At 45.8% G+C, this 57671-nt stretch carries 45 protein-coding genes (1 of these 45 running past the window's edge); 21 read left to right on the top strand and 24 right to left on the bottom strand.

The features are described from left to right. The 5 genes from RH85_RS16660 to RH85_RS16640 all read left to right on the top strand — a co-directional run. Nucleotides 1–1701, top strand: partial view of a beta-N-acetylhexosaminidase gene (locus tag RH85_RS16660; protein ID WP_006713873.1) — the 3' portion only. 213 nt of this gene lie to the left of the window's left edge; only the last 1701 of its 1914 coding nucleotides appear in the window; its start codon lies off the left edge, out of view; it ends in the stop codon at nt 1699–1701. A 93-nt stretch (nt 1702–1794) separates the two neighbouring features. Next, nucleotides 1795–4203 carry a glycoside hydrolase family 94 protein gene (locus RH85_RS16655; protein ID WP_006713872.1) on the top strand — a complete coding sequence of 803 codons (2409 nt, stop codon included), beginning with the start codon at nt 1795–1797 and terminating at the stop codon, nt 4201–4203. Nucleotides 4204–4252: 49 nt separating this feature from the next. Beyond that, nucleotides 4253–5665, top strand: coding sequence for a phosphoglucomutase/phosphomannomutase family protein (locus RH85_RS16650; RefSeq protein WP_006713871.1), 1413 nt, complete (start codon nt 4253–4255; stop codon nt 5663–5665). A gap of 160 nt (nt 5666–5825) precedes the next feature. Next, nucleotides 5826–6386 carry a DJ-1/PfpI family protein gene (locus RH85_RS16645; RefSeq protein ID WP_006713870.1) on the top strand — a complete coding sequence of 187 codons (561 nt, stop codon included), beginning with the start codon at nt 5826–5828 and terminating at the stop codon, nt 6384–6386. A 98-nt stretch (nt 6387–6484) separates the two neighbouring features. Beyond that, a complete protein-coding gene (locus tag RH85_RS16640) occupies nt 6485–6769 on the top strand; it encodes a ribbon-helix-helix domain-containing protein (RefSeq protein WP_006713869.1) in 285 nt (94 codons plus the stop codon). On the opposite strand, the gene RH85_RS16635 is transcribed toward RH85_RS16640, so the two are convergent. The 5 genes from RH85_RS16635 to RH85_RS16615 form a co-directional block, all read right to left on the bottom strand. Continuing rightward, nucleotides 6766–7797, bottom strand: coding sequence for an ABC transporter ATP-binding protein (locus RH85_RS16635; protein WP_006713868.1), 1032 nt, complete (start codon nt 7795–7797; stop codon nt 6766–6768). The two genes, RH85_RS16640 and RH85_RS16635, sit on opposite strands and share 4 nt — an antisense overlap. Further along, nucleotides 7797–9422 (bottom strand): ABC transporter permease, encoded by a 1626-nt coding sequence (locus tag RH85_RS16630; RefSeq protein ID WP_006713867.1) that lies wholly within the window; start codon nt 9420–9422, stop codon nt 7797–7799. Before RH85_RS16630 ends, RH85_RS16635 begins: the two co-directional genes overlap by 1 nt. A gap of 88 nt (nt 9423–9510) precedes the next feature. After that, a complete protein-coding gene (locus RH85_RS16625) occupies nt 9511–10524 on the bottom strand; it encodes a Fe(3+) ABC transporter substrate-binding protein (protein ID WP_006713866.1) in 1014 nt (337 codons plus the stop codon). 151 nt (nt 10525–10675) lie between these two features. Further along, on the bottom strand, nt 10676–11905 hold the full coding sequence (locus tag RH85_RS16620; protein ID WP_006713865.1) for an ammonium transporter: 1230 nt from the start codon (nt 11903–11905) through the stop codon (nt 10676–10678). 22 nt (nt 11906–11927) lie between these two features. Next, nucleotides 11928–12266: a P-II family nitrogen regulator gene (locus tag RH85_RS16615; protein ID WP_006713864.1), complete on the bottom strand. Its 339-nt coding sequence runs from the start codon at nt 12264–12266 to the stop codon at nt 11928–11930. Nucleotides 12267–12699: 433 nt separating this feature from the next. Here RH85_RS16615 and RH85_RS16605 point away from each other — a divergent pair, with 433 nt between their 5' ends. Then, nucleotides 12700–15444: an immunoglobulin-like domain-containing protein gene (locus RH85_RS16605; protein ID WP_160162465.1), complete on the top strand. Its 2745-nt coding sequence runs from the start codon at nt 12700–12702 to the stop codon at nt 15442–15444. Nucleotides 15445–15584: 140 nt separating this feature from the next. On the opposite strand, the gene RH85_RS16600 is transcribed toward RH85_RS16605, so the two are convergent. Further along, nucleotides 15585–15956 carry a YacL family protein gene (locus RH85_RS16600; protein ID WP_039949209.1) on the bottom strand — a complete coding sequence of 124 codons (372 nt, stop codon included), beginning with the start codon at nt 15954–15956 and terminating at the stop codon, nt 15585–15587. Between the two features lie 230 nt (nt 15957–16186). Here RH85_RS16600 and RH85_RS16595 point away from each other — a divergent pair, with 230 nt between their 5' ends. From RH85_RS16595 to RH85_RS16585, 3 genes are all read left to right on the top strand, one after another. Further along, entirely contained in the window at nt 16187–17338 is a 1152-nt protein-coding gene (locus RH85_RS16595) for a sugar diacid recognition domain-containing protein (protein ID WP_006713860.1), read from the top strand. 133 nt (nt 17339–17471) lie between these two features. Then, nucleotides 17472–18737 carry a GntP family permease gene (locus RH85_RS16590; protein ID WP_006713859.1) on the top strand — a complete coding sequence of 422 codons (1266 nt, stop codon included), beginning with the start codon at nt 17472–17474 and terminating at the stop codon, nt 18735–18737. A 19-nt stretch (nt 18738–18756) separates the two neighbouring features. Then, nucleotides 18757–19890 (top strand): glycerate kinase, encoded by a 1134-nt coding sequence (locus RH85_RS16585; protein WP_006713858.1) that lies wholly within the window; start codon nt 18757–18759, stop codon nt 19888–19890. A gap of 249 nt (nt 19891–20139) precedes the next feature. On the opposite strand, the gene acnB is transcribed toward RH85_RS16585, so the two are convergent. The 4 genes from acnB to hrpB all read right to left on the bottom strand — a co-directional run bounded on the left by acnB (nt 20140) and on the right by hrpB (nt 30267). Continuing rightward, nucleotides 20140–22728, bottom strand: a complete 2589-nt coding sequence (gene acnB / locus RH85_RS16580; protein ID WP_006713857.1) for a bifunctional aconitate hydratase 2/2-methylisocitrate dehydratase — start codon at nt 22726–22728, stop codon at nt 20140–20142. 307 nt (nt 22729–23035) lie between these two features. Further along, complete coding sequence (locus RH85_RS16575; protein WP_006713856.1) at nt 23036–25327, bottom strand: patatin-like phospholipase family protein; 2292 nt, start codon at nt 25325–25327, stop codon at nt 23036–23038. Nucleotides 25328–25400: 73 nt separating this feature from the next. Further along, nucleotides 25401–27761: a penicillin-binding protein 1B gene (gene mrcB, locus RH85_RS16570; protein ID WP_006713855.1), complete on the bottom strand. Its 2361-nt coding sequence runs from the start codon at nt 27759–27761 to the stop codon at nt 25401–25403. Nucleotides 27762–27789: 28 nt separating this feature from the next. Further along, on the bottom strand, nt 27790–30267 hold the full coding sequence (gene hrpB / locus RH85_RS16565) for an ATP-dependent helicase HrpB (RefSeq protein ID WP_006713854.1): 2478 nt from the start codon (nt 30265–30267) through the stop codon (nt 27790–27792). A gap of 61 nt (nt 30268–30328) precedes the next feature. On the opposite strand from hrpB, the gene sfsA reads away from it, so the two are divergent. The 7 genes from sfsA (at nt 30329) to panC (ending at nt 36268) form a co-directional block, all read left to right on the top strand. Continuing rightward, nucleotides 30329–31048 carry a DNA/RNA nuclease SfsA gene (sfsA, locus tag RH85_RS16560; RefSeq protein WP_006713853.1) on the top strand — a complete coding sequence of 240 codons (720 nt, stop codon included), beginning with the start codon at nt 30329–30331 and terminating at the stop codon, nt 31046–31048. Nucleotides 31049–31177: 129 nt separating this feature from the next. Next, nucleotides 31178–31624 carry an RNA polymerase-binding protein DksA gene (dksA, locus tag RH85_RS16555; RefSeq protein WP_005593204.1) on the top strand — a complete coding sequence of 149 codons (447 nt, stop codon included), beginning with the start codon at nt 31178–31180 and terminating at the stop codon, nt 31622–31624. Between the two features lie 76 nt (nt 31625–31700). Then, nucleotides 31701–32591, top strand: coding sequence for a tRNA glutamyl-Q(34) synthetase GluQRS (gene gluQRS / locus RH85_RS16550; RefSeq protein WP_006713852.1), 891 nt, complete (start codon nt 31701–31703; stop codon nt 32589–32591). An 85-nt stretch (nt 32592–32676) separates the two neighbouring features. Next, nucleotides 32677–34053 (top strand): polynucleotide adenylyltransferase PcnB, encoded by a 1377-nt coding sequence (pcnB, locus tag RH85_RS16545; protein ID WP_006713851.1) that lies wholly within the window; start codon nt 32677–32679, stop codon nt 34051–34053. Then, nucleotides 34050–34535 (top strand): 2-amino-4-hydroxy-6-hydroxymethyldihydropteridine diphosphokinase, encoded by a 486-nt coding sequence (folK, locus tag RH85_RS16540; protein WP_006713850.1) that lies wholly within the window; start codon nt 34050–34052, stop codon nt 34533–34535. The genes pcnB and folK overlap by 4 nt, the downstream gene beginning before the upstream one ends. 24 nt (nt 34536–34559) lie before the next feature. Then, complete coding sequence (gene panB, locus RH85_RS16535; RefSeq protein ID WP_006713849.1) at nt 34560–35354, top strand: 3-methyl-2-oxobutanoate hydroxymethyltransferase; 795 nt, start codon at nt 34560–34562, stop codon at nt 35352–35354. A gap of 11 nt (nt 35355–35365) precedes the next feature. Continuing rightward, nucleotides 35366–36268, top strand: a complete 903-nt coding sequence (gene panC / locus RH85_RS16530; protein ID WP_006713848.1) for a pantoate--beta-alanine ligase — start codon at nt 35366–35368, stop codon at nt 36266–36268. Nucleotides 36269–36434: 166 nt separating this feature from the next. Here panC and RH85_RS16525 read toward each other — a convergent pair whose 3' ends face one another. The 3 genes from RH85_RS16525 to RH85_RS16515 all read right to left on the bottom strand — a co-directional run bounded on the left by RH85_RS16525 (nt 36435) and on the right by RH85_RS16515 (nt 40002). Next, the gene (locus RH85_RS16525; RefSeq protein ID WP_005593196.1) at nt 36435–37205 is read right to left on the bottom strand and encodes an ABC transporter permease; all 771 of its coding nucleotides are present in this window, start codon (nt 37203–37205) and stop codon (nt 36435–36437) included. A 1-nt stretch (nt 37206) separates the two neighbouring features. Further along, nucleotides 37207–38130: an ABC transporter ATP-binding protein gene (locus RH85_RS16520; protein ID WP_006713847.1), complete on the bottom strand. Its 924-nt coding sequence runs from the start codon at nt 38128–38130 to the stop codon at nt 37207–37209. 198 nt (nt 38131–38328) lie between these two features. Next, nucleotides 38329–40002 carry a SulP family inorganic anion transporter gene (locus RH85_RS16515; protein ID WP_006713846.1) on the bottom strand — a complete coding sequence of 558 codons (1674 nt, stop codon included), beginning with the start codon at nt 40000–40002 and terminating at the stop codon, nt 38329–38331. 245 nt (nt 40003–40247) lie between these two features. Here RH85_RS16515 and can point away from each other — a divergent pair, with 245 nt between their 5' ends. Further along, on the top strand, nt 40248–40916 hold the full coding sequence (gene can, locus RH85_RS16510; RefSeq protein ID WP_006713845.1) for a carbonate dehydratase: 669 nt from the start codon (nt 40248–40250) through the stop codon (nt 40914–40916). 88 nt (nt 40917–41004) lie between these two features. Here the strand turns inward: can and hpt are convergent, their stop codons facing one another. Next, the gene (gene hpt / locus RH85_RS16505) at nt 41005–41535 is read right to left on the bottom strand and encodes a hypoxanthine phosphoribosyltransferase (protein WP_006713844.1); all 531 of its coding nucleotides are present in this window, start codon (nt 41533–41535) and stop codon (nt 41005–41007) included. 406 nt (nt 41536–41941) lie between these two features. On the opposite strand from hpt, the gene RH85_RS16500 reads away from it, so the two are divergent. Beyond that, nucleotides 41942–42556, top strand: coding sequence for a LuxR/HapR/OpaR family quorum-sensing transcriptional regulator (locus tag RH85_RS16500; protein WP_006713843.1), 615 nt, complete (start codon nt 41942–41944; stop codon nt 42554–42556). Nucleotides 42557–42653: 97 nt separating this feature from the next. On the opposite strand, the gene lpdA is transcribed toward RH85_RS16500, so the two are convergent. From lpdA to xerD, 7 genes are all read right to left on the bottom strand, one after another. After that, complete coding sequence (gene lpdA, locus RH85_RS16495; RefSeq protein WP_005593190.1) at nt 42654–44084, bottom strand: dihydrolipoyl dehydrogenase; 1431 nt, start codon at nt 44082–44084, stop codon at nt 42654–42656. A 264-nt stretch (nt 44085–44348) separates the two neighbouring features. After that, on the bottom strand, nt 44349–46244 hold the full coding sequence (aceF, locus tag RH85_RS16490) for a pyruvate dehydrogenase complex dihydrolipoyllysine-residue acetyltransferase (RefSeq protein WP_006713842.1): 1896 nt from the start codon (nt 46242–46244) through the stop codon (nt 44349–44351). A 29-nt stretch (nt 46245–46273) separates the two neighbouring features. Beyond that, nucleotides 46274–48937, bottom strand: coding sequence for a pyruvate dehydrogenase (acetyl-transferring), homodimeric type (aceE, locus tag RH85_RS16485; protein WP_006713841.1), 2664 nt, complete (start codon nt 48935–48937; stop codon nt 46274–46276). A gap of 31 nt (nt 48938–48968) precedes the next feature. Beyond that, entirely contained in the window at nt 48969–49733 is a 765-nt protein-coding gene (gene pdhR, locus RH85_RS16480; RefSeq protein ID WP_006713840.1) for a pyruvate dehydrogenase complex transcriptional repressor PdhR, read from the bottom strand. A 453-nt stretch (nt 49734–50186) separates the two neighbouring features. Next, nucleotides 50187–51926: a single-stranded-DNA-specific exonuclease RecJ gene (recJ, locus tag RH85_RS16475; protein ID WP_039949214.1), complete on the bottom strand. Its 1740-nt coding sequence runs from the start codon at nt 51924–51926 to the stop codon at nt 50187–50189. Nucleotides 51927–51968: 42 nt separating this feature from the next. After that, nucleotides 51969–52715 (bottom strand): bifunctional protein-disulfide isomerase/oxidoreductase DsbC, encoded by a 747-nt coding sequence (gene dsbC / locus RH85_RS16470; RefSeq protein ID WP_006713837.1) that lies wholly within the window; start codon nt 52713–52715, stop codon nt 51969–51971. A 35-nt stretch (nt 52716–52750) separates the two neighbouring features. Next, nucleotides 52751–53647, bottom strand: a complete 897-nt coding sequence (gene xerD / locus RH85_RS16465; RefSeq protein WP_006713836.1) for a site-specific tyrosine recombinase XerD — start codon at nt 53645–53647, stop codon at nt 52751–52753. 169 nt (nt 53648–53816) lie between these two features. On the opposite strand from xerD, the gene fldB reads away from it, so the two are divergent. Continuing rightward, nucleotides 53817–54338, top strand: coding sequence for a flavodoxin FldB (gene fldB, locus RH85_RS16460; RefSeq protein WP_006713835.1), 522 nt, complete (start codon nt 53817–53819; stop codon nt 54336–54338). A 73-nt stretch (nt 54339–54411) separates the two neighbouring features. On the opposite strand, the gene ampD is transcribed toward fldB, so the two are convergent. Beyond that, the gene (gene ampD / locus RH85_RS16455; protein WP_006713834.1) at nt 54412–54954 is read right to left on the bottom strand and encodes a 1,6-anhydro-N-acetylmuramyl-L-alanine amidase AmpD; all 543 of its coding nucleotides are present in this window, start codon (nt 54952–54954) and stop codon (nt 54412–54414) included. 123 nt (nt 54955–55077) lie between these two features. Here ampD and nadC point away from each other — a divergent pair, with 123 nt between their 5' ends. Together nadC and RH85_RS23055 are read left to right on the top strand one after the other, a co-directional pair. Continuing rightward, complete coding sequence (gene nadC / locus RH85_RS16450; protein ID WP_006713833.1) at nt 55078–55965, top strand: carboxylating nicotinate-nucleotide diphosphorylase; 888 nt, start codon at nt 55078–55080, stop codon at nt 55963–55965. Nucleotides 55966–55987: 22 nt separating this feature from the next. Then, nucleotides 55988–56113 (top strand): lipoprotein, encoded by a 126-nt coding sequence (locus tag RH85_RS23055; RefSeq protein ID WP_241210408.1) that lies wholly within the window; start codon nt 55988–55990, stop codon nt 56111–56113. A gap of 47 nt (nt 56114–56160) precedes the next feature. On the opposite strand, the gene RH85_RS16445 is transcribed toward RH85_RS23055, so the two are convergent. Together RH85_RS16445 and RH85_RS16440 are read right to left on the bottom strand one after the other, a co-directional pair. Next, the gene (locus RH85_RS16445; protein ID WP_083824889.1) at nt 56161–57354 is read right to left on the bottom strand and encodes an ISL3 family transposase; all 1194 of its coding nucleotides are present in this window, start codon (nt 57352–57354) and stop codon (nt 56161–56163) included. 101 nt (nt 57355–57455) lie between these two features. Next, the coding region (locus RH85_RS16440; RefSeq protein WP_006713830.1) for an ISL3 family transposase at nt 57456–57671 on the bottom strand (216 nt) is incomplete at its 5' end.

Genomic DNA, 57671 nt, shown 5'->3' with positions numbered 1-57671 from the left:
GCTAATGCTCACTATTACTGTGAATTTAGCATTAACACTGCACCGCTTCGCTTCTACACCGACGGATTCAAAGATGCCTTGCTGGTGGAACAAGATGGCAAAGTATCATACCCGGTTAGTGTTACGCCGCTCGCTTTGGCCTCGCCTTATCGCGACCGCAGCTCAGTGCCGAACGTCGAAGCCAGTAAACTTGCTCTGATCCCAAAACCAAACAAAGTGGTTCAGATGGAAGGGCACTATTTGCTGTCACCAAGCAGCCAAATTACATTGCAAGCCAACCTTGCAGAAAAGGCGGCTACTTGGCTGCAGGTTGAACTCGACTCTTTGTACAGTTTTAAAACCAACCCTATTGGTCATAGCGATATCTTGTTCCGCAATAATCCGACTTTAGATGAAGGCGAGTACATCCTCACATCAAGCAGCACGGGGATTCGCCTTGAAGCCGGTTCTGCCTCAGGTTTTGTTCATGCCAGCGCCACGCTGCTGCAACTGATTGAGCAGACTGGTCAAGCGAACACGCTGAAAGTGCCATATATCAAGATCAATGACACGCCGCGCTTTCGTTATCGCGGCATGATGCTTGATTGCGCTCGTCACTTCCATCCTGTCGAGCGAGTAAAACGCCTGATCAACCATTTAGCGCATTACAAATTTAACCATTTCCATTGGCACCTGACCGATGATGAAGGTTGGCGAATCGAAATTAAGGCCTACCCTGAGTTAACGGAAATTGGCTCAATGCGTGGCCCTGGCACTGCATTGGAACCACAATTCAGTACTCTTAATGACGTGCATGGTGGCTTTTACAGCCAAGATGAAATTCGTGATGTCGTCGCTTATGCCGCCGAACGTGGTATCACCGTTATTCCTGAAATTGATATTCCAGGGCACTGTCGTGCGGCATTGAAAGCCTTGCCTCATCTACTTAGAGATGAACAAGACCAATCTCAATATCGTAGTATTCAACACTATAACGACAACGTACTCTCTCCAGCTCTGCCTGGTACTTATGAATTCCTCGATACTGTACTGACAGAAGTTGCTGAGCTTTTCCCATCCCCGTGGATTCATATCGGTGCAGATGAAGTACCCGATGGCGTGTGGGTAAATAGCCCAAGCTGCCGTTTACTCATGGAAAACCATGGCTACCAAAGTAGTAAAGAGTTGCAAGGCCACTTACTGCGCTATGCAGAAAAACGCCTACAAACCCTGGGCAAGCGTATGGTCGGCTGGGAAGAAGCACAGCACGGAAACAAAGTCAGCAAAGACACCATTATTTATTCATGGTTAAGCGAAGAGGCAGCTCTCAACTGTGCCAGCCAAGGCTTTGATGTCATTTTGCAACCAGCGCAATACACCTATTTAGATATGACTCAAGACTACTCTCCCGATGAACCGGGCGTGGATTGGGCAAGCACAATTCCGTTAGAAAGTGCGTACCGTTATGAACCGCTAAAAGAAGTACCGGATAGTGACCCGATCCGTAAGCGTATCTTAGGTATTCAATGTGCTTTGTGGTGTGAAATTATTACCCATCAACAGCGCATGGATTACATGATTTTCCCGCGCTTAACCGCGATGGCAGAAGCCTGCTGGACGGATAAGCCACAACGCAACTGGCAAGACTATTTATCCCGTTTGAAAGGTCATTTACCCCTACTAGATAAACAGGGTGTGGAATACCGTCAACCGTGGAAATAAAAATAACAAGCTAACACATAACAATGTTAGTTGTTTTCTCTAGCTTAAAATTTTAACCACCTAAGAGTGGCTCTTGGTAAAAAGGAAATTAAGATGAAATACGGCTATTTCGATAACGACAATCGCGAATATGTCATTACTCGCCCTGACGTGCCTGCACCATGGACGAACTACCTAGGTACAGAAAAATTCTGTACTGTTATCTCACACAATGCTGGCGGTTATTCTTTCTACAACTCTCCAGAGTACAACCGTGTGACAAAATTCCGTCCAAACGCGACATTTGATCGCCCAGGACACTACGTTTACTTGCGTGATGATGAGACTGGCGATTACTGGTCAATCTCATGGCAACCAGTAGCGAAGAGCTTGGACGAAGCGAGCTACGAAGTTCGTCACGGCCTGTCTTACTCGAAATTCAAGTGTGATTACAACGGCATTGAAGCAACTAAAACGCTATTCGTTCCTAAAGGCGAAGATGCTGAAGTTTGGGATGTTGTGATCAAAAACACGTCAGATAAGCCACGTACTATCAGTGCTTTCTCTTTTGTTGAATTCTCTTTCAGCCATATCCAATCTGACAACCAAAACCACCAGATGTCTCTGTACTCTGCGGGTACGTCTTACAACGATGGCGTGATCGAATACGATCTTTACTACAACACTAACGATTTCGAAGGTTTCTACTACCTAGCGTCAACGTTTGATCCAGATTCATACGATGGTCAACGTGACAGCTTCCTTGGCGCATACCGCGATGAAGCAAACCCACTAGCGGTAGAGCAAGGCAAGTGTTTCAACACTGCGCAAACTTGTTACAACCACTGTGGTTCTCTACATAAACAATTTGTTATTCAACCTGGCCAAGAAGTTCGCTTCGCTTACATCCTTGGTATCGGTAAAGGCAATGGTGAGCGTCTACGTACCAAATACCAAAACCTTGCTGAAGTAGATAACGCATTCGCTGGCATCAAAGCACACTGGGATGAGCGTTGTGCGAAATTCCAAGTGAAATCGCCTAACGAAGGTCTAGATACCATGATCAACGCATGGACTCTATACCAAGCTGAAACGTGTGTAGTTTGGTCTCGCTTTGCTTCGTTCATCGAAGTGGGCGGCCGTACTGGTTTGGGTTACCGCGATACGGCGCAAGATGCGATCTCTGTGCCACACGCAAACCCAGCGATGACGCGTAAGCGTCTGGTTGACCTACTACGCGGTCAAGTAAAAGCCGGTTACGGTCTGCACCTATTTGATCCTGATTGGTTTGATCCAGAGAAAGCGGATGTTGAACCATCTAAATCACCAACGGTTGTCCCTACCCCATCAGATGATGACAAGATCCACGGTATCGAAGATACCTGTTCTGATGACCACCTATGGTTAGTTCCGACTATCTGTAAGTACGTGATGGAAACCGGCGAGCACAGCTTCTTCAATGAAATGATCCCTTACGCAGATGGCGGCGTTGCTACTGTTTACGATCACATGAAAGCGGCACTGGACTTCTCTGCAGAATACGTTGGTCAAACGGGTATCTGTAAAGGCCTACGTGCAGACTGGAACGACTGTCTAAACCTAGGCGGTGGTGAGTCTTCAATGGTGTCATTCCTACACTTCTGGGCACTACAAGAGTTTATTGACCTAGCGAAATTCCTAGGCAAAGAAGAAGATGTCGAGAAGTACACCATCATGGCGGCTAACGTTCGTGAAGCGTGTGAAACACACCTGTGGGATAACGAAGGTGGCTGGTACATTCGCGGTCTAACTAAGAATGGCGACAAGATCGGTACTGCGCAACAAGCGGAAGGCCGTGTACACCTTGAGTCAAACACGCTAGCAGTACTATCTGGTGCGGTTTCTCAAGAGCGCGGTGAAAAAGCGATGGATGCAGTTGATGAGAACCTATTCTCTGAATACGGTCTACACCTAAACTCACCATCATTTGCAACGCCAAATGATGACATCGGTTTTGTGACTCGCGTTTACCAAGGCGTGAAAGAGAATGGCGCTATCTTCTCGCATCCAAACCCATGGGCATGGGTTGCGGAAGCAAAACTAGGTCGTGGTGACCGTGCAATGAAGTTCTACGATGCACTAAACCCATACAACCAAAACGACATGATTGAAAAACGTTATGCAGAACCATACTCATACGTTCAGTTCATCATGGGTCGTGACCACCAAGACCATGGTCGTGCAAACCACCCATGGCTAACTGGTACGTCAGGTTGGGCTTACTTCGCTGTGACTAACTTTATTCTTGGTGTTCGTACCGGTTTTGATGGTCTAACTATCGATCCATGTATCCCAACTAACTGGCCTGGATTTGAAGTGACTCGTCAATGGCTAGGTGCAACGTACAACATCCAAGTTGTTAACCCAGATTCAGTCAGCAAAGGCGTGAAATCTATTACGCTAAATGGCGAGCAAATCACGGGTACTGCTGTACCGGTTCAAGCGGAAGGCTCAGTAAACGAAGTTATCGTAACACTAGGCTAATCTGATGGGCAGCAGTCACGCTGCTGCCCTCTTTCCTAAGGAATATCCCATGATCCAATTTGGTACAGGCGGCTGGCGCGCCTTCATTGGTGAAGAATTTACCAAAGACAACGTTCGTCTTGTTGCCCAAGCACTCTCTAATATTATTAACGATGAAAACGTCGCTGAACGCGGTTTTATCATCGGTTATGACCGTCGTTTCTTGTCTGACAAAGCTGCATGTTGGTTCTCTGAAGTTCTTGCAGCTAACAACATTAAAGTCAGCTTCATCGACAAGTTTGTTCCAACCCCTATCGTGATGTTTGAAGCAAAAGAGCGCAACTGTGCTTACTCTGCTTGCATTACCGCTTCGCACAACCCTGCTGACTACAATGGGATTAAAATTTTCATTGAAGGTGGCCGTGATGCAGATGAAGTCATCACACAAAAAGTGGAACAGCAGATTGCGACTCTAACCGCTGAACAAGTGAAAAGTGTCGATTTTGAACAAGCGCTGGCTGACCAACTGGTTGAAATCATCAACCCAATGAACGCCTTTGTCGATTCAATCATTAACTTCATCGACATCGAAGCGATCAAAAAAGCCAATCTACGCGTACTGATCGATCCTATGTTTGGCGTGGCGAAAAATGCCCTACAAACGGTTTTGATCAATGGCCGCTGTGAAGTCGACGTAATCAATGACGGTAAGAACCCAGACTTTGGTGGCTTGATGCCATCACCAAGTGCGGCAACGCTTTATCGTCTGATGCACATCGTCGCTCATGAAGGCTACGACATTGGTATCGGTACCGATGGGGATGCTGACCGTCTGGGTATCATCGATGAAAAAGGTCACTTTATTCATCCAAATGAAGTGCTGATGCTGCTTTACTACTACATGCTTGAGTACAAAGGCTGGAAAGGTTCTGTAGTACGTAACATCGCGACCACGCATATCTTGGACAAGATTGCCGCAGATCACGGCGAGAAGAGCTTTGAGGTTCCAGTAGGCTTTAAACACATCAGCTCACAAATGGAAGCCGATGATTCGCTTATCGGTGGTGAAAGTTCAGGCGGCCTGACCATTCGTGGTCACATCAAAGGCAAAGATGGCGTATTCGCCTCAAGCCTGTTGGTTGAGATGATCTCTGTTACGGGTAAGAAGATTTCCGAGCTGCTCGATGAGATCTACTCGAAATACGGCTACGCCTATACCGCGGAAGGTGATTGCAAATTTAGACCGGCACACAGAGATGCGCTTTACAGCAAAATTTACGTCGACAAACAACTTCCTGAATTCGATTTTGATATCGAAAAAGTCAGCTATGAAGACGGTGCGAAAGTGTACTTTAAGAATGGCGGCTGGGTTATCGCTCGCTTCTCTGGTACCGAACCACTACTGCGTATCTTTGCTGAAATGGCAGACAAAGAGACCGCTGAACGTGTGGTGCAGCAGGTAAAAGAGTTCTTGCAACTGTAAGATTTTACCAAGCTCCTCATACCCTATAGGTGAGAGCATTGCCCGGCATTAGCCGGGCTTTTTTATCGCTAAAATTTTTAATGTAGTAATCCCTTATTACCACCAATTGTAAATGAGTTGTTAAGTTAATTACTCAATCACAAACAAGGGATAACTCCACATGGCCAAAGTACTGATCATTGCCGGCGATTTTGTTGAAGATTACGAGCTCATGGTGCCGTTTCAAGCGCTACAAATGTTAGGACATGATGTTGATGTCGTCTGCCCCAACAAAATTTCAGGCGAACAAATTAAAACCGCGATTCATGACTTTGAAGGTGACCAAACTTACACAGAAAAAGTCGGCCATAATTTCACTCTCAATCAAAGCTTCCAAAGCGTACATTCAACTCAGTACGATGCACTATTGATCCCCGGTGGCCGCGCCCCTGAGTATTTAAGGCTCAATCCAGAGGTGCTCGTCTTAGTTCAAGCTTTCTACCAAGACAATAAGCCGATCGCGGCGATTTGCCACGGTGCACAACTACTCACCGCTGCAAACATTATTGAAGGACAACAGATTTCAGCTTACCCAGCCTGTCAGCCAGAAGTTGAGCTTGCAGGAGCGACATATGTTGAACTCGAGATGGATCAGGCTATCACCTCCGGGCAATTTATTACGGCACCAGCATGGCCTGCTCATCCCGCATGGCTGGCACAATTCAACCAACAACTCACTTAATTCAAAATTGGTTTTGTCACTCGGTTAGACCAAAGGAGTACTGTGATTTTCTGCCAAACCATTATGCTGATCTTTCCGAATCAAAAGGAGCGCTTAAGATGTGTGAGATATACTCCGGCGCCGAAGTGGAATTGTTCGCGCTAAAATCAAAATCGGTTCGAATTGATGGAGTGGTAACCAGTGTTCGACTGGAAGCGGTTTTTTGGAAAGTCATCGATGACATTGCCGCCGAAGCCAATATTAGTGTGGCTGAGTTTCTAACGCGTATTTACAACGAAGTGATAGAAAAAAGAGGTGAAGTGGGTAACTTTACCTCTTTATTACGCGTCGCTTGTACAACCTATCTTAATGGCGGGCAACGCATTCAGTTAAATCATGCTTAAAACGCCAGAATACCCTGAGTTTCAACTTTGACAGAGACTGCCTGCCCGATCTCAAGCGGTTCTGACGAACTGGCAAGCAAGCGATGGCCATTGGCATTAATGACGTAACGACAATGATCCCCCATAAATTGCTGCTCAGTCACGACCACACTGCTCTCTTCCACCGCACTAATTTGGATATACTGCGGGCGGAGCAATAATTCACATTGTGCCGACAACTCAATCGGCTGCTGCGCCGTGGCTTCAATGACACCAAGTTCAGTATCAAACTCATATTCTGACAACCGTTTTGCCGCGATGTAGCTGCCGCCACCAAGAAAATCAGCAACAAACTTGCTTGAAGGTTGGTAGTAAAGTTCGGTTGCCGTACCATATTGCTCAATCACACCGTGGTTCATCACCGCCATTTTATCGGCGAATGCAAATGCTTCTTCACGGCTATGAGTAACAAAAATAGCCGTCACCCCTTGTTGCTTAAAGATCTTGCGAATTTCACCAATCAATTCGTGACGAACTTGAGTATCGATATTTGAGAACGGTTCATCTAACAACAATAAGTCTGGGTTGTAGGCCAATGAACGAGCAATCGCAACACGCTGCTGTTGACCACCAGAAAGCTGGTGCGGGTAACGCTCGCCAAAGCCAGTTAAATGTACCAACTCCAACATTTCTGCCACCACATGACGTTTCTCATCACCGCTCAAATCACTCAAACCGAAAGCGACATTCTGCTCCACCGTTAAATGAGGAAAAAGAGCATAATCTTGGAAAATCATGCCGATATTACGTTGCTCTGGCGGTAACCAGTTTTCACCATCATCAATCGTCATGCAATTAAGCGTCATAGAGCCTGAACTCAATGGCAACAAACCAGCAATTGCCTTTAGCAAGGTCGTTTTACCGCAGCCACTTGCCCCTAATAAACAGATAATTTCGCCTTGCTCTACTGCCAGAGACAGCTCTTTTAAGATCGTTGTCTGCTCATCGTATTTACAGGTAAGGTTATGAATAGAAAGTGCACAGCTCATCAATGTACCTGCTCTAAAGAACGATTGACCAATACTAGTGGCACAAGGCCAACTAACACTAAAATTACAGCGGGCATTGCAGCCAACTCAAGATGCTCATCCGACGCATAGTTAAATACATACGTCGCCAGAGTTTCGAAATTAAACGGGCGCAATAACAGCGAAGCATTGAGCTCTTTCATCGACTCAATAAACACTAATAAACCGGCAATCAGTGCTCCACGACGAATCAATGGCACATGAACTCGTAACAGCATCGTGTTTGGGTTGCATCCCATGGTACGCGATGCCATATCTAACGATGGTGATACCTTGCTAAGACTGCTCTCAATACTACCAATCGCCACCGCAGAAAAGCGTACAACCAGCGCAAAAATAATCGCAAACATCGAGCCTGAAAAAATCAATCCAGGCCGCCCCCAATCCATCGCTTTGGCCAAATCATTAACGGCATGATCCATAAAGATAACCGGAACCATCACACCAATCGCCAATACCGTGCCGGGAACAGCGTAACCCATAGATGAAAGACGCATAAACGCCAAAGAGGCTCGACTGGCATTTAAACGATGATAGAAGTTCACCACCAATGCGATAAGCACACCAATCACTGCCGCACTTAATGAAACATAAAGACTGTTGAGTGCGTATTGTTGAAATTCAGGTGTCCAGCTTTGGGCAAAATACTTGTAGGCATAGATACACAACTGCCCTAACGGGAAGATAAAGGCGACGGCCACCAAGCCCCAACACCAGATAAGTGCGAGCCATTTTTTCCAACCACGCAGTTCATACCTGAAATCTTCACGGCTGCTAAATTGGCTTTGAAACAGTTTTTGTTTACGGCGGCTGTAGCGCTCTAGCGACAACAACAGAATCACAAATACCAACATAATCACCGAGATTTTTGCTGCAGCCGTTAAACTAGAATAGCCGAGCCAAGTATCGTAAACCGCAGTGGTGAGCGTATTCACAGCAAAGTAACTCACGGTACCAAAATCGCCGATAGTTTCCATAGCCACCAGCGACAAGCCTACCGCTATCGCCGGACGTACTAAAGGCAATGAAATACGAAAGAAGCTTTGCCAAGGAGAACATTTCAATAGACGAGCCGATTGCAGTAACGAGACGTTTTGTTCCATAAACGCGGCGCGACACAGGAGGTAAACGTAAGGATACAGCACCAAAGCAAGGACAATAATCGCACCACCTAAAGTACGAATATCAGGGAACCAATAGTCTCCAGCTTGCCACCCCATCATATCGCGCAATGCAATTTGAATCGGGCCGGCAAAATCAAACCAATCGGTAAAGATATAGCCAACAATATAGGCCGGCATCGCCAGTGGTAGAACGAGCGCCCATTGCAAAATACGCTCGCTTGGCAAACGGCACATCGCCATTAACCATGCAGAAGGAATACCAAAGAGAAGGGAGAGCAGCATCACGCCGATAACCAGCACCACCGTATTATAGGTGTAAGTGGTCATCACTGTAGACATCAAGTGAGAGAAGAGCTGATCTGTTTCGCCAACAGCTGTAAAAAATATCGCTAAGATAGGTAAAACCAGCAGTAGAGCAAGCACCCCACTGCTGGTTTTCCAGAAATAATTATTTTCTTTCATCGCCTAGTCATATCAGGCTGATGAGGTGTAAATACAAATACACCTCATTCCTTTAACACATTGGGTACTGTTATACCCTTAGATGTGATTACAGGTCAAATTTCACTTCATCAAGTAACTTGATAGCTGCTTCATGGTGATCAGCGATTTCATCAAGAGAAATTGGGTCCGCTTTAAATTCTCCCCACGATGCTACTAGCTCAGAAGGTTTAACACCTGGTTTAACTGGGTATTCGTAGTTCACTTCTGCGTACATGTTTTGCGCAACGTCACCCGCTAGGAACTCCATCAGTTTCTGAGCGTTCTCTTTGTTTGGTGCGTATTTCGCCATTGCCATACCAGAGATGTTTACGTGCGTACCGGTGGTTTCTTGGTTAGGGAAGTTGATGTATACCGACTCTGCCCACGCAAGTTGCTCTGGGTCATTAACCATTTTACCTAGGTAGTAGCTGTTACCTAGTGCCACATCACATAGACCTTCTTTGATCGCTTTCACTTGCGCACGATCGTTACCTTGCGGTTTGCGTGCTAGGTTCGCTTTTACGCCTTCCAACCACTCTTTAGTTGCCGCTTCGCCATTCTCAGCAATCATCGCAGAAACCAAAGATACGTTGTAAGGGTGCTTACCGCTACGAGTACAGATTTTGCCTTTGAATTCAGGTTTCACAAGGTCTGCATACGTAAAGTCTTGGCCTAGTTTGCCAACACGATCACGCGAGGAGTAAACGCTACGAGTACGAGTAGTCAGTGCAAACCACTCGTTATCGGTATCTTGGTATTGCGCTGGAATATTTTTTTCAAGAATGTCGCTGTTCACTGGTTGAACTAAGCCTTTCTCTGTTAATTCAGACAAACGGCTGATATCAACGGTTAGAACAACGTCTGCTGGGCTGTACTCACCTTCTTGAGCTAGCTTTTCTGCTAAGCCTTTTTTAGCAAACTTAACGTTTACTTTGATGCCTGTTTCTTTAGTGAACTCGTTGAACATTGGTTCAACTAGGAAAGGTTGACGATAAGAGTATACGTTCACTTCATCAGCAGCCATTGCTGTTGGGGCGATAGTTGCACAAGCTAGTGCAGAAAGTGTGAGCAGCTTTTTCATTCTCAGAAATCCTTTATTTTTATTAAATGATAATGTTTATCAGTTGCGTTATTATAATCATGTACGGTTGGAATACAATTCTTAAACATAAAAAAACCTGCCGATAACGACAGGTTTCTAGTTGGTTAATTTGTAACGCTATATTTCAACACTATTTAAGTGAAACAAACTCCGGGTATGCATCTACACCACAATCATGAACATCCATACCTTCGAGCTCTTCATCTTCGGTCACTCGAATACCGATAGTCGCTTTTAGCACAGCCCATACCACTAAGCTTGCACCAAACACCCAAGCAAAGATAACAAGGGCACCCAGCAACTGAGCACTAAAGGTCGCATCCGCATTGCTCAATGGCACAACCATCAGACCAAAGAAACCACATACGCCGTGCACTGAGATAGCGCCCACTGGATCATCAATTTTAAGCTTATCTAGCGCGACAATACTAAAGACAACAACCACACCAGAGACAGCACCAATCGCTACCGCATACATTGGCGATGGTGATAGTGGGTCAGCCGTAATCGCCACAAGGCCAGCCAACGCACCGTTCAAAATCATCGTCAAATCAGCTTTACCCCAAGTCGTTTTACACACTAGAAGCGCTGCAATCGCACCAGCCGCAGCCGCTGCATTGGTATTAAGGAAAATCTGACCCACCGCGGTCGCATTTTCAAAGTCAGACACCATCAATTGTGAGCCACCGTTGAAACCAAACCAGCCGAACCACAAGATGAATGTACCTAAAGTTGAAAGGGGCATGTTTGAACCTGGAATAGGGTAAATCTCGCCATTTTTGCCGTATTTACCTTTACGAGCACCCAGTAACAATACACCTGCCAACGCTGCTGATGCCCCCGCCATATGCACAATGCCTGAACCTGCAAAGTCACTAAAGCCTGCTTCTGACAAGAAACCGCCACCCCATGTCCAGTACCCCTCTACTGGGTAGATGAATGCTGTTAGCACTACCGAAAAGATCAGGAAAGACCAAAGTTTCATACGTTCAGCTACCGCACCAGATACCACTGACATCGCCGTCGCAACAAATACCACCTGGAAGAAAAAGTCTGATTCTAGTGAATGATCCGCGCCTTCACTTTGAGTACCAATAAGAGCACCAAATGATGGCAACCAACCGCCTGCACTATTATCGACATACATAATATTGTAACCAACGGCCAAGAAAGTCGTACAGGCAATAGCGTATAAACAGATGTTCTTAGTTAAAATTTCCGTGGTGTTTTTTGAACGGACAAGCCCCGCTTCTAACATGGCAAAACCTGCTGCCATCCACATCACTAACGCACCTGAAATAAGAAAGAAAAAAGTGTCGAGGGCGTAGCGTAGTTCACTTACTGTTAATGATAATTCCATGTTCATTCTCCAATCCTTAGTATTACAGGGCTTCTGTGTCCATTTCACCGGTACGAATACGTACTGCTTGGCTCAAGTCATAAACGAAGATTTTGCCATCACCGATCTTACCGGTATGCGCCGCTTTCGTTACTGCCTCAATAACACGATCAACATTCTCTGCTTGAGTGGCGATTTCCAATTTCACTTTCGGCAGAAAATCGACTTGGTATTCTGCTCCGCGATAAAGTTCGGTATGACCTTTCTGACGGCCAAAGCCCTTAACTTCAGAGACGGTCATCCCCTCAATTCCAACATCAGCCAACGCTTCACGCACGTCGTCTAGTTTAAATGGTTTTATAATGGCGTTGATTAGTTTCATTGCTTCCTCTCAAGGTATGCTGTCTTTTATTTCTATAGTCCAAGTTGCATGCCAAGTCTGTAAATTATTGTTTCTTTTAAATAAGCGATAAAAGTAAACAACAAAGCAATTGTTACTGCACCTTAATGGTGCATGGATTCCCGAATATAAAGCAGTTAGCAGCATAAAAACCACATTACTCCCCCTATCGTTGACGTTCGAATCGCCACCATAATCTCCCGCCTCATTCACCATTGGAAAAATCTCTTTTGGCGTGCAGAAAACAAACAGAAACAAACCCATACATCACAATGAGAATCAATACTTGAATAAAGATCACAAAATGAAATAAAAACAAACGCCAAATCATGAAGCTCGCTACAAAATGCCGCTCAACAGAGTAGTTACATCAACGAAATTAATAATTCGCTGGCAATTAATTGGTAAAAAACAAATGATAAAATGTCCTCTGCTGGTTCCCGCAATCAGTCTGATGCTTTTGAGTGCTTCAACTTATGCTTTAAGCAATGATGTTGATCGAGACCTCACCCTAACGGCTACTCCCTCTGGCTGGGGGGAGGATTACCAAAACAAAGAACCTTACATCCTCAACGCTCTCAGCTATGAAAACAACGGTGGTGGCTGGCTTGACGCCGCATTTGATCGCTCGAGTTCATCGCTTTGGCTAAGTGATAAAAAAAATTCCGACCAATTTAAAAATGAAGTGATTGTAGAATTTAACAACACTGAGAATATCGGCAGTTTTTTTTATACCCGTCAGAGAAATCAAACTGGCTCAGCTTTGCATTTCAGTCTTTATGCATCTCAGAGCAATCAAGGTAATAACTTCTCTCTGATGGCGACAGGTTCTGCTGATATTGATGCTCCTCGTGTTGTTTTATTTGAATTTGAACCCTTTGAAGCAAAGCGTATCAAACTTGTTTTTGATGAGGCCATTGGTGATAAAGCTGGAGCTCAAGACTTTGAGTTTTATTCTGTCTCCCCTTTTGACGTTGTCATGAGCTGGTTCACTGACGCGACCATGTCTGCACTCAAAGAAAACACACTCACTCTTGAAGATATTTTACTTATTGAGCAAAAAATCGTCGCTCTTCCCGATCTAGAGTCATGGGAACAAGGCTACGATAAACATGAATTCTTGCTTTATATTGAGATCGCAAAACAGCTTGTTGTGGCACCAGACAGTTTGAGCACCGATGTAATCGAACTCAATAAAGGGCAAGACCGCATCGAGTTTAATGACCGCAACGGCATGCACTTCTCTCATAATTACCAAATCACGGGCGTCGCGGCGGCGGCTGGCGATGAGATTCATGTTTTTGTTGAGAACCCTGAATCGAAGTTCGATACAAATCGTGATGTTGAATTAGTGTTTACTCAATACGCTCCAAAACTCACACCTGAAACAGAATGGAATCAAACCGTACGCTTGAACCACGGTTACAATAAAATCGAAGTTCCGTTCTTAACGGGTGGCTCGATGCAAACTCAAATTCGTCGTGGTGGTCCAATTTACTACCAATATGCGAACCCTCAACAAGGTTCAGGAGCCAAAATCCGTATCGCTGGTGGCCAAGATTATCCGGTGATTAGAGGTAGTGATGATGATGCTGATGTACGCAACCTAGTTGACGGCTATTACCAGGATTATCTCAATGACCGCTCCACGATTGGCGTAATCGATATTGTGACTGATAATATTATTCACACAGAAACGATTGGGCTGGCGCACAAAGCATTTAACCAAGATGGCGTATCATCAAGTCGCACTATTGAAAAATGGAATGACATGACACGCGAGCTACTCGCTATGTTTGATATCGCTGATTCATCAATGATGATGACTCATATGATCAAAAATAGTGATAATAATGGCTCTGCATCGGCCAGCCCTGGATTTACACAATATCCGGTTGTTTCTTGGTCTCCATTCTTATACGCCTATCAGAACCCAGGACGAGAGACATTTTCAATTTATTTGCATGAAATGGCGCATCAACTTGAGCATTCAATGTTACGCCCGCTATACCACATCTCAACCAACGTGCCTGATCATGTGCTCACCTATAAACACTCTGGCCAAGACAATTTTGCGCGCTATGTGAATAACTTAAACTACAATCGTGCCTATGATAAAGCGTTCGAAGACATCTTTAATCAAGTGCCTTTTGACAAGATGCCTGAAACCGTTAAAACCTTAATGTTAGTTCAGCTCGAGTTGTTTAAACCTGGTTTATGGCAAGAACTGCACCGCTCTTTACGTGCATTTGATGACTCAAGCAGCCATGACAACTATCGTGAATACCTGGTCAGTGAAACCTCAAAAATCATTGGTTTGGATATGAGTGAGCATTTCAAACGCTATGGATTTATTGCGGACGATGTGATCATTCATGACATTGGCCACTTGGAGCCAGTCGCGCTGCCGACATGGTATGCCACAGTTCGTGGAACGTTTGACTACCAAGGCGACGGTTTTACTGGTACTAACAATGCGAAAATCACTTCTATATCAGGCAATACCCTGACTTTAACAGTGAGTGATGAACAAGAAGAGCACCTACTCGGTTATGAAATTTATCGCGATGGTCAATTGGTTGGCTTTACAGACACCAACACCTTTAAAGATAAGAAAGTAAGCCAGAGCAGCCAGTATCAATACTCAGTAAAAGCGGTGGATCGCTCGCTACAAAAGCACAATCCGTCGAATGAGAAGCCAACATTGAAGGGGTTTGCGTCAACCAACGTTTTGCTTTCAAGCCAATTCAATCACGCCGATCATGTCACCGCGATCGACACGGAAGATGGCGACATCACTGATATGATTGACGTAGAAGGAAGCATTGATACCAATAAAGAAGGCTATTCTAGCGTGACTTATCAAGTAACCGATAGCGATGGTAACTATGCAGAAATGACTCAAGCGGTTTTTGTGATCACCGCAAGTGATATTGCCGATGTTGCAAACATCGATAAGCTGGCGCAATTAACCCAACAAGCTATCGAGCAAGCGAAATCGGGCCAAGGTCAATGTGATGATTACAGCTGGCAAGATTTACAAGACATGACTCAGATGGGAATTGAAGTTACGACAATGGCACTACCAAGCCGCCAAGAAGCATTTTCGACGACCTTAATGCTAGAAAGCGCTCTCGAAAACTATCGACAATGTCACTAACCCATCATTTGTTATACGGCCACTTATTTGGCACAACAGCAAACATGACGACATAAAAAAGTGCACCTTTCTTGGTGCGCTTTTTCGTCAATAAAAGATCTAACACCAGAAAGGTAAAAACGAGAAAAGATGACGCTCTGTTAGCGGTTATTTAAAAAACGCTGCCACTGCTCTATCGCTAGTGAAAAATCCTCTAGCCCACAACTTGCGGTGCTTTCACAATCATAGAAATCGTATTCACTATCAGCATCCAGCTCTTCACCATGCAGTAACACGTTTTCTTGCACGGTCACTTCATCACCGAGAATAGAAAGGCTGATTTCCTTACCCAACAGCATATGCTCTTGCTGTGGCGCAGCCAAAGCTTTGTCAATCAGTTGCTCAACTTGATCAATCTTCTGTGCATCTTTACCAATCTCTTCTTGCAGCCAACGCCCAACGATTTCATGCCCCATGCTGCATTTTACGTAGTATTCGCCCATTAAGGTGTTTCTTACAAATTCAAATTCCATCACGACGGCCTAGCAATTAAATCGCGGCGAGTATAACGACAAGCTACCTTCGACGCAAAACTGACACGGAAATTCAATGTGGCATCACTGTACTTGAGATTGAAACTGCGCTTGCGAATGCTATTTAACCCATCATTTTTACTCAAAGAGTATTCCACAACCTTATCAATATTGTTCCGATTCTAGGCCAGTGGTATCTTGCGACCTTTGTAACCAACAGCCAGTCTTCTATGCAGTTAAACGAAACCATCGCCCGACAAATCGTTGAGCGTTCGATGAAAATCATCCCTTATTCAGTCAATGTGATGGATGAGTTTGGCCGAATTATTGGCTCTGGCGATCCTACTCGGCTACGTCAACGTCATGAAGGATCGATTCTTGCCATCGCAGAGCAGCGCGTGGTGGCGATTGACTCAGCCACCGCTCAGCACCTCAAAGGGGTAAAACCGGGCATCAATTTCCCGATCATCTATCAAGATAAAGTGATTGGGGTGATTGGTATCTCAGGCGAACCTGACAACGTGCAGCAATATGGTGAACTGGTCAAAATGACCGCTGAGTTGATCGTTGAACAAGCGGCCTTGATGTCACAAGTTGAGTGGCACAAACGCCATCGCGAAGAGTTAGTGATGCAGTTGATTCAAGGGGCGCCATTGGATGACGGTCAGATCCGTGTGATTGCCGATCGTCTGGAACTTGATTTAACCAAGCCACGCATTGCCGCGGTGGTACAGGTTATGTCTGACGATGATCATGCGCCGCTCTCATTAGCAAACTTGCAGCAATTGGTGCACTTATTAGAATTTCCTGAACGCGATAATCTAGTGGGCATCTTATCGGTTTCAACCAATGAAGTAGTGGTACTAAAGCCGATTGAACTGACCAAATCTGGCTGGTCGGTTGAGAATGAACGTAAGCGCGTGACCAAACTGCTCAAGCGGGTACGCCAATTGGGTAAGTTCAAAATCCGTATGGCGTTAGGAGACTATTTTTCTGGCCCTGATGGTTTAAGTAAGTCTTATCAAACCGCCAAACTGACGTTAGACGCCATTGATGATCAAGACGGAGAAGTGTTTTTCTACCAAAACCACCGCTTGCCTGTTCTGCTAAGCAGCCTATTTGAAGAGTCTTGGAAAGTGGAGCAGATCAAAGAACCATTTGATTTGCTGCTGCAAAAAGACAACAAAGGCACACTGGTAAAAACCTTGAAGGCATTTTTTGCACAGAACTGTGATGCTTATCAAACTTGCCAAATACTGCATATTCACCGCAATACCCTACGTTATCGCCTAGAACGCATAGAAGAAATTACCCACCTAAATATCAATAACTTAGATAACAAATTGCATCTTTACCTTGCCCTAAAACTCTTCGGCCACTAGCGAGCAATTTGTGCATGCGCACAAAAACAGCGTCGTAAACGCTTGAATATTTGTTATCCACTCTAAAGACGACCAGAACACACCGCTCTATAGTCGGCACAAAATAACTCTTATAACTTAGATGGAAACAACCATGGTTGAAGTCTCTACCCTAGGCGCCTTAGCTGCTCTGATTGTGGCAATCGCGCTTATCCTACGCAAAGTTCCACCCGCTTACGGCATGATCATTGGCGCACTGGTTGGTGGTGTCATTGGTGGTGTATCACTGACTGATACCGTTTCACTGATGATTGGCGGCGCGCAAGGTATTGTCACTGCTGTATTACGCATTTTGGCTGCGGGTGTACTCGCTGGCGTGCTAATTGAATCTGGCGCCGCTACCTCGATTGCCGAAACGATTGTAAAGAAAGTAGGCGAAACCCGTGCCCTACTCGCTCTTGCTCTAGCGACTCTAATTCTGACTGCCGTTGGCGTATTCGTTGACGTTGCGGTGATCACCGTTTCTCCTATCGCTCTAGCTATCGCACAACGTGCCAACATCTCTAAAGCCGCAATTTTGCTGGCAATGGTCGGCGGCGGTAAAGCCGGTAACGTGATGTCACCAAACCCAAATGCGATCGCAGCAGCAGACGCGTTTAACGTACCACTGACCTCAGTAATGGCCGCGGGCGTGATCCCAGGTTTGTTTGGTCTTATCGTGGCTTACATGATTGCGAAGCGCCTGACTAACAAAGGCAGCATGGTGCATGAAAGCGAAGTGGTCTCCGTTGACCTAAGCAAGCTACCAAGCTTTGGCGCAGCGATTGTTGCCCCATTGGTTGCGATTGCGCTGCTTGCGCTACGTCCTATCGCAGGCATCAACATCGACCCTCTAATTGCTCTACCGCTTGGTGGCTTCCTTGGCGCAGTGGTGATGGGTCGCTTCCACGATACCAACCGCTTCGCTGTCTCTGGCCTAAGCCGTATGGCACCAGTGGCAGTAATGCTACTCGGTACAGGTACTCTAGCCGGTATCATTGCGAACTCTGGCCTAAAAGGCGGATTAATTGAGATCCTAACCGCATCAGGTTTACCGTCTTACCTACTCGCGCCGATTTCAGGTGCCATGATGTCACTGGCTACCGCATCGACGACAGCTGGTACGGCAGTCGCAGCAAGCGTATTTAGTGGCACAATCCTAGAACTTGGCGTACCTGCACTGGCTGGCGCAGCCATGATTCACTCTGGTGCAACCGTATTTGACCACATGCCACATGGTAGCTTTTTCCATGCCACTGGTGGTGCGGTGCATATGGATATTCGTGAGCGTCTAAAGCTCATCCCTTATGAGTCAGCCGTAGGTCTAATGATCGCGTTTGTCTCTACTATGATGTTCGGTGTATTTGGTCTATTTGTTTAAGGCGTTTAAGGTTATTACTATGAAAATTGTTATTGCTCCTGATTCATACAAAGAAAGTCTTAGTGCGATGGACGTCGCGATTGCGATTGAACAAGGCTTTAAGCAAGTTTTGCCAAACGCTGAATACATAAAACTACCAATGGCTGACGGCGGTGAAGGCACGGTTCAATCTTTGGTGGATGCCACTGGCGGCGAGATTATTGAGCATACGGTTACTGGCCCACTGGGTGAAAAAGTAACGGGTTTCTACGGTTTAATGGGTGATGGCAAAACAGCGATTATCGAAATGGCGGCGGCATCAGGTCTACACCTTGTTGAGCCAGCCAAGCGCAACCCAATGATCACCACAACTTTAGGTACTGGCGAGTTAATCCAAGCTGTGCTTGATAAAGGTGTTGAACACATCATCGTTGGTATTGGAGGCAGTGCAACCAATGATGGCGGCCTAGGTATGGCGCAAGCTCTCGGTATTCGTCTACTGGATGCAACGGGTCAATCACTGGGTTTTGGTGGCGGTGAGCTAGCAAAATTGCATACTATCGATATGAGCGGTCTTGATCCTCGTCTTGCACAAGTACGTTTAGAAGTGGCGTGTGATGTGGACAACCCACTATGCGGCCCTAAAGGTGCGTCGCAAGTATTCGGTCCACAAAAAGGCGCAACACCAGAGATGGTGGCACAGCTTGATAGCAACCTTGCTCACTACGCTGAGGTGATTAAGAAGCAATTGGGTCATGATGTACTAAACCGTCCAGGCGCTGGCGCGGCAGGTGGTTTAGGTGCGGCACTGATGGGCCTATTAAACGCAGAACTTCGCCCAGGCATCGAGATTGTGATGGACGCCGTTAACCTAACGGATGTGGTGGCTGACGCAGATTTAGTGATTACTGGCGAAGGTCGTATTGATAGCCAAACTATTCACGGTAAAACGCCAATTGGTGTCGCTCGCGCGGCGAAAAAACACGCGGTACCGGTAATCGGTATTTCAGGCTGTTTAACGCAAGACTGCGGTGTGGTGCATGAGCATGGTATTGATGCGGTATTCGCGGTAGTAAACCGCTCGGTCGACTTACCAACGGCGATGGCTGAAGCGGCTGAGAATATTGAATTAACGGCACGTAATGTGGCAGCGATGTTTGCGCTAAAAATCTAGATTCACTCTCTGTGTTCTGAAACAACCATGAACATTAAACCAATATCTCCTAATTAGTTGGTATTGCAGCAAGGCAGCAAACGAAGCAATCTTCTGAGCATAGTGGGCTATGTGATGATGATGTTGCTGAGAGCAAGCTAACACAGCGGCAATGACAAATAAGACGGAGATAAAAAAACCGCAGACTCTCAATCTGCGGTTTTTTATTTTCTATCAAACACACTAGTTCAATAGGGAAAGCATGAGCATTTACGCTGGCTCTTGGAAGATCACTTCATCCGCTTTCTTGGTGTACTCAGCCATCTTATGGAAGTTCAAGTAACGGTAAGTATCAGCAGCAGTGGCATCAATTTGCTTAGCGTACTCTAGGTACTCTTCCATGCTTGGAATCTTGCCTAAAATCGCACCTACCGCAGCCAGTTCCGCTGAAGCAAGATAAACGTTCGCCCCAGTACCTAAACGGTTCGGGAAGTTACGAGTCGAAGTCGACATGACTGTCGCCTTATCAGCTACGCGTGCTTGGTTACCCATACACAATGAACAGCCCGGAGTTTCAATACGCACCCCAGCGCGACCAAAGATACCGTAGTAACCTTCTTCGGTAAGCTGATCTTTATCCATCTTCGTTGGTGGAGCGACCCACAAACGCGTATCGAGCTGACCATTAAACTTCTCAAGTAATTTGCCTGCCGCACGGAAGTGGCCAATGTTGGTCATACAAGAACCGATAAAGACTTCATCGATCTGTGTACCTTGCACATCCGATAGAAGACGCGCGTCATCAGGATCGTTTGGCGCACAAAGGATCGGTTGGTCAATCTCAGCCAAATCAATTTCAATCACGTGTGCGTATTCTGCATCCGCATCCGCTTCCATCAATTCTGGTTTATCTAACCACTCTTGCATCGCAGTAATACGGCGCTCGATGGTACGACGATCGCCATAACCTTCAGAAATCATCCACTTCAACATGGTGATATTAGAGTTGAGGTATTCTTCAATCGATGCTTGAGAAAGCTTCACGGTACAACCGGCCGCAGAGCGCTCAGCTGAAGCATCAGACAGTTCGAATGCTTGCTCTACGCTAAGGTGCTCAACCCCTTCAATTTCAAGTACACGACCTGAGAATTCGTTGATCTTGCCCGCTTTTTCTACCGTCAACAGACCTTGTTGAATACCGTAGTAAGGGATGGCATGCACCAGATCACGCAGTGTGATACCCGGTTTCATTTCACCTTTAAAGCGTACCAAAATTGACTCAGGCATATCCAGAGGCATCACTCCCGTTGCTGCTGCAAAGGCGACTAAGCCAGAACCTGCAGGGAATGAAATACCCAATGGGAAACGGGTATGCGAGTCACCACCGGTACCGACAGTATCAGGCAACAACATGCGGTTTAGCCACGAGTGGATAACACCATCACCCGGGCGCAATGAAACACCTGCACGGTTCATGATGAAATCAGGTAGTGTATGGTGCGTATTCACATCTACCGGTTTCGGATATGCCGAGGTATGACAGAATGACTGCATTACCAAATCAGCCGAGAAGCCAAGACAGGCTAAATCTTTCAATTCATCACGCGTCATCGGGCCCGTCGTATCTTGCGAACCAACCGTGGTCATTTTTGGCTCACAGTATTGACCAGCACGAACACCTTCTACGCCACACGCTTTACCGACCATTTTCTGCGCCAGGGTGTAACCTTTATCAGAAGCCGTCGGATCAACCGGTTTAGCAAACAGATCGGTTTCTTCTAGACCAAGCGAAGCGCGAGCACGGCTGGTTAAGCCACGACCGATAATCAAAGGAATACGACCACCAGCACGCACTTCATCAAGCAGTACACTGCTGAGTTTAAAGCTAGAGATCTCTGTACCGTCTTTGCAAGCCACGCCTTCATATGGATAGATGTCAATTACATCGCCCATATTCATATCTTGCACGTTTAGCTCGATAGGCAACGCACCTGAATCTTCCATAGTGTTATAGAAGATTGGCGCGATCTTGCCACCTAAACAGATACCGCCAGTACGTTTGTTCGGTACGTATGGGATATCATCGCCCATAAACCAAAGCACTGAGTTGGTGGCCGATTTACGCGAAGAACCAGTACCAACAACATCCCCAACGTAAGCCAGTGGAATGCCGTCTTTTTGCAACTCTTCAATTTGCTTGATTGGTCCGACATTACCCTGATCATCAGGGGTGATACCATCGCGCTCCATCTTAAGCATTGCTTTAGCATGAACGGGAATATCTGGGCGTGACCACGCATCAGGTGCTGGAGACAAGTCATCGGTATTGGTTTCACCAGTGACTTTAAATACTTTTACTGTAATTTTTTCAGCGACTTTATTTTTCGACGTGAACCATTCAGCATCCGCCCAAGATTGTAGGACTTGCTGTGCGTGCTCGTTGCCCGCTTTGGCTTTTTCTTCCACATCGTAGAAAGAGTCAAACATCAATAACGTGTGCGATAGCGCAGTAACCGCAATTGGAGCTAACGCGGCATCATCAAGTAGTTCAATCAATGATTCGATGTTGTAGCCACCTTGCATGGTGCCTAGCAGTTGCGCTGCTTTTTCACGGCTAACCAGTGGTGATGCGACTTCGCCTTTCGCCACAGCAGTTAAGAATCCGGCTTTTACATACGCCGCTTCATCAACACCGGGTGGGATACGATTTTCAAGCAGATCAAGAATGAACGCTTCTTCACCTTGTGGGGGATTTTTAACAAGTTCGATGAGTCCAGCAACTTGCTCTGCGTCTAAAGGTTTTGGTACAACTCCTTCAGCAGCACGCTCTTCGACGTGTTTACGGTAGGCTTCAAGCACGACTTTTTCCTCTCATTGCGGTTTCTCCTCATTTTATGTTTGCTGTAACACTTATGTTTGTCACAACAAAAAAGGAGTAAACATCCTTGGAAACTTGGCTCTCCATTGCCATATTTGTCATTCTTTTAATGACTGATAAACAGCGCCAGAGAGGCCAAACTGTGGGCGGCATGATAGCAAATTTAACGATAAATTAAAATCTTACCATTTTGACCAACATAGCAACTTAAGACTAAAGTTCTACGAATAATCACCAGCCGTCCCGCAACATCACTCTGAAAATAGAGTGATGTTTATCTTAACTCAGCTATTTAAAAGACGTTCCTATTATTAAATAAACCGAATCGAAATTGTGTTCTGTGCGACCATATGCCAGCATTATTGGCCCAATTGGCGAGTCAATACCGGCAAAAATGGACCCTGCTTTGTATAACGGAGCGTCTTCAATTCCAATATCAGGATCTGACCAAACACCACCATATTCAACCGATGCACCAAGATAAAATGGCGCGGTAAACAAGCCAAAATCATTATCAAACCAACGATAACGATAAACCAAGCTGCTAAAGACTTTGTTTTGCCCAATTAAGCTATTACGTGGAATGCCAGATAGATTTAAAAAACCACCGATCTCTTCGGGATCGACAGGCACGGAAGAGTTTTTGCTTTGCACAAAACCAGTATCAATATTTGCGACCAAAGTATGGCGAGAAAAGCTGGTCGCGGCGATCAGTTTGGCGCCAAATTCGTAGGACGTGTCTTTTTCTTTACTTGTCTGCGAGATATCCCCATTTCCTTCATCGTGAGAAACGAGATAGTTAATATCGAAATAAAGCCCACGTGTTGGCAAGCTAAAATTATCTAACGTATCAATACGATAGTTAGCAAACACGCCAGTGCGCTGGAATTGGACATCACCAATAGACGGTAGTGAGGCAAACGCACCATCACCATCGGTGTATCTCAAACCAATTTTAAATTCTCGCCATAAGGTTTCTTGATAACCGAGAGCCCATTCGCCCACCCATTCGGTGTAGGTCACAGGTAAGAAATCCTGCGTCGCTTCTAGGCTAGTATCATCAAAGCCGCTTAATGGTGCATTGCGCTTTTGTTTATTGTAACGAACACCCAGTGTCGTGAACACTTTTTGCTGCGCGAATAATGGGCTGTAGAGTTCCGCTTCGATGGTTTTATCAGTACCCATTTCCAAGTTAGTACGCAGTTCTGCACCATTTTGGTTAATGTCGGTAAAGTTGGTTGAAATACCAATCGAATACTGACTATCGGTGGAGAAATCATCCTCAAGGAAAAAACGAAAATTCATGTAGTTTGGTCCCCATGATTTCTCGTTCACATCGACCACTAATACATCGTCATCGCCATCTTGGCCGTAGCGATAATTAATCAGTTCAAAACGATCCAGTGCATATAAATCTTGGACACTTTGTTCCAACTCGCGCGTCGTTACTTTGCGCCCGGTATCAATATCTAAACGGTTTTCCAATAACTCATCACTGTAGTGGGTATGGTTGTTGATCACTACATCGCGAATTTCGATCTCATCGCCATAACGTAATTGCTTACGCACCGCCTGTTTATTGTCGATATAAGCTTGGTATTGCGCAGCCGTCAATGCTAGTGCAGAGAGCTTATCGCGTTGCGCCATGGCGATATCATAACCTTCTTGATAGGCCTCAGGCATGCGATCAAACTCGGTGGTTTCCATGTCCCCCACATCAGGTAACAGCAAAACATCGCTATCATTTAGGGTTTCGGTTTGGCGACTGGTACTGCTGCGCACCAAATAATTGGACAATTGATCAGCTACGGTAAACAGATCGGTAAAATCTTCTTCCTGCTTATAATCGGTACTGATGTCCACTGCGATAACAACATCAGCGCCCAGATCTCGCGCCACATCAACGGGCATATTATTCGTCACGCCACCATCGACCAATAAATGGCCATCAAGATGATAGGGCGGCAATGCTCCCGGTACAGACATGCTCGCCATCATGGCATCAACCAAATACCCTTGATCAATAACAACAGGCTCTAACTCTACGATATCAGTTGCGACGGAACGATAAGGAATCGCAAGATCATTAAACGATTGGAAAGCAGGAAGATTCCCCGTAGTTTCGCGTAAAATCTTGAGCATCCCTTGCCCTTGAACGACACCTCGAGTGCCTTTCAGCTCTCCCCAACCAAAACCGATATCCGTCGTGAGCTGGTAACGGTCTTCATACTCTTTGTCACGAACTCGGCGCTGACTGCGGTCAACCCTATCGCGGTAACCGTTACCCCACTCAATGGTGGTCAAAAAGCTTTCTATTTCATCAGCGCTCATCCCGGTGGCATACAAACCACCAACAAACGCGCCCATACTGGTGCCCGTGACCACATCCACAGGCACTCGCATTTCTTCTAATGCTTTTAATACGCCAATATGCGCTGCACCTTTTGCGCCGCCACCGGCCAATACCACGGCCACCTTTTGACGGGTGGAGTCCTGCTCTTGTTGAGCAGCCACCGGAGATACGGCGATCATGCAAGGTAGCATGATCGATAATAGGTGAAGTTTGTTCACAAGTGACATCCCTTTCTCATCGCAATACTGAGCGCTTAACTGGCAATCTGCCTAATGCAGACTAAACAATATAAGCAAATCATTACCAGCTGAAAATATTTTTCAGCCATTGTGCAGGCTGATTACTGCACTCTTTTTTCCACTGACCTTGATTGTCCCAAACCGGCAACTTAAACGCATTGTCACAATCGAGCACTAGGTCACCTTTACCACTTGGAGCAAAACCGACCGTCGAAATGTCTTTTGGCCATGGCAGTGTCAGTTGGGTCGGAATACGGTGTTGCAAATACTCAGCATAAACGCGCAATGCACCACTCGACCCCGTCAGCTTGGTCGATTTATTATCATCGCGACCCAGCCAGATGGTGGTCACTTCGCGGCCATCCACACCAACAAACCAGCTGTCTTTGGTATCGTTACTGGTACCGGTTTTTCCCGCTAGAGCAGCCCAAGCAAACTGAGCATTGAGGAAACGGCCCGTCCCTTCAGCAACACCACGTTTCATGGCATAAGTTGTCAGCCATGCAGCATTTTGATCAACGGTTTGTTTTGCGATCGGCAATGACTGATACAACACATCACCTTCCATATCGACCACTGAACGCAAAGCAGAAAGCTTGGCCTGTTTGCCTGAATTGGTCAGCGTTTGGTACATTTGCGCGACTTGAAATGGAGTCAGCGTAAATGAGCCTAAAAACATCGATGGTACCGGACGAATTTCATCACGGTTGATACCGAGTTTTTCAAAGGTATCCACCACGTTCGGAATGCCCAATTGCATGCCTAATTGCACCGTAGGAACATTCAGTGATTTTGCTAATGCGATATATAACGGCACATCACCACGGAATTTACGATCGTAGTTGCGCGGCGACCATACCTTGCCTTTCGAGCCTTTTAAGCTCAGCGGCTTATCATTTAAGGTACTCGCGAGGCTGTATTTTTCTGGCTGTTGCAAGGCGGTTAGGTACACGGCAGGCTTAGCCAATGAACCAATCTGGCGACTGGCATTTAGTGCTCGGTTAAAACCATCATAGCCAGTGCGTTTACCACCAACCATAGCGCGGATTTCACCGCTGTGACGGTCAACCGCAATCGCCGCACCTTCGAGATCTTTACCCGCCACTTTCGCCAATTGTGGGATCTTGGTTTTAATCGCGGTTTCCAGCTCGTGCTGCGAGACCGGATCAAGTGAGGTAAATACTTTTAGCCCTTTGTCGGCTTCAAACGCTGCGCCCACTTTCTCTTTTAGCTCAATTTGCAGTTGTTGAAAGTAAGCCGGCTGGCGGCTAGCAATGCGCACATTGTCTTGAATATCCAAAGGACGACTTGCGGCATGGTCGAACTCGCTAGCGGTCAGATAGCCTTGCTGCATCATCAAACGTAAAACCAAATCACGACGTTCTTTCGCGCGATCTGGGAAGCGGACCGGGTTGTAATAAGAAGGGCCTTTAACCATCCCCACTAGGAGCGCGAGTTGATCAATGCGCAACTCTTGGATTGGCTGACCAAAGTACAAACGCGCCGCCAAACCAAAGCCATGGATCGCTTCCCCGCCACTTTGACCGAGATAAACCTCGTTAAGATACGCTTCAAGAATACGGTCTTTGTCATATCGATAATCCAAAATAACCGCAATATAGGCCTCACGGATCTTACGCCACAAGGTGCGATCACTGGTTAAAAATAGGTTCTTTGCCAACTGCTGCGTTAAGGTACTGCCACCTTGAACAGTGCGCCCTGCCTTGATGTTCGCCACCAACGCGCGGGCAATCGCGACAGGTGAAACGCCATCATGCTGATAAAAATCACGATCTTCGGTTACTAGCAGCGCATCAACCATCACTTCAGGAAATTGTTCACGGCGCAGAAACAAACGTTGCTCATCACGATTTTTCTCAAGCATACCGAGCATTTTAGGTTCGATACGCAAATAACCGAGATCACCCGGCTTTTCCAACGATTGAATACGCGTTAATCCCGATGCGTCGAAATGCAGCATTACATGACGATCAGGCTCTGGGCCATCGGTAAATTCAAACGGGCGACGCATCAATTCAATCTTGGTCGAAGAAGAGGAGTACTCCCCCGGATACTTAGGCTGACTGACCTTGCGGTAATTCAAGACATCCAGTTCATTGCGTACTTCTTTTAAACTGATTTGATCACCGGGCGATAAATTCAAAATACGCGCGTAAACCACCGTCGGTAGTTCGAACAGTTGTCCTTCAAATTTTTGCTTCACTAGGCTGTCGAGGTACATGCCAACAAAAAACAAAATTGCAAAGCCCACCAACGCTAGCTTCCAAGCGATACCCCATAAAGTTTTGATCCATGTTCGGTTGGTCGCCGTGTTTTTTTTCTTTTTCGGCGCGGCTTTAGCACGCTTCGCTCTTGGTTTAGTCGCCGGTTTACGCGGCGTTTTACTGTTTTTATCGGTCATGTTTATTGATCATATTTCTTCGGACAAGCTACTGATTAAAATGTCTTTTGGTTTTCGTTGTGGCGACGTGGTTAGCGGGATCATCCGGCCAAACGTGCTTAGGATAGCGACCTTTCATCTCTTTTTTAACTTCTTGGTACGCTCCTGACCAAAAACTTGCAAGATTACTGGTCAATTGCAAAGGTCGTTGCGCTGGAGACAACAACTCCAACACCACTGTTTTTCGCCCTTGAGCGACCGTCGGAGAAGTTTGTTCACCAAAAACTTCCTGCATCCTAACAGACAATACCGGTTCGTGACCGAGTTGATAACGGATCTTCTTCTTACTTCCCGTCGGCAAGAGATAGTACTTCGGCAACCATTGGTCGATTTCTTGATTGAGTGGCCAACCTAAATACGCTAACAAAGCTTCATTAAGATTGACTTGGCTAAGTGCTTTAACCGAGCGAACGCCCACCAAGTAAGGGGATAACCATTGTTCTAAATTGGCCAACAAAGCTTCATCACCTAACGCTGGCCAATCATGCTCAGGCAACCATTCACAACCGCAGCGTAAGCGAGCGATTAGCTCACTGGCAGATTCGGTCCAATTTAAGCATTGTAACCCTTGGCGACGAATATAATTGAGCAGAGCTTCACTCATTTTATCTGCCGATGGTTCTGCCATTGGTCGCGATTCAATGATCAGATTGGCCCATTGAACCCTCTCCTCTGCCACCAACTTACCGCGCTTTTCGTCCCAATCGACCACTTGTTGTTGAGAAAATTTCTCTGGCAATGCGTTTAGCAAACGAGTGATATCAAGATCGATGGCCAAATAAATCATCGCAGCATCGCCATGGCTACGCATTAAATCAATAGCAATAAGATAGTCACTCGCAGCAAGAGGGTCGTCATCACGCAATTGCGCGCCATGACCATTGGCCAATAAATAACGACCACCTTGTTTACTGCGGCTTTGCGCGACACGGTCAGGGAACGCTAAAGCAAGCAACGGAGCTACTTGCATTTCATCAACATCATGCAGAGCAAACGCCAATCCTAGTTTACGCGCTAAACTCTGTATTCGAGCCTCAACGATGCGTTGTTTACTGTGTTTTTTCGCTTTGAAACGCTGTACGGAATGCGCAAAATCCACCACATTCCGCTCTGGTTCTTCTAGCAACGCCACCACGGCCAAAGCGGTGGTAGGCCATTGGTTTGGCCTACCATGATCCAATTGCTTTGCTTGCACCAACATCGCGGCGGTACGAGGCTCTAATCCTAGTTTTTGCGCACTTAGCCCCATCGGAGTTAATTGATGCTTTTCATCCATTAAGCCAAGGGAAAGCAATAAACTGCGCGCTTGAGCCATAGCGCTATTTGGGGGAACATCCAGCCAGCTGAGTTCGCTTGCGTCTAGGCAACCCCATTGAGCTAATTCCATTGCTAAAGATGAAAGATCGCTATGCAGAATTTCAGCCGCAGGAACGGTCGGTTGCTGTGCCAATTGCCCCTCACTATAGAGGCGCAAACAAATACCAGCTTCCGTACGCCCCGCTCGTCCAGCACGCTGCTCTGCTGACGACTGGGCAATGCGCACTTGCTCAAGTTTGGTAATGCCCGTTTTTAAATCGTATTTCGCCACGCGCTCTAATCCGGAATCCACCACCATGCGAATCCCCTCAATCGTCAACGATGTTTCGGCAATATTGGTCGCCAAAACCACTTTACGACGCCCTTTGGCCGCGGGTTGAATCGCCGCTTGTTGCTGCTCAAAACTCAATTGACCGTATAAAGGACAGACATCGACATCGGCTGGTAATTGATTTAATTGTTGCTGTAAGTGCCCTATCGCCGCAACACCGGGTAAAAAGGCCAGTAGCGAACCCGACTCAATCGCCATTAAGCTATGAATATGTTTCGCCATCCCATCGACAAGGCGCTCATTTACCTTGAGTGGCGCATAACGAAACGCCACTGGGTAACTGCGTCCTTGGGATTCCACATAGCGAGCTTGCGGCATTAAACACGCCAAAGCTTGGTGATCTAATGTGGCTGACATCACGATAAGTTTGAGATCATCACGTAGGGCTTCTTGGATCTCTAAACACAAGGCCAAGCCCATATCGGCATGAATGCTGCGCTCGTGAAACTCATCAAAAATAATTAGGTCCACGCCACTGAGTTCAGGATCGCTTTGGATCATTCGGGTCATAATCCCTTCCGTAACAATCTCTAGCTGCGTGTTATCACTGACTTTATTTTCACCCTTTACGCGATAACCAACACGCTGCCCGACGTTTTCACCCAATTGTTGCGCCAGATATCGCGCAATATTACGCGCGGCAAGACGACGTGGCTCCAACATGATGATCTTGCCACTCACCCTATTCTCTAATAGCAGTTGCAACGGAAAAAACGTCGATTTACCGGCACCAGGGGCGGCTTTAAGGATGAGTTGGCGGCAATCGCGAACACCAGAGAGAAGCTCAGGCATCACGCCTTCAATCGGCAGTTGTGACAATGGATAGGCCTTATGATGTAATGGACGTCACATTGTATCGAAGAAACGCAACCAGACCAAAATGAAGTTCCTCCCTCCTCTAGAGTCCGCTACGCTATTAAAGCGGTATAAACGCTTCTTAGCCGACATCCAATTGGATGACGGCAGTGAACGTACGATTCATTGCGCCAATACAGGGGCAATGACCGGATGTGCCACGCCGGGTGATAAGGTCTGGTTCTCGACATCCGATAACCCTAAAAGAAAATACCCGAACAGCTGGGAATTGAGCCAAACATCCTCTGGGCATCGTATCTGTATTAATACGGCGCGAGCCAATCAGCTGGCGGTAGAAGCAATAGAGCAAGGTGTTATCAAAGAATTACTTGATTACGAGCAACTTCAAACTGAAGTGAAATATGGCCAAGAAAATAGCCGAATTGATATCTTGCTCCGTGATCCACAAAAACCAGCATGCTATATAGAAGTAAAAAGCGTGACGCTGCTCGCCGAAAATAGCCAAGGACAAGGGTTCTTCCCTGATGCAGTGACCACCAGAGGTCAAAAACACCTGCGTGAATTGGCTGAAATGGCAAAAAATGGGAACCGTTCTGTACTTTTATTTATTGTTTTGCATTCGGGGATTGAAAAAGTATCTCCTGCACACCATATAGACGCCAACTATTCACAATTACTCAAAATTGCGATTGAACAAGGAGTGGAAGTGTTGTGCTATAAGGCACTGCTTTCAGAAAGTGAGATAAAGCTCATTAACGCATTGGAATTTAACTATTCGTGCTAAAAAATGATGCCGTCTTCACATTGACAATAACTTTACGCAACAGTGTTTGCCTCCTAAAGTTCTTTTTGCTATAGATACCCGCCTTAAATTAACTGCTCAAGCAGTTGACTAGGTGTTAGGAGATACTGCATGTCAGAATTAAAGAAAAAAGCGATAGGCATCCTAGCCATTGCAGGCGTTGAACCTTATCAAGAAAAACCAGGTGAAGAGTACATGTCACCTGAGCAAATGGCTCACTTTAACCAGATTTTACAAGCTTGGCGCAACCAGCTAAGACAGGAAGTTGATCGTACTGTTCACCACATGCAGGATGAAGCGGCAAACTTCCCAGATCCAGTTGATCGCGCTTCGCAAGAAGAAGAATTTAGCCTAGAACTACGCAACCGTGATCGTGAGCGTCGTTTGATCAAGAAGATTGAAAAAACATTAACTAAAATCGAAGAAGACGATTTCGGTTTCTGTGAATCTTGTGGCGTTGAAATTGGCGTGCGTCGTTTAGAAGCTCGTCCTACTGCAGATCTTTGTATCGACTGTAAAACTCTTGCAGAGATGAAAGAAAAGCAGATGCAAGGTTAATCTTGCCAGCCATTAAGTGAAAAGGGAGCAGTGATGCTCCCTTTTTGGTTTCTTAACTTCTTTGTTCGGTTTCATTATGAGTTACATCGGTCGCTTTGCCCCTTCCCCTTCAGGCCCTCTTCACTTTGGCTCGCTCGTGGCCGCTCTTGGTAGTTATTTTCAAGCCAAAGCTCATCAAGGGCAGTGGTTGGTTAGGATAGAAGATATTGACCCACCGAGAGAAATGGCAGGCGCTTCGGATCTGATTCTGCGTACCTTAGAGGCTTATCAACTGCACTGGGATGGTGAGGTGGTTTATCAAAGCCAGCGTCATCAACTGTACCAAGACCAAATAGAAGCATGGCTCAAGAGCGGCCAAGCTTACTATTGCCAATGCAGTCGAAAAGAGATCAAGCAAGCTGGCGGTTTTTACCTCGGCACTTGTCGCGATCGGAAACTTTTTGGTGATACGCCTTGTGCAACTCGCCTACGTATGACAGAGCCCGTATACGATTTCATTGACCAAAAACATGGTCAACTGACCATTCCAACATCGCTGGCAGATGAAGATTTTATTATAAAACGTCGTGATGGATTATTTGCCTACAACCTTGCGGTAGTATTGGATGATATTGACCAAGGGATCACCCAAGTTGTGCGAGGTGCCGACTTGATTGAACCAACCGGACGCCAGATCAGTCTCTATAAAATGCTTGGTCAAAACCCCGTTAGCTACCTTCATCTCCCTTTAGCACTCGGAGAGAATGGTCAAAAATTATCAAAACAAAACCACGCTCCTGCGGTGGATAATCTCAATCCAAAGCCTGCATTATTAGAAGCAATGCACTTTTTAGGTTTTGATTTAGAAGTAGATTTAGTAGACGCTTCTTTAGCGGAAATCATCCATTGGGGCGTACAAAACTGGCATACTAAACAGCTACCGGATACAACCGAGATCACGCCGAGATTCTCAAATCGGCCTCGTTAAGCTATTATTAGCCGCAAATTCGCCCTTGGGCGCCAGAATTTAATGGAAACAGAAGCGGTTTAATGACCGGTTTTGTCAAAAGCACATGAATAAAAACGACTATACACCAAGCGAGCCAACTAGCTTTCCTGAGCTCGCTCTAAATATTATTACTCGAGAAGAGCACAATATTTCGCGCAAGCAGATCAGTGACAATGCACTGAAGGTGCTATACCGACTTCATGGTGCAGGCTTTGATGCATTTCTTGTTGGCGGTGGCGTGCGTGACTTATTATTAGCTCACTCACCGAAAGACTTTGACATCGCAACGAATGCGACACCAGAGCAGATCCGTCAACTGTTTAAAAACTGCCGCCTTATTGGCCGCCGTTTTCGCTTAGCGCACATTATGTTTGGCCGCGATATTATCGAAGTGGCGACCTTCCGTGGTCATCACCAAGAGCCAAGTAAAAACGTAGCGATGCAATCAAAAGAAGGTATGCTGCTGCGTGACAATGTTTACGGCACGATTGATGAAGATGCCGAGCGTCGCGATTTCACGATCAACGCGATGTATTACAACATTGGCAACTTTGCGATTCATGATTACGCACGCGGAAATGAAGATCTTGAAGACAAACTGGTTCGCCTCATTGGTGATCCAGAAACACGTTACCGAGAAGATCCTGTGCGTATGCTGCGTGCGATTCGCTTTGCAGTAAAACTCGACTTCGATATTGAAGAAGATACGGCAGCGCCAATTGAAGAATTAGCACACCTGCTCAAAGAGATCCCTTCAGCACGTTTGTATGAAGAATCGCTAAAAATGCTACAAACGGGTTATGGTCTAGAAACCTACCATTTGATGCGTGAATACAACCTGTTCCAACCGCTGTTCCCAACCGTGTCAGAGTTCTTCACTGAAGAATATGACTCTAAAACAGAGCAGATGCTGGATTTGGTGCTCGATTCTACCGACCAACGAGTGGAAGAAGGCAAACGTATTAATCCTGCGTTTATGTTTGCAGCCATGCTGTGGTATCCGCTACAAGCAAAAGCCGAAGAACTCATGGCAACGCGCAAAATGGGCGAGTACGACGCGATCATGGAAGCGAGCAACATCATTCTTGATGAGCAAGTTCGCACCATCGCGATTCCGCGTCGCCATACCGCGACCATCCGTGAAATTTGGCAGCTGCAAACACGCTTACCACGTCGCAACGGTAAACGAGCTTTCCGCCTAATGGAGCTTAATAAGTTCCGCGCCGGTTACGATTTCTTAGAAATGCGTGCGGAAGTGGAAGGTGGTGAAATCGAGAAACTGGCAAAATGGTGGAATACTTTCCAGAATGCCGGCCGCAATATTCGCCAAGAAATGGCAGCGGAACTCGATAACGAACCCGCACAGAAAAGCGGCCAACGTCGTCGTAAAAGCAACAATCGTAACCGACGTAATACCCGTAAGAGCAGCAACGCATCATGATCACCGCCTATATTGCTGTCGGCAGTAATATGGCCGATCCTGTTGCACAAGCAAATAGCGCCATTGAGGCGCTAAAACAACTGCCTAGATCAGCGTTTATTCAGGCCTCAATGCTATATAGTAGCACGCCAATGGGGCCACAAAATCAACCTGATTACATCAATGCAGTTGTGGCAATTCAAACTGAATTAACGCCTCTTGAGCTACTCGATTGCACCCAAGCAATTGAACTAGAACAAGGGCGAGTCCGTAAAGATGAACGCTGGGGACCAAGAACTCTAGATCTCGACATCATTCTTTACGGCAATGAGGAAATCGATTCCGAGCGATTAACCGTTCCACATTATGGAATGCGCGAAAGAGAGTTTGTACTCTACCCGCTCGCTGAAATCGCCCCTAATTTAACACTCCCTGACGGGACTGAGCTTGCACAACTACTACACAGTGTTGACCGCAATGGACTCAGAATTTGGCACTCATAGCCAGCTCCTTATTAAGGATAATTAATGAAAAAAATTACCATCAACGACCTTATCATGTGGAAACAAGAGGGTCGTAAATTTGCATCTTCTACAGCTTATGACGCAAGCTTTGGCCAGTTGTTTGAACAGCAAGAAATGCCGGTGCTATTGGTTGGCGATTCACTTGGCATGGTATTGCAAGGCGAATCAAGCACGCTGCCTGTAACAGTCGAAGACATTGCTTACCACACGCGCTGTGTGCGCGCTGGTAGCCCAAATAGCTTACTTATGGCCGATATGCCATTCATGAGCTACGCCACGCCTGAGCAAGCTTGTGAAAACGCAGGCAAGCTAATGCGTGCGGGTGCCAATATGGTCAAGCTAGAAGGTGGTGATTGGTTAGTTGATACTGTGAAAATGCTGACTGAGCGCGCAGTACCCGTGTGTGCTCACTTGGGTTTAACCCCTCAATCAGTCAACATTTTTGGCGGCTTTAAAGTTCAAGGCCGCGAACAAGAGAAAGCGGATCGAATGGTACGCGACGCGCTTGCACTGCAAGAAGCTGGTGCGCAAATCATATTACTTGAATGTGTACCGCAAGAACTTGCCGCACGCATTACCGAAGTGCTGGATGTTCCAGTAATCGGCATTGGTGCTGGTAATGTGACTGACGGTCAGATCCTCGTCATGCACGATATGCTTGGCATTGCAGCCAACTACATGCCGAAATTCTCGAAAAACTTCCTAGCTGAAACGGGCGATATACGTAAAGCCATCACCAAGTACATCGAAGATGTCGCTAGTGGTGCGTTCCCAGATGAAGCACATACGATTGCCTAGAGGATATCATCATGCAAACATTTGCTGACATTTCAGCTCTCCGCGAGCAGATCAAACAGTATAAGCGTGACGGTCGCAAAGTCGCTTTTGTACCAACCATGGGTAACCTGCATGAAGGTCACCTAACACTGGTTCGCAAAGCGCGCGAATACGCTGATATCGTTGTAGTGAGTATCTTCGTCAACCCAATGCAATTTGAGCGTGCGGATGATCTCAACAACTATCCACGCACACTTGAAGATGACCTGAGCAAACTGAATGGCGAAGGGGTTGAATTGGTCTTCACTCCAACACCTGAAACCATTTACCCTGAAGGTTTAGAAAGCCAAACATCGGTTGATGTTCCAGGACTTTCAACCATGCTAGAGGGCGCCTCTCGTCCGGGCCACTTCCGTGGTGTTTCGACCATCGTGACTAAGCTGTTTAACATCGTGCAACCTGATGTGGCTTGTTTTGGTGAGAAAGATTTCCAGCAGCTCGCTGTCATTCGTAAGATGGTTGACGATCTCGCGATGGATATCGAAATCATCGGCGTTGCGACCGTACGTGAAATGGACGGCTTAGCGATGAGTTCACGTAACGGATTGCTGACTCTAGATGAGCGTCAACGCGCACCTGTGTTAGCTCGTACCATGCGTTGGATCAGTAGCGCAATGCGCGGCGGCCGCGATGATTACGCTTCAGTGATTGAAGATGCCAGCGACCAACTGCGCGCCGCGGGCCTACAGCCTGATGAAATCTTTATTCGTGATGCTCGCACGCTGCAAACCATCACAACAGAAACCACTCAAGCAGTGATTCTGATGTCGGCATTCTTAGGAAAAGCTCGTCTAATCGACAACCAAACGGTTGAGATGGCGACTGAAACGAAAGAAGAGGCTGATACTAGCGAAGAGAACTCTCCAGAGAGTTAAACTCAACCGCTAGCGACGAGGCATAAAACAAAAAAGGTTGGCACATGCCAACCTTTTTTATGAGTGTTCAATTAGAAACAGCAAAGCTTTGAGAATCTAAAAATATCTCGTAACTAATCAGCTTACTTCTCTAGCGAAGTGCTCTACCCTCTCGCTTCCTCACACCCTACGAACGTAAGCCAATGCCTTTAGTCACTAGGTAGTGAGCAATCGCGTACAACACGACAACAAACACTCCCAGCACACCAAATGAAGTGACAATGCCAACATCAGAAACACCCAAAAAGCCGTAGCGGAACGCATTGACCATATAGACGATTGGGTTGATCTTCGAAATCCCCTGCCAGAACTCAGGCAGTAAACTGATCGAGTAGAACACGCCACCCAAATAGGTCAGCGGTGTTAGCACGAAGGTGGGAATAATTGAGATATCATCAAAGGTGCGTGCATAAACCGCATTAATCAAACCGCCCAATGAAAAAACCACCGAGGTCAAAAACACCGTGGCAATAATAATTCCCCAATGATCGACTTGTAGATCAACAAAGAACAACGACACAAAGGTCACGATGGTGCCCACAAGTAACCCACGCACCACACCGCCCATCACAAAACCAAGGATGATGACGTAGTTTGGTACCGGCGCAACTAATAGCTCTTCGATATTGCGTTGAAACTTAGAACTAAAGAACGACGACGCGACATTAGAATATGAGTTGGTGATCACTGACATCATGATCAGACCCGGCACAATATATTCCATGTAACTAAAACCGTTCATTTCACCAATACGGGAACCAATTAAGTTACCAAAGATAATAAAGTAGAGCGTCATGGTGATCGCAGGTGGTACTAGAGTCTGTACCCAAATACGGGTAAAGCGATTAATCTCTTTGGTCAATAAGCTACAAAAAGCCGTCCAGTAAAGTTGATACATATTATTCGCCTCGGCTTTGTTGCTGAACGATGCTGACAAACAGCTCTTCCAATCGATTGGCTTTATTGCGCATCGACATCACTTGTATGCCCTGCTCACTCAATTGAGCAAACACATGGTTTAAGCCTTTATTTTTGGCAATTTCAATTTCAAGAGAACCATTGATTTCACGTTGAGAAATCACCCCCTGTAACTGTGGCAGCACTTGTTCCGTTTCGATATCAAGAATAAAAGTTTCAACATCTAATTTAGAAAGCAGCGCTTTCATTGAGGTGTTTTCGATCAACTCTCCACGATTGATAATACCGATATTGCGACACAGCATTTCAGCTTCTTCGAGGTAATGAGTGGTCAAAATAATGGTGATGCCTTGCTCTGAGTTGATCTCTTTAAGAAACTCCCACATTGAACGGCGCAGCTCAATATCCACCCCGGCGGTCGGTTCATCCAGGATCAATAGCTGTGGCTCATGCATAAGAGCACGAGCAATCATCAAGCGTCGCTTCATCCCACCCGAAAGATTGCGCGCACGCTCTTTGCGTTTTTCCCACAAATCCAATTTCGTCAGGTATTTTTCCGCGCGTTCTTTGGCAAGCGATTTGGCGACACCATAGTAGCCAGCTTGTTGAAGTACAATTTGCTCTACCGTTTCAAACGGGTTGAAATTAAATTCTTGGGGCACTAAACCAAGGTTTTGCTTCGCGCGTTCGAGATCGCTATCAATATCAAAACCAAATATTTTCACCTTGCCTGAACTCTTATTGACCAGCGATGAAATCACACCAATGGTGGTTGATTTCCCCGCGCCATTGGGTCCCAGCAAAGCATAAAAATCGCCTTTTTCTACATTGAGGCTGATGCCTTTCAATGCTTCAAATCCGCCCGCGTAGGTCTTTCTTAGCTGGTCTATTTCTAATGCGTACATAATCGCTCGCTTGTTGTGACCAACCGCTTCACGATGACAAAGCGGTTAGAGACTATCAATTTAAAATCAGTTTATCGTCGAATGACGATGATTACAAATAAACCTTTCGAATAAAATCGAAATATTTCGTCTGGCGATAAATAAAAAGACCGTAAAATCTCTCTTACGGTCTTTATTTAATCTTGCTGTGTCGCGGCTCTAAACTGAAACCGTTTGATGCTCATCACTCTCAACGTGTTTGATCGCGGCACGCAACGCTTCATAACGGAACGAATAAATATTTTGTCCCGGCACTAAATCAAGAATGTGAAACTTTTCCAATTGTTGCCAAATCTGTTTATTGGGGCACAGTAAATAAACCGCGCAATTGGCATCAAGGGCATCGTTAATCGCATTTTCCAATGCCAGACCAACGGTGACATCAATCATCGGCACATCAGTCAAATCAAGAATCATCGCTTCATATTCATCAATACTGCTGTGCTGACGGGAAATCGCCTTCGATACACTGAAAATCATCGGCCCCGACAGATAGAAAAACAACACTTTACCGTTGGCTTGATCCAACAAGCCACGCTCACTTTCAGTCAGTGGGACATCGTCTTCATCGGCATCACTGATGGCTTTTACTTGGCGTGCTTGCTCGCGGCTCAAACGTTCGATAATAATGATATTGGAGATAAAAACACCAAGCCCTACCGCTGCAATCAAATCAACAAATACTGTCAGCAACATCACGCCGTACATGATCGCCATGCCTTGAACACTGACTTTATGTGCGCGCTGGATGAAACTCCAGTCGAGAATATTAAAACCAACATAAACCGCAATACCGGCTAATACCGCCATAGGAATCGGTTCAGTTAAACCGCCAGCAACCAAGACGACAAGAGCAAGCATCAACGCGCGAATCACGCCTGATAACGGAGAGCGAGCACCAACTTGAATATTAGTCACCGTGCCCATGGTTGCCCCAGCCCCTGGCAGAGCACCGAATAGACCTGAAATCATATTCGCCAAACCTTGCCCTCGCAGTTCTTTATCAGAGTCATGCTCTTTACGAGTCAATGAATCACCAATAACTGCGGTTAATAAGGTATCAATACAACCTAGGGTTCCGAGTACCAATGCATCGATCACCATGGTGGTAAACATTTCAGCATTGATGTGCGGCACCACCAAAGACGGTAAACCGGCTGGAATTTCGCCAATACGGCGAATGGCATCGCTATCAAAGAGAATAACGGACAACACGGTCACCGCCACCAGTGCCACTAACTGTGCGGGGACATATTTTCGGTACTGTGGAGGAAAGAAAAATAAAATGCCGAGCGTGAGTAAACCTAAAAACAGCTCGCTAAATTTCACGTTAGCCAATGTTTCAGGTAACGCCGATAGTGTCCCCATCACTCCGCCCGATGGCGCAGCATGGCCTAATAGAGGTGAGAGCTGTAGGATAATCAGGATGACACCAATACCGGACATAAAACCGGATATCACACTATATGGCATCAAGGTAACGTATTTACCTAGCTTTAAGGTGCCCAATAATACCTGGAATGCACCAGCCATCATCACCACGGTGAACGTCATCGCCATGCCGGTTTCAGGATATTTGGCCATCATACTGGTTAATACCGCCGTCATGATCACCGTCATTGGTCCGGTTGGTTCTGAAATCAGGGTTGATGAGCCACCAAATAATGCAGCAAATAAGCCAACCATGATCGCGCCCCAAAGGCCTGCCTCAGCACCAGCCCCCGAAGCAACACCAAACGCGAGCGCTAATGGCAAAGAGATGATAGCGGTAGTCACACCACCAAATAGATCACCCTTCAAATTGATCTCTTTAAAACGATCTCCAAACAACATATCGCTCCCTGCAATAGTAAACAGCTAAACCGAATTATATTACCAAACGTTACTAGCGATACGACAGTGTTAATTGCATCACACCTTAGTAACAATTAACGAAAGTGGCATAAATATGACTAAGTTTATGATTTTGACTACATCAACACGTCAGATGAGTGCATTTTCATGCATTTTTTTAGAGAATGGCTTTGTAACATTGTGTATATTGTGGAGTAGAAACTTTAGGGATATAAGTAACCACAATGCCGAAAATGAAACAGTTATTCGACAATAACTCGAAATGGTCTGAAGAAATCAAATCAGAACGACCTGAATATTTCACCCGACTTGCACAAGGGCAAAAGCCTGACTTTCTCTGGATTGGTTGCTCTGACAGCCGCGTCCCAGCAGAACGTTTAACCGGATTATTCTCTGGCGAGTTGTTTGTTCACCGTAACGTCGCCAACTTGGTTGTGCACACGGACTTAAACTGTTTATCGGTGGTGCAGTACGCCGTTGATGTACTCAAAATCAAGCATATCATTATCTGCGGCCACTATGGCTGTGGTGGTGTCAATGCGGCGATTGATAACCCACAATTGGGACTGATCAATAACTGGTTATTGCATATTCGTGATATCTATTTCAAACACCGTACTTACCTTGACCAGATGGCGATCGAAGATAAAGCCGATAAACTGGGTGAAATCAACGTAGCAGAGCAAGTGTATAACTTAGGCAACTCAACCATCATTCAAAATGCATGGGAGCGCGGCCAAGAAGTGGAAATTCACGGTGTGGTTTATGGTATTGATGATGGACGTTTGCAGTATTTGGGCAATCGCTCCAATTCGAAAGAGTCGGTGGAAGCCTCTTACCTATCTTCGCTAGAAGAGATCCTTAACCCTGATTTCAAACTGCTGTGTCGTTAATCTCTCAACGAACATCACTGCCGCTATAAGTAGCAAAAAGCCCATCATTGATGGGCTTTTTCATTCGTTAACTCAAGTGTGCAATCGCTTATTCTTGAGGAACCACTTTACCAATGTACGGTAAGTGGCGGTATTTTTGTGCGTAGTCGATACCAACGCCCACAACAAATTCATCTGGAATTTCAAAACCAACCCACTGTACTGGCACATCCACTTCACGGCGCGATGGCTTATCCAGCAACGTACAGATTTCAATCGATTTTGGTTCGCGTAGCGATAGGATTTCACGTACTTTATTTAACGTGTTACCTGTATCGATAATATCTTCAACTAACAGTACATCCTTGCCTTTGATGTCATCATCAAGGTCTTTTAGGATACGTACGTCACGCGAGCTCTCCATGGTGTTGCCATAGCTAGATGCAGTCATGAAATCCACTTGGTGAGTGAGGTCAATCGCACGTGCAAGGTCAGCCATAAAGACAAATGAGCCACGCAGCAAGCCAACCAATACCAAGTCTTCACTACCTTGATAATGAGCAGTGATCTGCTTACCTAATTCACGTACACGTTCCTGCACTTCCTGCTCAGAAATCATTACTTCTATTGTATGTTTCATACCACTCTCGTTTGTCATTTTTAGCGTCTAATAATAGTAGCTCAGACACCGTTGGGCGTTTGCAAGCGCGTAGTTTAACACCTGTACAGAAAGAGAATAAACCTCAAGCAACGACAATTCTCTGAAACAAGATAAAAACAGTATGACCTTTCGCACGTTACTAACAAAATTGATTATTATCTGTACTGAAAATGTTGACCACAACCATATGCACCATTACACTCATTAACGCGATAAACAATTAATAAAATACTAATTAGGGCAAAGCCCATTTACAAAGATGCGCCTTATTTTCCGAGGTCTGCAGTACTCTTATTCCATTGATATCGCGATGTTGGATAAGAGAACCTAAGAATGATGATGTGCATGGATGTAATCAACTCATTTGGCAAGGATTTAAATTAATATGGACTCTATAGCAAAAAGACCCCGCACGCGCCTGTCGCCCAAAAAACGTAAGCAACAGCTGATGGATATCTCACTGGATGTGTTTGCACGACGTGGTATTGGTCGTGGCGGTCATGCTGATATTGCAGAAATAGCACAAGTATCGGTGGCTACGGTATTTAACTATTTCCCTACTCGTGAAGATTTAGTCGATGACGTACTGAATTATGTTGTCCGTCAGTTCTCTAATTTTCTGTCAGACAATATCGACTTAGATTTACACGCAAAACAAAATCTCGCAAATCTTACCTCTGAAATGGTGAATCTGATTTCTGAAGATTGCCATTGGCTTAAAGTATGGTTTGAGTGGAGCGCATCAACACGTGATGAAGTATGGCCACTATTTGTGACGACGAATCGTACCAACCAGTTGCTAGTACAAAATATGTTTATCAAAGCGATGGAGCGTGGTGAAGTGTGTAACGATCATGATCCTGCCGATCTGGCGACGCTTTTCCACGGTATTTGTTACTCACTGTTTGTACAAGCTAATCGCCACACCGATGAACAGGCGATGTTGAAATTGGCAGACAGCTACCTAAACATGCTGTGTATTTATAAAGAAGAGCAGTAAGTCGCGTCATTGCGACCCTTATCTTCGTCAAATACACCAATTTGAGTAATAAAAAAACCGCAGCCTAGGCTGCGGTTTTTATTTATCTAGTCAGAAATTATTTTTTCTTTTTCACTGCTTTTTTGTTTGGCAGGTCAGTAATTGAACCTTCAAACACTTCCGCCGCTAGACCCACTGACTCATGTAGAGTTGGGTGAGCGTGGATAGTCAGTGCGATGTCTTCAGCATCACAACCCATCTCGATTGCAAGACCAATTTCACCTAGTAGTTCACCACCGTTAGTACCCACGATAGCACCACCAATGACGCGGTGAGTCTCTTTGTCGAAGATTAGCTTAGTCATACCGTCTGCACAGTCAGATGCGATTGCACGACCTGATGCAGCCCATGGGAATGTCGCCACTTCGTACTTGATGCCTTCCGCTTTCGCTTCTTTCTCAGTTTTACCAACCCATGCCACTTCTGGCTCAGTATAAGCAATTGAAGGAATTACTTTAGGATCGAAGTAGTGCTTCTTACCAGAAATAACTTCTGCCGCTACGTGACCTTCATGCACACCTTTGTGCGCAAGCATTGGTTGGCCAACGATATCACCGATAGCAAAGATGTGCGGTACGTTAGTACGCATTTGCTTATCAACGTTGATAAAGCCGCGCTCATCAATTTCGATACCGGCTTTCGCGCCATCGATAAGAAGACCGTTTGGTACACGACCGATAGCAACAAGAACGGCATCGTAACGCTCAGCTTCTGCTGGCGCTTTTTTGCCTTCCATTGAAACGTAGATACCATCTTCTTTCGCTTCAACTGCTGTTACTTTCGTTTCTAGCATCAAGTTGAATTTCTTCTCAATGCGTTTAGTGAATACTTTTACGATGTCTTTGTCTGCTGCTGGGATAACTTGGTCGAACATCTCAACCACGTCAACTTTAGAACCCAGTGAGTGGTAAACCGTACCCATCTCAAGACCGATGATACCACCACCCATGATAAGCAGTTTTTCAGGAACTTCTTTCAGCTCAAGTGCATCGGTTGAATCCCAAATACGTGGGTCTTCATGTGGGATGAACGGCAGTTTGATCGGACGAGAACCCGCAGCCACGATAGCGTTGTCAAAGTTAACCACTGTTGACTCGCCTTCGCCTTCGACAAGGATTGAGTTAGGGCCGGTGAATTTGCCGTAGCCGTTTACAACCGTTACGTCACGCATCTTAGCCATACCGCTAAGACCGCCAGTCAGTTGTGTTACTACTTTTTCTTTCCACAAACGGATCTTGTTGATGTCAGTTTGCGGTTCGCCAAATACGATGCCGTGCTCAGAAAGTGCTTTTGCTTCTTCGATAACTTTCGATACGTGCAGTAGTGCTTTTGATGGGATACAACCTACGTTAAGGCAGACACCACCAAGAGTGCTGTAACGCTCAACTAGCACAGTTTCAAGACCTAAGTCTGCACAACGGAAGGCAGCAGAGTAACCAGCAGGACCAGAACCAAGTACAACAACTTGGGCTTTAATTTCTTTGCTCATTTTGACCTCTTGTAGTCATTATCCCTAACAGGCTGAATGGGTATTGAGATTATTGTTTCAAACGTTTTTTATTGTTTTAAACAGCTTTTTCAGACCGTCAATAGTTTACAGAGATGTTAACGATGTGAAAAGTAATTCAATTTAGCCTGTGAGCTAGACAACAATTCGACTCTCTCTATGCGCTCGCACAGGAAGATCCAATTATTTAAATATCTTTGATAGAAGAGGCGGCAAAAATGCCGCCTCTGATTCGTCTTATCTCAATTACAGAACGAGACGACGGATGTCTGATAGCGCACTGTTTAGGTAAGTAATGAAACGCGCACCTTCAGCACCATCAATCACACGGTGATCGTATGACAGTGACAGTGGAAGTTGTAGACGCGGCTCAAACTCTTTACCGTTCCAAACAGGTTTGATTTCAGACTTAGACACACCAAGGATGCCCACTTCTGGTGCATTTACGATTGGCGTAAATGCAGTACCACCGATGCCACCTAGGCTCGAGATAGTGAAACAGCCGCCTTGCATGTCAGCTGCCGTCAGCTTACCAGAACGTGCTTTCTTAGACACAACCATTAGCTCTTCAGAAAGCTCGTAGATGCCTTTTTTGTTCACGTCTTTGAAAACTGGAACAACTAAACCGTTTGGCGTATCAACTGCAATACCTACGTTCACGTATTTCTTCAGAATGATGCTTTCGCCATCGTCAGAAAGTGAAGAGTTAAATGCAGGGAACGCTTCTAGTGCTTTCGCAACAGCTTTCATGATGAACACAAGTGGTGTGATCTTCATGCCAGTGTCGTTCTTCGCTTCGATTGCATTCTGCTCTTTACGGAATGCTTCTAGCTCAGTGATGTCAGCGTTATCCCACTGTGTAACGTGCGGGATCATTACCCAGTTACGGTGCAGGTTAGCACCTGAAATCTTCTTGATCTTAGAAAGAGGCTTAACTTCGGTCTCACCAAACTTGCTGAAATCAACTTTTGGCCATGGTAGTAGACCAAGAGTAGAGCCGTCACCGCCTTTGCCAGATGCCGCAGCACCAGACTCTAGACGTTTCAGTGCATCTTTAACGTAAGACTGTACGTCTTCTTTAAGGATACGGCTCTTACGACCAGTACCTTTAACCTTAGAAAGGTTTACGCCAAATTCACGAGCAAGACGACGAACCACTGGAGATGCGTGCGCGTAGTCACCGTTCTCTTGGAAGTCGCCAGTTGCTGCAACTGCTGGAGCTTCTGCTTTAGGCGCCGCTGCAACAGGTGCTGCCGCTTGCGCTGGAGCTGCTTGAGCAACTGGTGCCGCTACTGGAGCTGCGCCTGCTACTTCAAAGACCATGATTAGAGAACCAGTGGTTACTTTGTCGCCAGCTGCGATTTTGATCTCTTTGATGGTACCCGCGAAAGGTGCCGGTACTTCCATCGATGCTTTGTCGCCTTCAACAGTGATTAGAGATTGCTCTTCTTCCACTGTATCACCAACCGCTACCATGATTTCAGTCACTTCAACTTCATCGCCACCGATGTCTGGTACGTGTACATCTTTTGCTGCCGACGCTGCTGGAGCCGCTGCAATTGGTGCTGCTGCCGCTGGAGCTGCAGGAGCTGAACCCGCCGCTGCGCCAACTTCAAAGATCATCACAAGTGAGCCAGTTGATACTGAATCGCCCACCGCGATTTTGATTTCTTTTAGAGTACCGGCAAATGGCGCTGGTACTTCCATAGAAGCCTTGTCGCCTTCAACTGTTAGAAGAGATTGCTCTTCTTCAATTGAGTCGCCAACTGCTACCATGATTTCAGTCACTTCAACTTCATCGCCACCAATGTCTGGTACGTGAACTTCTTTCAATTCGACTGCCGCTGCTGCCGCAGGAGCCGCTACTGGAGCCGCTTCAACCGCTGGAGCAGGTGCAGCTTGCGCTGCACCCTCGGCTTCGAAAATCATAATTAGAGAACCAGTAGAAACCGAGTCGCCAACAGCGATTTTGATTTCTTTAACGATACCCGCTTGAGATGCAGGAACTTCCATAGAAGCTTTATCGCCTTCAACTGTGATTAGAGACTGCTCTTCTTCAACCTTGTCGCCAACGCTTACAAGAATCTCAGTAACTTCAACCTCATCCGCACCGATGTCTGGTACATTAATTTCGATTGCCATTGCTTATCTACCTTTTAATTAAGCGTTGCTTATGCGTATTGTGGGTTAGTTTTTTCAGTGTCGATGTTGAATTTCTTGATTGCTTCAACAACCACAGATTTATCCATATCGCCACGTTTCACAAGCTCAGTTAGAGCTGCAACTACCACATAACCTGCGTTCACTTCGAAGTGACGACGTAGGTTTTCACGGCTGTCTGAACGACCGAAGCCATCAGTACCCAACACTTTGTAAGACTCAGCTGGAACAAATGCACGTACTTGCTCAGCGTAGTTCTTCATGTAATCCGTCACTGCGATTGCAGGCTCGTTACCAAGAACAGTCGTGATGTACGGTACTTTCGCTTCTGCTTCAGGGTGTAGCATGTTGTCACGCTCTACCGCTTGGCCATCACGAGTTAGTTCGTTGAATGACGTTACAGAGAATACGTCAGACGCTACGCCGTAATCTTCACTTAGGATCTGTGCTGCTTTACGCGCTTCATTCATGATAGTACCAGAGCTCATTAACTGAACTTTGCCCTTACTACCTGCGTAAGACTCAAGCTTGTAGATACCCTTACGAATGCCTTCTTCAGCGCCTTCTGGCATTGCTGGCATTGCGTAGTTTTCGTTCATTACTGTTAGGTAGTAGTAAACGTTCTCTTGGTTCTCACCGTACATGCGACGGATACCGTCTTGCATGATTACCGCTAGCTCGTAAGCAAACGTTGGATCGTAAGAGATACAGTTAGGTACAGTGTTCGCCATGATGTGCGAATGACCGTCTTCGTGCTGTAGACCTTCACCGTTCAGTGTTGTACGACCCGCTGTAGCACCTAGTAGGAAGCCACGCGCTTGTTGGTCACCTGCTAGCCATGCCATGTCACCAATACGTTGGAAACCGAACATTGAGTAGTAGATGTAGAATGGGATCATTGGTAGATCGTTGGTGCTGTATGAAGTCGCAGCTGCAACCCAAGACGCCATTGAACCTAGCTCGTTGATACCTTCTTGTAGAACCTGACCTGAAGTCGCTTCTTTGTAGTAAGACACTACGCCGCGGTCTTCTGGAGTGTATTCTTGACCGTGTGGGTTGTAGATACCCACCTGACGGAATAGACCTTCCATACCGAATGTACGCGCTTCATCACAGATGATAGGAACGATGTTCTTACCAATGTTCTTATCTTTAAGAAGAATGTTTAGCGTACGTACATAAGCCATTGTGGTCGAGATTTCACGCTTTTGCTCACCAAGAAGCGGCGCAAATTCTTCTAGCTCAGGAACTTTGAATTCTTGAGTGAATTTAGGCAGACGCGCAGGTGTATAGCCGTGTAGAGCTTTACGACGAGCGTGCATGTATTCGTACTCAGGCGTGCCTTCTTCTAGTTTCAAGTATGGAAGTTCTTTGATCTTCTCATCTGAAAGAATGTCTTCTAGACCTAGGCGATCACGTAGGTGTTGAACATGAGTCATGTCCATTTTCTTCACACCGTGCGCAATGTTTTTACCTTCTGCTGCATCACCCATACCGTAACCTTTAACTGTTTTCGCTAGGATTACAGTTGGTTTACCGTTGGTTTCTTTTGCATTGTTGAACGCAGCAAACAGTTTAGATGAATCATGACCACCACGCTTAAGTGCGAAGATTTCGTCATCAGTCATATCTGCAACAAGTGCAGCTGTTTCTGGGTACTTATCAAAGAAGTGCTCACGTACGTATGCGCCATCTTTAGATTTGAATGTTTGGTAGTCACCATCGATAGTTTCGTTCATTAGTTGAAGAAGCTTACCAGTGGTGTCTTTCGCAAGTAGTGAATCCCAGTTGCTACCCCAAATAACTTTAACAACGTTCCAACCAGCACCTTTAAATAGGCCTTCTAGTTCTTGGATGATGCTACCGTTACCCATAACCGGGCCATCTAGGCGCTGTAGGTTACAGTTGATTAGGAAACATAGGTTGTCTAGTTTTTCACGTGCAGCGAACGAGATCGCGCCGCGTGATTCTGGCTCATCCATCTCACCGTCGCCTAGGAAGGCATAAACACGTTGAGCTGAAGTTTGCTTAAGACCACGGCCATCAAGGTACTTCAAGAAGCGAGCTTGGTAGATAGCTGAAATTGGACCTAGACCCATCGATACCGTTGGGAACTGCCAGAATTCAGGCATTAGTTTAGGGTGTGGGTATGAAGGAATACCTTTACCATCTACTTCTTGACGGAAGTTATCTAGCTGCTCTTCAGTTAGACGACCTTCAACGAATGCACGCGAGTAGATACCAGGAGAGATATGACCTTGGTAGTACACCAAGTCACCGCCGTCCGTCTCGTTTGGAGCGCGGAAGAAGTGGTTGAAACATACTTCGTAGAATGCTGCTGCAGACTGGTAAGAAGCCATGTGACCACCTAGGTCTAGGTCTTTCTTAGATGCGCGAAGTACAATCATGATCGCATTCCAGCGAATGATTGAACGAATACGACGCTCTAGCGTTGTATCACCTGGGTAAGCAGGTTCTTGCGCAGCTGGAATCGTGTTGATGTAGTTTGTGTTGATACCTGTAGCCATATCAACGCCATCAAGACGAGCTTTATCCAAAACTTGCTCTAGTAAATATTGAGCGCGTTCTACACCTTCTTCACGTACAACTGATTCAAGCGCTTGCAGCCAATCTTGAGTTTCCAGTGCATCTACGTCATGCTTCATATCAGACATGCCGATCTATCCTTCTGTTGGTTGGATCTACTTATTCGTTACCCTGCTGAATTCGACGTAGAGAGCGCTCACGTCGAGACTCTTCGCGAGTCAAATCCAACAATATTTCTTCGATATAAGCCAAATGAGAATGTGACATTTCACGCGCCTTTTCTGGCTGACCAGAAACAATCGCATCCACAATGTTGGCTCGGTGCTTACTTACTTTCTCCACCACTTCTTGTCGGCGGTGAAGCAATTTTAAATTTTGTAAAATATTTTGCTCAAGCAACGGCGCTAGGCTACGCACAATATGCAATAGCACAACGTTATGTGCCGCTTCGGTCAGCGCAATCAAGAACTGCATTACGGCAGCGGCTTCGCCGGCTACATCTTGCTGCTCTTGTTGTGCCCCAATCTCTTCTAACGATGCTTGAATACGAGCAAAATCTTCATCAGTACCACGCAATGCTGCAAAGTAAGCTGATATACCTTCCATCGCATGGCGCGACTCCAGTAAATCAAGTTGAGTTTCAGAATGACTCGACAATAAATTTAGCAGAGGATCAGAAAAGCCTTTCCAAATATTCTCGCTAACAAAGGTGCCACCACCTTGTCTGCGAGTAAGAAGACGTTTCGCTTCCAAACGCTGAATCGCTTCACGAATCGAAGGACGAGAAACATCGAACTGTTTCGCCAGTTCGCGCTCTGGTGGCAACTGCTGCCCCGGAGACAATGTTCCTTCAACTATCAACCTTTCGAGCTCTTGTTCAATCACATCAGAGAGCTTTGGCTGACGAATCCTTTGATAAGCCATAAATTACGATTCTTTACTCTTTGCAGTTAATTGGTCATACCAATTTAATGTGGGAAGAAATTAACATATAAAAAACGCAAATTCCAGCCAAAAATTGACCCAAATCATAAAACCAAGCCACCAGCAACTAACCATTAACATCATTTACATGAAACGCTGATGTAATTGGTCATGCCAATTACAAAAGATGAACAACTGGGTGAAAAGCGTGCTAGCGGTCACACTATAATTGGTTAGTTTTAAAGAAGTATGAATGAATGTGAGAAATCGTTTTTATTTGATGTTTTTTGCTCATCATCGCGTGAACGGAATGTATTTAATCACCGCACAAATTGCACAACGACCAAAAGGCAAAAGGAGCAAGAGGAATAAGAAAACGAAGGAAATGAGCGACATCAGCTGAGAGGTTGGCGTCGCTTGCACTTGATAGGCGAACTCTAAATGAACAGATCGCTATTTGGCTTCAAGATGATCAATCATCAATTGCAGAGACTGATTACCACGGAACTCGTTAATATCCAGCTTATAAGCTAAACGCACTGTTTTTACTGACGCATCAGGCCAACGACGTAAATCGACATTAAAAGCGATACCATCAATCATAATATTGGTTGGATGGCCTTTAAACAAAGGTTCCAACATCAATTTAAGATGCTTCTCACCCACCAGTTTCTGATGCAATACTTTAAATTCACCATCAAAAATAGGTTCAGGGAAAGCTTGTCCCCAAGGGCCTCCGCCGCGCAGCATTTGTGCCACATGCATTGAAAACTCTTCCGGCTTTAACTCTCCATCCGAGAGCACAATGCCTTTCAATGCGGCTTCATCAAGCTCTTCCTTCACCGATTGATCATACAAAGCAGCAAAGCGCTCAAAGTTTTTTTCTTCAATCGATAAACCCGCAGCCATCGCATGGCCACCAAACTTAAGAATCAAGCCTGGGTTTTGTGTATCAATGCGATCCAAGACATCGCGCATATGCAAACCAGGAATCGAACGACATGAACCTTTAATCAGGCCATCGCCACCATCAGCAAACGCGATCACCGGACGATGGAATTTCTCTTTGATACGAGAGGCCAAAATACCAATCACACCTTGATGCCAATCACGTTGGAACAGCACTAGGCCAAAAGGTAATTCCGCATTTTCACCAAATTGTAAGCGCTCACAAAAAGCCATCGCTTCTTGTTTCATGCCTTCTTCAATCTCTTTGCGTGTTTGGTTAAGGCCATCGAGTTCACTCGCCATGCGACGGGCGGCATGGATATTATTGCTTAGCAGCAACTCAACGCCGAAAGACATATCATCCAAGCGACCGGCTGCATTAATGCGTGGGCCTAAGGCAAAACCAAAGTCAGAAGCCACTAAGCGACTAGCATCGCGCTTAGCCACTTCAATCAAAGCTTGAATACCAGGACGAGCATGGCCAGCGCGGATACGTTGTAAACCTTGGTGAACGAGGATGCGATTATTCTCATCCAAAGGAACCACATCAGCAACGGTACCTAGCGCCACTAAATCAATCAGTTCCATCAACTTAGGCTCGCTGACTCCTTGTTGCTGGAACCAACCGCTGGTGCGCATATGAACACACAGCGCCATCATTAAGTAAAATGCAACGCCAACACCGGCTAAAGATTTGGATGGAAACGCACACTCTTGTAAATTGGGGTTCACCATTGCATCTGCGATCGGCAGCTCCGAGCCAGGTAAATGGTGATCGGTCACCAGCACCTGCAAGCCTTGTTCTTTGGCGTAACGCACCCCTTCAATCGATGACACACCATTGTCGACGGTCATGATCACTTGCGCACCAATCGCGATTGCTTGATCGACGACTTCTGGGCTTAGGCCATAGCCATCCTCAAAGCGGTTTGGTACTAAGTAGTCAACATTGCTACTGCCAAGCATGCGCAGTGCCAATACAGACAGTGCCGAGCTGGTCGCGCCATCAGCGTCAAAATCTCCCACCACAATAATGCGTTGATTGGTTTTGATCGCTTCAAACAACAACTCCACCGCAAGTTGAATACCATGCAGTTTTTGATACGAATGAAGCCCGCGCACACCATTTTCTAGCTGTTGAACCGAGCGAATACCACGACTCAGATAGATGCGGCGTAAAAGAGGTTCAATCGAATCAGGAAGGAGTGAGAGGTCGACTTCAGGACGACGTTGAATTTCTATCATCATAAAATAAAAGTAGGCTCGATTGAGCCTACTTCCTTGTTGTTATTTTTGTTCTAAGCGTTGCAGCAATTTCTCTGCTGGAACATAACCACCAACCATTTCACCATTCGGCAAGAAGATGGCTGGTGTACCGCTAATGCCTAACTCACGGCCTAGCATGTAGTGCTTTTGAATCGTTTCTTGGCATTGTGCGAAGTCAGCACCTTTCGCTGGGAATTTGCGATTTACTTTACCGTCGTGCATGGCGGTTTGTGGATCTTCAGCACACCAGATGGATGCCATTTGATCCGCGACATCACCCACAGGACCTTGACGTGGGAATGCCATGTAGCGAACAGTAATGCCTAAATCATTGTAGTCTTGCAGTTCACGATGCAGTTTAACGCAGTAGCCACAGGTAATATCGGTAAATATCGTCACTACGTATTTTTCATTGTCGGCTTTAAACTCAATCACTGAATCTTTCATTGCTTCGATTTTAGCGGCATTGATTGGCGCTTGGCGCTGAGCAATGACATCTTGATAACCACCTTTGTCATCCAACTGGTATAGCGAACCGGCAATAAAATACTCGCCATCTGGTGAAGCAAATAAAACGCCACCGTTGGTTTGTATTTCAACCAAGCCTTTAATATCGGCAGGCACAATATCAGTCACCTGCAAACCCAGTTTTGCAAAGCGCTCAGCAAGCTCCGCTTTATTAATTTGTGTATCGCCACTTACGTTAGCAAAAGCAGTCGCTGCAAAAAAAGGCAACGCAAGTAATGTCATTCGGCGTAATACGCTCATTCAATTCACCTTAAATAAAATCTCTAACGCAAGAGCTAAGCCCTTGGGTGATGTTCACTATGAAGCTGTTTCAATCGCTCTGTTGCGACATGAGTATAGATTTGTGTGGTCGACAAGTCACTATGCCCAAGCAACATCTGCACCACACGTAGGTCCGCACCGTAGTTTAACAAGTGGGTAGCGAATGCATGGCGCAATACGTGCGGAGACAGCAATTCCGTATCAATGCCCGCCAACACCGCGTAGTGCTTAATACGATGCCAAAAGGTCTGACGGGTCATTTGTCTTGCTCGTTTACTAGGAAAAACCACATCGGATGTTTTCTCCCCAAGTAACTCAGACCGCCCTTGTTGAAGAAAAGTTTCAATCCAATCGACGGCATTTTCTCCCATTGGAACCAAGCGCTCTTTACCGCCCTTACCGGTTACTCGCACGACTCCTTGACGCAAGCTGATATTTTCCATTGTCAAACTGACCAACTCAGTGACACGCAACCCCGTTGCATACAGCAACTCCAGCATCGCTTTATCACGCAATTCAATCGCATCATTAGGATCGGGCGCATTCAGTAAGGCGTCCACTTGAGCTTCACTGAGGTCTTTCGGTAGCCGCTTGGGTAACTTAGGACTCACCAACAAGGCGCTCGGGTCATCAGCACGAATTTTTTCACGGTGCAGATATTGAAATAAACGGCGAATCGCCGACAGCATTCTCGCGCGTGAAGTTTGTTTATAATCTTGATCAGCTAACCAAGATTGATACTCCTGCAATCCTGACAAACTAATGAAATCAAGACGATAGTTGTGCGTTTTCATCCACCCAAGCAGCTTAAATAAATCAGTGCGATATGACGACAAGGTGTTTTCAGATAACCCTCGCTCCATCCACATGGCATCAAGAAACTGCTCTACAACCCCTTGATCCAGTGACATTATTTCAGACACAACCACTCTCTAATTTTTAACTCCACATTTCTCTTTACTGTAAATGCATACAGCAGACAAAGCCATAAAAAATCCAATTGATGGTGGATATTCGCTGCAAAGCAGAGCATTTTGTGGGTAGAATTCGCTAACACTCCATTAAGAAAGATACACGATGATGAAAATCGGTCTATTTTACGGTTCAACCACCTGCTACACCGAAATGGCAGCAGAAAAAATGCGCGCCATCATGGGTGATGACTTGGTGGATATTCACAACGTCAAAGAGTCTCCACTTTCGACAATGGCAGATTACGACTTATTAATCCTCGGTATCTCCACTTGGGATTTTGGTGAGATTCAAGAAGATTGGCTGGCGATCTGGGACAGTATTGAGAGCCAACCATTACAAGGTAAAACCGTCGCACTGTTTGGCCTTGGGGACCAAGAAGGTTATGGCGAATGGTATTTAGATGCCATGGGCTTATTGTACGATCAAGTCAAGCAAGCTGGCGCAACCATTGTCGGTTACTGGCCAAACGACGAGCAGTACCAATTTGAAGCCTCGAAAGCGCTAACCGAAGATGGCAGCATGTTTGTTGGCTTAGCGCTTGATGAGGACTCTCAATACGAGTTAAGTGATAAGCGCATCGCCACTTGGGTCGAACAAGTTCTGACCGAATATCAAGCCACACTTTAAGAACAAGAGAGAGGCGAGATTTAAGAATCGAGAGGCGCACACGGTCACCTCTCGAACGCAATGTTCTCGCTTCTCAGCGTAATGCCTCTCTGTATCTCAGCCAGTCAAATACCAATCCCGGATCGGTTTTACGCAAAGGGGCGATGTATTGATGACCGGTAATACGTGGCAGCGTGATTTGAGGATAGTGCTGCATTAACTGCAAACTAAGCTTGGTGAGCGCTTGATATTGCTCATCGGTGTAAGCGACATAATCACTGCCTTCCATCTCAATACCAATCGAGTAATCATTGCAACGCTCACGACCAGCAAAACTCGAAGCACCCGCATGCCACGCTCTATCGCGAAACGAAACAAACTGCACTACTTCGCCATCGCGACGGATCAAGCAGTGTGCCGATACCCCCATTTTGTGGATCACTTGGAAAAAGGGATGCTCATTGGCATCTAATGTGCCGAGAAAAAATTGCTCAATATAAGGCCCGCCAAACTGACCCGGTGGCAAACTAATATTATGAATCACCAGTAGGGATATATCATCGCTATCACTACGTTGGTCAAAAAACGGGGATGGCACATGACGTGCAGCTTGGTACCAACCTTGCGGATCAATCATTTGGCTATTTCTCATTTTCCATAACTGGCGCCAATTTTAACTGAAATGCGAGATTAATGGCTGAATTTCACTCGCAGTCAGCGTATCATTCCCTTCTCTGTTCAACTGCGTATTAGATTTGCGATGAAAAACACACACAATAGCCAAGAACGTCTTGAATATTTGAAGCAGCAACTTCCATTAGAGATCACTCGTGCGGTCAGCGAAACCTTGAAAGAAGATCTCGGCGGTACACTTGATGTGACCAACGACATCACCGCAAGTCTGATCCCTGCCGATGCGCAAAATGAAGCGACGATCATCACTCGTGAACACGGTATTTTCTGCGGTCAAGCATGGGCAGATGAAGTGTTCAAGCAGCTTGGTGGCGAAGTAACCATCGATTGGCATGTACAAGATGGGGATACGGTTGAACCGAACCAAGTACTTTGTACTCTTTCAGGCCCTGCTCGCATCCTACTAACGGGTGAGCGTAACGCCATGAACTTTATTCAAACACTGTCTGGCTGTGCGACAACCGTTGCGCGCTATGCAGAAAAAATTGCTGGAACCGATTGTCGTCTGCTTGATACGCGTAAAACCATTCCAGGCCTGCGTAGCGCATTGAAATATGCAGTAGCATGTGGTGGCGGTTACAACCATCGTATTGGTGTGTTTGATGCGTACTTGATCAAAGAAAACCACATCATCGCCTGTGGCGGTATTTCTCAAGCAGTGAGCACCGCAAAAGAGCTAAATCCAGGTAAACCGGTAGAAGTCGAAACAGAAAGCCTAGCAGAGCTTAAAGAAGCGATTGAAGCTGGCGCAGATATCATCATGCTAGACAATTTCACCACCGATATGATGCGTGAAGCGGTTGCAATTAATGCCGGTCGTGCAGCTCTAGAAAACTCAGGCAATGTGACGCTTGAAACTATCCGTGAATACGCTGAAACAGGCGTGGATTACATCTCTGTTGGCGCTTTAACCAAGCACCTAAAAGCGATGGATCTATCCATGCGTTTTAAATAAAACGTTTTCACCAAGGCCGTTAATGATGAAAAAATACTTAAGCATTATTTTCACCCTGCTTGCGCTCTCTGGTTGCGCCACCTTTGAAGAAGGCGTGACCTCGATTGCGGACGATTTAAATCGCAAGGCTCACGGTGATTTTGATTAACCTTTCACTTTGATGTGTTAATCACAATTATCACGCATAAAAAAGGTTCATCGCGGCTTTCCGGGGAAAGCCGCTTTTATCTTTAAGAAAAAGTAATCGGTATCTCGATAACCATACCCCATCCGCTTGATTAACTTTATTTTGTTGTTTATCCCTTCAAGGGTGCACGTATTCAACGGATAAATGGCTGAGGCAGTAATACCATGAAGGTAAGGAAGAAGCTTTCTAGCAAACTCTTTTAACGGCTTTATCCCACTCTCATTCACTTGCTCCCACCACACCTTCCATAAGTTTTTTGCCTGAAGTTCGGACTCACAACGCCAGAGCTCCTTTAATTGCGAACCCAGCAAATAGGTAGTCATCAAATCCTGATTTATCTTCAATATTTCAGTGAGATAGCTCTCCTGTTGTGTGTTTAAATTATCTCTATTTTTCAATAATACCCAACGAGAACGCTTGACCCATTGTCTCGCTTTTTTATCATGCTTTAGCTTATTGGCTTGATCGACTCGGACTCTATCTATGACCTCACGACCGAACTTAGCTACAACATGGAACAAGTCATAAACGATACGTGCATTTGGGCAGTGCTCTTGGACTTCAAGGTCAAAAGCAGTATTCATATCCATTGCTACCGCCTCGATATTTTTACCATGTTCGCCTAACCGCTCGAAGAACGGTCGAATGTCCTTGCGGCTGCGGCCTATCCCTATCCAGATAACCTGATGAGTCTTTGCATCAGCAATGACAGTGGCATAACGATGTCCCTTAAAAATGGCGAACTCGTCCATAACGAGTTGCCTTAATTCGCTCCACTTAACTTGCGGTACCACTTGTTGAAGTCGACGCTTATCTATCTCTTTAATTGTGTGCCAATGAACACCAGTGATTTGTGCGATGTGCTTAATGGGTAAAAGAGGCAGTAGCTGTTCGATGTAGCTTCGCAAGCGATTAGTGATACGAGAATAAGGCTCTAGCCAAGATAACTGCTCTGTTTTAATGCCACATTTACTGCACCTAACTCGTCGAGTCTGAACAAGCAACTCAACAGGTATTCCAAGCATTGTTGCTTCTTTCACGTTACGCCATTGGTACTCATGTATTGCTTGAGTGTGAAGTCCACAAGGACATCTAGCGAGAGAGTTAGGTTTCAGGGTGAGCGTAATAAGTGATTCTGTCTGATGAGACTTTGCTACATGAAAGCCTTCCCAGAACGAAGATAGGAAAGTATGATTCGGCATGAAAACGGTAGTTTGTGTAGGTTTTGTTTGGCGATAAAACTCTATCACTTACTACCGTTTTTGTTTTGAGTTCCCGCTTATCCGCGATGAACCTTTTTGGTTCATCGCGGCTTTCCGGGGAAAGCCGCTTTTATCTTTAAGAAGAAGTAATCGGTATCTCGATAACCATATCCCATCCGCTTGATTAACTTTATCTTGTTGTTTATCCCTTCAAGAGTGGACGTGTTCAGCGGATAAATTGCTGAGGCGGTAATGCCATGAAGGTAAGGGCGAAGCTTTCGAGCAAAGTCTTTTAACGGCTTTATTCCGCTCTCACT

Source organism: Vibrio ichthyoenteri ATCC 700023 (assembly GCF_000222605.1).
Classification (GTDB): domain Bacteria; phylum Pseudomonadota; class Gammaproteobacteria; order Enterobacterales; family Vibrionaceae; genus Vibrio; species Vibrio ichthyoenteri.
This window is presented reverse-complemented; position numbering and strand designations above follow the sequence as displayed.

Excerpts from the sequence above, each read along its gene's own strand:
- RH85_RS16655 (WP_006713872.1), top strand. The coding sequence starts at position 1,795 with ATGAAATACGGCTATTTCGATAACGACAATCGCGAATATGTCATTACT.
- RH85_RS16650 (WP_006713871.1), top strand. The coding sequence starts at position 4,253 with ATGATCCAATTTGGTACAGGCGGCTGGCGCGCCTTCATTGGTGAAGAA.
- RH85_RS16645 (WP_006713870.1), top strand. The coding sequence starts at position 5,826 with ATGGCCAAAGTACTGATCATTGCCGGCGATTTTGTTGAAGATTACGAG.
- RH85_RS16640 (WP_006713869.1), top strand. The coding sequence starts at position 6,485 with ATGTGTGAGATATACTCCGGCGCCGAAGTGGAATTGTTCGCGCTAAAA.
- RH85_RS16635 (WP_006713868.1), bottom strand. The coding sequence starts at position 7,797 with ATGAGCTGTGCACTTTCTATTCATAACCTTACCTGTAAATACGATGAG.
- RH85_RS16630 (WP_006713867.1), bottom strand. The coding sequence starts at position 9,422 with ATGAAAGAAAATAATTATTTCTGGAAAACCAGCAGTGGGGTGCTTGCT.
- RH85_RS16625 (WP_006713866.1), bottom strand. The coding sequence starts at position 10,524 with ATGAAAAAGCTGCTCACACTTTCTGCACTAGCTTGTGCAACTATCGCC.
- RH85_RS16620 (WP_006713865.1), bottom strand. The coding sequence starts at position 11,905 with ATGGAATTATCATTAACAGTAAGTGAACTACGCTACGCCCTCGACACT.
- RH85_RS16615 (WP_006713864.1), bottom strand. The coding sequence starts at position 12,266 with ATGAAACTAATCAACGCCATTATAAAACCATTTAAACTAGACGACGTG.
- RH85_RS16605 (WP_160162465.1), top strand. The coding sequence starts at position 12,700 with ATGATAAAATGTCCTCTGCTGGTTCCCGCAATCAGTCTGATGCTTTTG.
- RH85_RS16600 (WP_039949209.1), bottom strand. The coding sequence starts at position 15,956 with ATGGAATTTGAATTTGTAAGAAACACCTTAATGGGCGAATACTACGTA.
- RH85_RS16595 (WP_006713860.1), top strand. The coding sequence starts at position 16,187 with ATGCAGTTAAACGAAACCATCGCCCGACAAATCGTTGAGCGTTCGATG.
- RH85_RS16590 (WP_006713859.1), top strand. The coding sequence starts at position 17,472 with ATGGTTGAAGTCTCTACCCTAGGCGCCTTAGCTGCTCTGATTGTGGCA.
- RH85_RS16585 (WP_006713858.1), top strand. The coding sequence starts at position 18,757 with ATGAAAATTGTTATTGCTCCTGATTCATACAAAGAAAGTCTTAGTGCG.
- RH85_RS16575 (WP_006713856.1), bottom strand. The coding sequence starts at position 25,327 with ATGTCACTTGTGAACAAACTTCACCTATTATCGATCATGCTACCTTGC.
- mrcB (WP_006713855.1), bottom strand. The coding sequence starts at position 27,761 with ATGACCGATAAAAACAGTAAAACGCCGCGTAAACCGGCGACTAAACCA.
- sfsA (WP_006713853.1), top strand. The coding sequence starts at position 30,329 with ATGAAGTTCCTCCCTCCTCTAGAGTCCGCTACGCTATTAAAGCGGTAT.
- dksA (WP_005593204.1), top strand. The coding sequence starts at position 31,178 with ATGTCAGAATTAAAGAAAAAAGCGATAGGCATCCTAGCCATTGCAGGC.
- gluQRS (WP_006713852.1), top strand. The coding sequence starts at position 31,701 with ATGAGTTACATCGGTCGCTTTGCCCCTTCCCCTTCAGGCCCTCTTCAC.
- pcnB (WP_006713851.1), top strand. The coding sequence starts at position 32,677 with ATGAATAAAAACGACTATACACCAAGCGAGCCAACTAGCTTTCCTGAG.
- folK (WP_006713850.1), top strand. The coding sequence starts at position 34,050 with ATGATCACCGCCTATATTGCTGTCGGCAGTAATATGGCCGATCCTGTT.
- panB (WP_006713849.1), top strand. The coding sequence starts at position 34,560 with ATGAAAAAAATTACCATCAACGACCTTATCATGTGGAAACAAGAGGGT.
- panC (WP_006713848.1), top strand. The coding sequence starts at position 35,366 with ATGCAAACATTTGCTGACATTTCAGCTCTCCGCGAGCAGATCAAACAG.
- RH85_RS16525 (WP_005593196.1), bottom strand. The coding sequence starts at position 37,205 with ATGTATCAACTTTACTGGACGGCTTTTTGTAGCTTATTGACCAAAGAG.
- RH85_RS16520 (WP_006713847.1), bottom strand. The coding sequence starts at position 38,130 with ATGTACGCATTAGAAATAGACCAGCTAAGAAAGACCTACGCGGGCGGA.
- RH85_RS16515 (WP_006713846.1), bottom strand. The coding sequence starts at position 40,002 with ATGTTGTTTGGAGATCGTTTTAAAGAGATCAATTTGAAGGGTGATCTA.
- can (WP_006713845.1), top strand. The coding sequence starts at position 40,248 with ATGCCGAAAATGAAACAGTTATTCGACAATAACTCGAAATGGTCTGAA.
- hpt (WP_006713844.1), bottom strand. The coding sequence starts at position 41,535 with ATGAAACATACAATAGAAGTAATGATTTCTGAGCAGGAAGTGCAGGAA.
- RH85_RS16500 (WP_006713843.1), top strand. The coding sequence starts at position 41,942 with ATGGACTCTATAGCAAAAAGACCCCGCACGCGCCTGTCGCCCAAAAAA.
- lpdA (WP_005593190.1), bottom strand. The coding sequence starts at position 44,084 with ATGAGCAAAGAAATTAAAGCCCAAGTTGTTGTACTTGGTTCTGGTCCT.
- aceF (WP_006713842.1), bottom strand. The coding sequence starts at position 46,244 with ATGGCAATCGAAATTAATGTACCAGACATCGGTGCGGATGAGGTTGAA.
- aceE (WP_006713841.1), bottom strand. The coding sequence starts at position 48,937 with ATGTCTGATATGAAGCATGACGTAGATGCACTGGAAACTCAAGATTGG.
- pdhR (WP_006713840.1), bottom strand. The coding sequence starts at position 49,733 with ATGGCTTATCAAAGGATTCGTCAGCCAAAGCTCTCTGATGTGATTGAA.
- recJ (WP_039949214.1), bottom strand. The coding sequence starts at position 51,926 with ATGATAGAAATTCAACGTCGTCCTGAAGTCGACCTCTCACTCCTTCCT.
- dsbC (WP_006713837.1), bottom strand. The coding sequence starts at position 52,715 with ATGAGCGTATTACGCCGAATGACATTACTTGCGTTGCCTTTTTTTGCA.
- xerD (WP_006713836.1), bottom strand. The coding sequence starts at position 53,647 with ATGTCACTGGATCAAGGGGTTGTAGAGCAGTTTCTTGATGCCATGTGG.
- fldB (WP_006713835.1), top strand. The coding sequence starts at position 53,817 with ATGAAAATCGGTCTATTTTACGGTTCAACCACCTGCTACACCGAAATG.
- ampD (WP_006713834.1), bottom strand. The coding sequence starts at position 54,954 with ATGATTGATCCGCAAGGTTGGTACCAAGCTGCACGTCATGTGCCATCC.
- nadC (WP_006713833.1), top strand. The coding sequence starts at position 55,078 with ATGAAAAACACACACAATAGCCAAGAACGTCTTGAATATTTGAAGCAG.
- RH85_RS23055 (WP_241210408.1), top strand. The coding sequence starts at position 55,988 with ATGATGAAAAAATACTTAAGCATTATTTTCACCCTGCTTGCGCTCTCT.
- RH85_RS16445 (WP_083824889.1), bottom strand. The coding sequence starts at position 57,354 with ATGCCGAATCATACTTTCCTATCTTCGTTCTGGGAAGGCTTTCATGTA.